This window comes from Mesorhizobium sp. WSM4989 (assembly GCF_029625795.1).
Lineage (GTDB): Bacteria > Pseudomonadota > Alphaproteobacteria > Rhizobiales > Rhizobiaceae > Mesorhizobium.
The window spans coordinates 524,948-575,896 of record NZ_JARTVN010000002.1 but is presented as its reverse complement, the minus strand read 5'-3'; the positions used below and the strand labels follow the sequence as shown (position 1 = coordinate 575,896).

Below are 50,949 nucleotides of genomic sequence, written 5' to 3'. Positions count from 1 at the left end.
ACCGCAAGGCCGATGCCTTGCGCGCCGCCCGACGCCTGCTGTCGTCGGGCGCAAGCGTCGCCATCTGGGACATCGACCAAGCCGCGATGGCGAGCGCTGTGGCCGAGCTTGCTCCCTTGGGCCGGGTCGATGCCTTGCTTTGCGACCAGTCGCAGATCGAGGCCGTCGACCGCGCCGCCATCGAGACCGAGCAGGCGCTCGGGCCTGTCGATCTCCTTGTCAACAATGCCGGCATTGCCGGGCCGGCCGCGACCGTTGTGGACTATGACCCCGCCGCCTGGCGGCAGATCATCGAAATCGACCTCAACGGCGTCTTTTACTGCTGCCGACGTCTGGTGCCCGGCATGATCGCGCGCAACTACGGCCGCATCGTCAATGTCGCTTCCGTGGCCGGCAAGGAAGGCAATCCCAACGCCGCCGCCTATTCGGCCGCCAAAGCCGGCGTGCTTGCGCTGACCAAGTCGCTCGGCAAGGAACTCGCCGGCCTCGACATCGCCGTCAACGCGTTGACCCCCTCGCCCGCCCGCACCCGTATCCTCGAACAGCTCACCGAGGCCCAGGTGACCTATATGCTCAGCAAGGTGCCTCGCGGTCGATTCGTCGAGGTGGAGGAGGCTGCGGCCATGGTCGCCTTCATGCTGTCGGACGAGAATTCCTTCACCACTGGCGCCACCTTCGATCTGTCCGGCGGGCGCGCGACCTACTGAGCGAGGATCGCGACAGCGCGCCCACGCCGCCATTCCACATGACCCGAGGTGGCGGCCAACCCCGCGACGCGCATCAAAAGGGATTGTACGCCGATACTGTCGGATTGGTTCCAGCGCGCGATCTCTTGCGTCCGCGGAAGGAACGGCCCCAATCGGTGAGCAAGGCATCGGCGGTGAGGGTTCGAGAAAGGCCCCGGGTGGCCGGCATTGGTGGCTTCGACAAGCGGTGGATCGGGTCGGGCGCGGTCATCAGTCGATCCTGTGCATCAGGTCGTCATCGAGCCAGCGGCCAAAGAAATAGACGAGTTGCTTGTGCCACCACGGCCAGTCGTGGCTGACGTCGCCGCCCCAATAGTCGACCCAGGCCGCAATGGATTTCTCGCGCAGCACCTGCTCCAGTTCGCGCGTTTCGACGAGCATTCGTTCTTCCCAGGCGCCCTGCCCGCAGCAGAAGATCAGCCTCAGCGCCCTCAGCCGCCCGAGCAGCTTCTGGTCGACGATGCCCGGCAGATAGTCGAGCGGCGAATTGTAGAAGATGCTGCCCTCCAGCGCCCGACCGAAAAAGTCGCGGGTCGAATAGACGCCGGATAGCGAGATCACGCCGCTCGCCAGCTCCGGAAAGCGGAACACGAAATTCGACGAGTGGTAGCCGCCCATCGAGCAGCCGCAGAACAGCGGCTTGAGGGCGCGTCCGCCATTGGCCTTGGCGGCAACCGCCTGCAGCTCCGGCAGCGCCTCCTCGCGCACATAGCGGAAATAGGCTTCGTGGCGGGCGATGCGACTGACGGGATCGCCATGCTTGTCGAAGAAGGATTCCGAATCGATGCCGTCGAGCGTGAACAGCTGGATGCGGCCGGTGTCGACGAATTCGGCGAGTGCTGCGACGCCTCCCGAATCCTCGAACTGGTAAAAACGCCCCTGCGAGGTGGGAAACACCACCACCGGCCGCCCGGCATGGCCGTAGCGCTTGTATTCCATGTCGCGGCCGAGATTGCGGGCATGGGCCTTGTGATAGGAGACGTCCATCGGCTCACGCCTTTTCCGCGTGGATATAGTCGACCGCCTGACGCAGCGCCTTCTGGTCCTTCGAGCGCATCTGGTAGGCGTAGTTCCCCATGGCGCGGCTGAAAACCTCTTCGATGGCCTGATGGTGGACGATCTTGTCGCCGTGGGCGGCTAGCACGTCCTCATGGCTGTGCAAATAGTCGAGGTGTCGCTTGCGGCTGGCATAGGCCGTGAAATACTTGCCCTTGTAGGGCCCGCCGGCCGCGTCCTTCACCACCATGTTGGCCCATTCGGCATAGACGTCGATGTCGAAAGTGTAGTTGATCGCATCCGTCATCCAGGCGCCTGGCGGCCGCATGTTGACCTCCAGCGCAATGATGCGCTTGTTCCTGGTCTCGAACAGTTCGATGTGGAAGAAGCGCTCGCGTACGTCGAACGCCTTCAGGATCTTGCGGCCTGCCTCCTCGACCGCGGGCGTAATCTCGGGGAAGCAGGTGTAGCTCATATGGCGGTCGCGGTTGACCACCTCCATGACGCTCTGGTCGTAGCGGTGGCTCGCCGCCAGCACCACCTCGCCGTCGCGGTTGACCAGCCCGTCGAAGGTCACCACCAGCCCCTCGATGAACTGCTCCATGACGAAGGTCACGCCTTCGGGCTTGTCCTTGAAGAACTGATCGAGCTCCTTCGCGTTGGAGATCTTGAACGTGTTCGAGGCGCCGGAGCCCGAATCCGGTTTCACCACCACCGGATAACCGACCCGGCGGATGAAGGTCATGGCGCCGGCCCGATCGGAGCATTTGCGTTGCGGGATTGTCTCGACGCCGCTCTTGCGGAAGAAGGCCCGCATGCGGCTCTTGCGCTTCAAATTCTTCACGAAGTCGAGCTTGGTGCCGAAGATGTTGAAGTCGGTGCGGATATTGGCCTCGAGCTCCAGCCAGTGCTCGTTCAACGACTCGAAGCGGTCGATGCGGCCCCATTTGTGGATGAAATGGCCCATCGCCCGGAATACGGCATCGTAGTTCTCCATGTCCGCGACCCGATAATATTCCGAAAGCGCCGCCTTGAGCTTGCTGCTCAGCGTCTCATAGGGCGCGTCGCCGATGCCGAGCACGGTAGCGCCGGCCTTCTTCAGCCGGTCGCAGAAATCGGCGCCGTTGCCCGGAAAATGCGGCGAGAAGAACACGAAATTCATGCACGACCTCCCCCTCGGATCAGGTCCTCCGGAGGCGAGTGTGGCGCATTTGGCTGATGCGGGGAAGAGCCGCGCCAAAGCATGTCGACCAAAACTGTGCAGCGGTTTTGGGAAGACGATATGCATGAAACCAAAGACTTAAAGCCGGGCCGGCACTTGCCTCCGGATGGCCGCTCCTGTAAGAGAGCCGGCATGACCACGCGCACCCGCTCCGTCGCTTCTTCTCGCCCCGGCTTTGCCCGCGAGACCGTGCGCGCGCTTGCTTCGACCCTGCTCCTTCTCGGCCTTATCGGCGATCGCCGGGTTCGCTGAAGGAGCGCCCGGCGGTCGAAAACCGCCGCTTTGGGCGCCTGCTCCTTGGCTAGATTGGCAAGTCACATCAAGCGAACGAAATTCTTTGGTAAAGGCGCCGCTCGGCACCGATCCGCCTGAAGGCGGTCCCACGAGCCGCCGGGAGAAAGACGATGAATAGAAGAGAAGCAATCCGCGCCGGCGAGGCCGAAACGGGCGCGCAAGCGCCCGGCCACATGGCCGATGCCGCCCGCAAATATCAGCCCTACCCGACCGTCAACCTCGCCGATCGCACCTGGCCGTCCAAGGTGATCGACAAGGCGCCGATCTGGTGCTCGGTCGACCTGCGCGACGGCAACCAGGCGCTGATCGACCCGATGGGCCATGAGCGCAAGGCGCGCATGTTCGCGCTGCTGCTCGACATGGGCTTCAAGGAGATCGAGATCGGCTTCCCGTCGGCCTCGCAGACCGACTTCGACTTCGCCCGCTGGTGCGTCGAGGAGGGCGGCGTGCCCAAGGACGTGTCGCTGCAGGTTCTGGTGCAGTGCCGGCCCGAGCTGATCACGCGGACCTTCGAGGCGCTCGAGGGCGCCCACCGCCCGATCGTGCATTTCTACAACTCGACCAGCGAGCTGCAGCGCCGCGTCGTCTTCGAAAAGGACGTCGCCGGCATCAAGCGCATCGCCACGGATGCCGCCAAGATGATCACCGACATGGCCGCCAAGGCCGGCGGCGGCTTCCGTTTCGAATATTCGCCGGAGAGCTTCACCGGTACCGAGCTCGAGGTCGCGCTGGAGATCTGCAACGCCGTCACCGAGATCGTGAAGCCGACGGCCGACAACAAGCTGATCGTCAACCTGCCATCGACGGTCGAGATGTCGACGCCCAACATCTATGCCGACCGCATCGAGTGGATGTGCCGCAATCTCGACAACCGCGACAAGCTGATCATCTCGCTGCATCCGCACAACGACCGCGGCACCGGCATCGCCACCACCGAGCTCGGCCTGATGGCCGGCGCCGACCGCGTCGAGGGCACGCTGTTCGGCAATGGCGAGCGGACCGGCAATGTCGACATCGTGACGCTGGCGCTCAACATGTACACGCAAGGCGTCGATCCCGAGCTGGACTGCTCCGACATCAACCGGATGAAGGACGTCTATGAATATTCGAACCAGCTGAAGATCCCGGAACGCCACCCCTATGTCGGCGAGCTCGTCTACACCGCTTTCTCCGGCTCGCACCAGGATGCCATCAACAAGGGCATGAAGGCGCTGCGCAAAGCCAACACGCCGGTTTGGGAAGTGCCCTACCTGCCGATCGACCCCGCTGATGTCGGCCGCACCTATGAGGCGATCATCCGCATCAACTCGCAGTCGGGCAAGGGCGGCATCGCCTACGTGCTGCAGGCCGACTACGGCCTCAATCTGCCGCGCAACCTGCAGATCGAGTTCAGCCAGGACATCCAGGCGATCACCGACGCCGAAGGCAAGGAAGTGCCGGCCAAGCGCATCCACGAGCGCTTCCTCGAAGCCTATGTCGACCAGCCCGGCGCCAGGCTGAAATTCCTCGACCATCGCACCTATCCGGACACTGCGGTAAAGGGCCGTCGCGTGGTCGAGGCGGAGATCCTCGACAACGGCAAGGAAGTCACCATCACCGGCACCGGTACCGGCCCGATCGACGGCTTCGTCGATGCGCTTTCGCGCCATATCCGCGTCGACATGTCGGTGCTCGACTATTCCGAACATTCCTTGCAGCGCGGCTCGAACGCCTCGGCCATTTCCTATGTCGAGATGGAATATCCCGGCGGCAAGCTGTTCGGCGCAGGCATAAACACCAACATCGTCGCCGCCTCGCTGGAGGCCGTGGTCTCGGCCGCCAACCGCATCCTGGGCCGCAAGCCCGCCTGATTGTTCGATTGATAAAGCGTGGCCCGTTCATCGGACGTGCCACGCTTCATGGCAGGCGCGAGCCGCGTTCAAATTCGTTAACCGGCCGGTAAATTTACCGTGGCTTACGCGATCACATAACAGAAGGTTCCTTGTGCGCTGGAGCGCGCGCTATATTATCGCGCCCTAACCTGTGCCGACTCTGAAAGGTCCGACACTTGGAGCCTGCCACGCCTGCCGCCCCCGCAGTGCGCGAGACATTGGAGCGACTGCTTGCCAGCGAAACGTTCGGACGATCCGAGCGGGCCCGCAGGCTGTTACGCTATCTGGTCGAACGCGAGCAGGCAGGCGAAGCCGACCGGCTGAAGGGTGTGTCCATTGCCATGGATGTCTTCGGCAAGGACGGCGATTTCGACGGATCGACCGACGCGGTCGTCAGGGTCCAGGCGGGGCGGCTGCGCGAGCTTTTGGATCAATATTTCGCCAGCGAAGGCATTGGCGAGCCGGTACGCATCGCCATTCCGCGCGGCGGCTATGTGCCTTCTTACGAGTTGAACGCCATACGGCTCCCAGCCGACGCCAAACCCGCGGATGACCCGATCGCCCGGCCTTCCAAGCATTTCGAGAAGCCCGAGGCCGCCGCCGCACCGGTCGACGCCGTGCCGCTGACGACGACCCCGGCACCGACCGAATCCGCGTCATCGCTGACGCGCCAGTTGCGGTTCTTCTGGGCCGCCATGGTGCTGGTCATCGCCATGCTGGGTATCCTTGTCGTCCGCCAGGGTAACGCCTTTCTTCATGGTGACGACGCGGCCGCGCCGGTCGAAGTCGAAACGGCAGGCGCGACCAGCAGCGTCGCCTCCCAAACGTTCGACGGGCTGCCTTTGATCTACTTGGCCATCAAAGCCGACGGACCCGAGGCGGCCCGTGTTGCTTCCTCGCTGCGCGCCGGTCTGGCCGGCTTCGATACGATAGACTTCATCGGACGCGACGCCGACGCTACGCGCAATCGTTCCGCCGATTCGATCAGCTTCGTTTTCGATCTTATTCCCGGGACTAACGCCGGCGACGTCATGATCGAGCTGCAGAGCGTCGCGACGGGACGGGTTCTCCTGTCACGCAACCTGACATCGGCCGAAAGCGCGCCTGGTGCTGTCGAGAGCAACATCGCCAATCTCCTGAGCTCTACCGTCCCCGCTTCGGGCGCGATCTACAGCTATATCGACCAGAGCGATATCCGGACCAGCCAGATAGGATGTCTGGTGCTCGACGACCTCTACTATCTCGACCAGAGCGCCAAGGCGCACGAAGCTGCGTATCGCTGTCTGGAGAAGCTGGTCAGAGAAAGCACCAAATCATCGCTCATCTACTCGGAACTGGCTTCCCTGCATCTGGAAGCCGTCAACAACCGCTACGCCTATCCGCCCGGCGCAACGGTCGAGCAGGCCATGTCGTTTGCCCACCGCGCCATTCAGATGGCACCGATGAGCCCGCACGCGCATCGCGCCTACGGCTACCTCAACTCGCGCCTCGGCAACACCGACGAAGCGATCCGCTGGATGCGCAAGGCTTATGAGCTCAACCCCTACGATCTCGGCATGGCCGCCGCTTATGGCTACGGCCTGATCTTCGCTGGCAGATACCAGGAAGGGACGCCGATCCTGGGCCATGCCGTCGAGGCCTTCAGCGGTCATCCGACCTGGTGGGACTATGGCCTGTTTGTCGGAGCCTTCATGCAAGGCGACACCCAGAGGGCAGCGATTGCCAGCGAGTCGCTGCGGACCACCGCGTCCAAATCGCATTACCTGGCGGCGCGCCTGATCGGCGCCAAGATCTCAGGCCGCGACAAGCTCGCAAACGAATTGGCGAACGAGCTCACGGCCGAATTCCCGAAATTCGCCGCCAATCCGCGCGCCACTTTTGTTGACAGGAAGTACCCCGCCGATCTCATCGACCGGCTGGTGCAATCCTTGCGCTCTGCGGGGATTGGCAATCCGAGCTGAGCGAACGTGGAGCATTCGCTGACGTGCGGACTGATTGGAATATTAAATTCGCACGCCGGATCTGCTCGGCACAGCGGGCGTCGACACTCAACGAGTCTTAGGCCTGCTTACGCGTTCGATTGGGGCGCGCACGGCGAATTCGCGAAGATTTTACTGGCTATCGACCTGCTCAGGGAGCAATTCAGCCACAATCTTGAATTGCCCCTCATACTGCTTCACAGCCAACAATCTCGATGTTTAACTCTCTTCACGTCGCCGAAAGCGGTGCTGGCTCGAAGACGATCGTCTTCCTGCACGGCTTCGGCGCTTGCCATTCGATCTGGCGCGACGTGATTGCGGGATTGACGCCCGATGTGAGGACACTTGCCTACGACCTGCCGGGCCACGGAAACTCCCTGGAGTGCCAGGCGGCAGGAGTCAAGCAGGCCGCTGGGGTTATCCTGGCCGATCTGGGCAAGCGCCGCCTGGGCAAAGTTCACGTCGTCGGCCATTCCATGGGCGGCGCGATCGCGACATTGATGGCATCTGCCGATCCCGAAAGGGTGGCCTCGCTGACCTTGCTGGCGCCCGGCGGCTTCGGCCCCGAGATCAACGGTCCGTTGCTGCGGCGCTATGCGGCCGCGGCCGATCGAGATGAGATCCGCGCCTGTCTTGCCGCCATGTCGGGGCCGCAAAGTTCTCCTCCTCAACACGTGGTGGAGGCGCTGTGCGGCATGCGCAAACGGCCGGGCCAGTTGCGGACCCTCGTCGGTGCTGCAGCCGTGATCACCAGGGAAGACCGGCAAGGTGTCATCCCGAGCGAACGGCTGGAAACCCTGAGCATGCCGGTGATGGTGCTTTGGGGAACGGACGATCCCGTCCTGCCCGTCGCCCAGGCCGAGGACTTGCCGCCGCATTTCCACCTGCACCACGTGCTGGAGGCGGGCCACATGCTGGTCGAGGAGGCGCCTGACCTGATTGCAGAGGCCGTGCGCCGCAACACGCGTCGCCGCGGCAGAATCCAGAGACCGGTGTTCAGCGCAGCCGCAAGCTGAGCCCATCTCGCAGTGCATTTTGCCGGCGACTGTGTTAACTCGCTGTTTACCAACAGCGAGGCAGCGCCATGAAGGATGCAGGCGACAAAATCACCCCGATCGAGCCATCGCGAAAGCTCGCGGACGCGATCCGCGACGTCAAGAACGCCTTCGCCGACCGCGATGATGTGGTGGTCGACATGCGCGAGGCGCACCGCATGCGGCTCGAGTTGCTGGCCGCGGAGCTCGCCCCCGTTTTCGCCGACGTGCCGACGGATATCGACAATTTCGACTTCGCCGTCTCCTCCGGCCTGCAGCCGCGGCTGTGGGTCGATGCCGTCAGCCATGTCGCCATGGGGCGGGATCGCCGCACCTTCCGCTTCCTTAAGGACACGCGCATCGGCCGCGTGGTGCTGGCCGAATCGACCGACATGAAGCCCGTCGCCGATGCCGTTACGCGATACGTGGCCGAGCGTGTCGTCGAGCGGCAGCGGATGATGGAAGGCGCGGTCGAGAGCGCGGTGACTGGCCTGCATCGAGCCGAGGTCCGGGAAGCCGAGCCGCCCTTGCAGGCTGCAACGCGCCGCAACGGCTGGACGACCTTCTTCGCCGGCCTCGGCTTGATCGCCGCCGGCGCCCTGGTCGGCCTGGCGGTATCGCTGGTGCTGTTCTGGGACCGCATCGCCCAGATGAAGATCAGCTTCTGACGACGGGCTCGCGCACCACCGGCATATCGGCACCGAGCTCGATCACCTGAATGTCCGACGGCGGCAGTGCCGGACCGGTCAGGCCGCGCCGTGTCAGGCGGATGGTCCAACCACCTTTTTTTCCGCCGATCTCGAACAGATTGTACTGAGCGGCGGGATGATCGCCGCCCGGCGCCTGGCCGGCGGCGGCCACGCCGACCACCGGCACCTTGACGCCGCGCGGACCGATGGTGAACAGCGAAGGCAAGTGCGAGTGGCCGTGCAGCACAAGCTCGGCGCCATACCGGCGAATGACTTTGTGGAAGCGCGCGATACCGAACAGCCGCTTATGCTGCGAGACCGCGCCACGCACCGGCGGATGATGGATCATGATGGCGCGAAACAGCCCCTGTCTGGCCGTCGCGTCGAGGATGTTGCCGAGCCGCTCCGCCTGGCCCTCCATGAAGAAGCCGTTGGCCATGAAGGGCGCCGTGGCCCGCGCCGTCGTGACGCCGATCAGAGCGACATCACCGCGAACCCGCAAATAGGGAAAGGAATTGCGGTCGATCGGGCTGTTGATGCCGTCGCCCGTCATCCACGGCGCCCATGACCGGCAAACCTTGTCGAAGGCGCCCGGCACATAGGCATCGTGATTGCCCGGCACCACGGATACGTCATTCGCAGAGCCCAGCGTCTCCAGCCAATGTTTCGCCATCTCGATCTCGCCATCGAGCGCCAGGTTGACGAGATCGCCGGTGACCGCGAGGTGGTCGGGGGCGTTGGCTTTGATATCGCCGACAATCGTGTCGATCACCGCATCGTGCATATGACGGCGGCGGTTGCGCTGCCAGTTGACGTAACCCAGCACGCGCTTGGACGCGAGATCGCGATAGGTTACATCGGGCAGCGGCCCCAGATGGACATCGGAAATATGTGCAAGCCTGAGCATAGCCCCTTCTTAAGCGACCCGGTCCGGGCTTTCTACTCAACGTTTCCTGTCCGCTCGCGGTTTCGTGGATGACTGGCGCCGATCCGGAACAGGCGTTCCGCCAGACCGGCTGGGCGGGACTGCGGGCAAGGCTGTTCCATCTCTATTTCCTGCTGCGGCGCCCGATGACGCTTGGCGTGCGCGGCTTGATCTACGACCGCGCATCCAACTCCATCTTCCTCATCCGCCACACCTATGTTCCGGGCTGGCAGTTGCCTGGCGGCGGCGTCGAGGTCGGCGAGACGCTTGTCGAGGCGCTGGCGCGCGAGCTCGCCGAGGAGGGCAACATCGCGTTGACGGCTCCGCCGGTGCTGAGATCGATGCACTTCAACCGTCGCGCCAGCACACGCGACCACGTCGGCCTCTATCTGGTCGAAGCCTTCAACCAGACGGCGCCGAAATCGGCGGACCATGAGATCGCCGAGGCGGCGTTCTTTCCGCTCGACCGTTTGCCGGCAGATGCGACGCCGGCGACGCGACGTCGGATTGCCGAAATTTTCGGCGGCGTGCAGGTCTCGGCCTACTGGTAACTCATGCCGCCTTCCTGAACCGGCCGCGATCATGTGGTGCGGCATAGTCGAGTTCAGGTCCCGCCGGGATTATCCCCGTCGGATTGATCGATTTGTGGCTGCCGTAGTAGTGCGACTTGATGTGATGCAGGCTGACCGTGCCTGACACGCCGGGCACCTGGTAGAGGTCGCGCAGATAGTTCGACAGGTTCGGATAGTCGGCGATCCGGCGCAGATTGCATCTGAAGTGGCCGACATAGACCGGATCGAAGCGCACCAGCGTGGTGAATAGACGCCAGTCAGCTTCGGTGATCCGGTCGCCGACAAGATAGCGCTGCTTTGACAGCCGCTCTTCCAACGTGTCGAGTGCTGCGAAGAGCTCGCCGAACGCTTCCTCATAGGCTTCTTGCGAGGTGGCGAAGCCGGCGCGATAGACGCCGTTGTTGATCGCCGGATAGACCAGCGCATTGATCCTGTCGATCTCGGAACGCAACGCCGGCGGATAGAAGTCCAGGCTCGCATCACCCCATTCGTCGAAGCCGGAATTGAGCATGCGGATGATTTCTGACGACTCGTTGCTGACGATGGTTTCCTGTCTTTTGTCCCACAGCACCGGTACGGACGCGCGGCCCGAATAGCCGCGATCGGCCTTGGCATAGATCTGGTGCAGGAAGTCGAGGCCGTAGAGCGTGTCACCGGTTGCGCCGTCCTCGGCTGTGAAGGTCCAGCCGTTCTCGCCCATGAAATGGTGCACCACGGAGACGGAGATGATGTCTTCCAACTTCTTCAAGACGCGGAAGATCAAGGTCCGGTGCGCCCAGGGGCAGGCGAGCGAGACGTAAAGGTGATAGCGCCCGGGCTCCCCCTTGAAACCGCGTTTGCGCCCTTGCGCCGGCGCACCGTCGCGCGTCACCCAGTCGCGCCATTGCGCTTCGGCACGCACGAACCTGCCGCTGCTGTCGGCAACGGTCGAGCGGTCCTGCCATTTGCCTTCAACTAGCAATCCCATGCGAAATCTCCCTCAGGTTCCAACGGACATCTAGGCGCTTACCCGGAATGTCGAAGCCCTCAGGCGCTGAACAGTTCGTCAAACGGCGAAAAGAAAGGTGAAAAGGGCCGATTGCAGCCGTGAACAATTGATGCTAGCGGAAGCGCCCATGTTTGACTTTGCCACGATCCGGTTCGACCGACGACGAAAGGACGCCCGCGCTTGATGAAGCGCTGACTGGCGAACGCTGCCGCTTGCAGCAAACCTTTCCTCGCATACCGGAACGCAAAGACCATGAGCCTTGCCGACGTGAAATATCTGCCGGAGACCCCGGCGCACGATCCTGAAATCGAAGCCATCAACGACGAGGCCTTCGGGCCGGGCCGTTTCGTGCTGGCCGCCTATAAGATCCGCGAGGCGGGCGGGCACGACCGCTCGATGTCCTTTGTCGCCGTCGAGGACGAGACGGTGATCGCCTCGGTGCGCATGACGCGCGTGGCGGCAGGCGCCGGACGCGCCATGATGCTTGGCCCGCTTGCCGTCCGGCCCGCCTTCAAGAATCTCGGCATAGGCCGCAGGCTGGTCGCGATCGCGCTCGAAGCCGCCGCGAAGGCCGGCGCGCCGGCCGTCATGCTGGTCGGTGACGAGCCCTACTACGGGCCGCTCGGCTTCAAGCGCTTCCCGCGTGGGCAGATCACCATGCCGCGTCCGGTCGATCTCGACCGGCTGCTCCATCACGAAATCAGGCCTGGCGCGGTGGCCCGGTTCGTCGGTGAGGTCTGTCATGCGGATACGGCGCGGGTTGCCGACCTGGCCCAGGTCGCGGTCCGCGCCTCGGCCATTCCGCAGTCCTCGATCGATCCGGTCATTCAGGTTGCGCCGCAGCAGCGCGCTTCGTAGCATGATCCGAAATTCTGGGAGGACGCCACCATGACCCCGAACGGCCAGATCGCGATCGTCACTGGCGGTGGCTCCGGCCTTGGCGAAGCGACGGCGCGCGCCCTTGCCACCAAGGGCGCTAAGATAGCGATACTCGATATCGGTATCGATCGCGCGGCCAAGGTTGCCGCCGATATCGGCGGCATCGCGGTTCAATGCGATGTCAGCAGCGCAGACAGTGGCAGCGCGGCGATCGCCGAAGTGGCGGCAAAGCTCGGCGAACCGCGCATCCTGGTCAATTGCGCCGGCATTGCCATTGGAGTGAAGACGGTCGGCAAGGATGGCCCGCACCCGCTGGATCAATACCGCAAGGTGATCGAGATCAACCTGATCGGCACCTTCAACATGATCCGCCTGGTCGCCGACCGGGCGGCGAAACTCGACCCGCTCGCCGGCGGCGAACGCGGCGTCATCGTCAACACGGCGTCGGTCGCCGCCTATGACGGCCAGATCGGCCAGGCTGCCTATTCGGCGTCCAAGGGCGGCGTCGTCGGCATGACATTGCCGGTGGCGCGCGACCTGGCGCGCTCAGGCATTCGCGTCTGCACCATCGCCCCAGGGATCTTCAAGACCCCGATGATGGCCGGCATGCCGCAAGAGGTGCAGGATTCGCTCGGCGCTTCGGTGCCCTTCCCGCCTCGCCTCGGCGAGCCCTCGGAATATGCAGCACTCGCGCTCCACATCATCGAGAACCAGATGCTGAACGGCGAGACCATCCGCCTCGACGGCGCGATCCGCATGGCGCCCAAATAAAAGCGAAATGAGCACGCCGCCGACAGCCGCCGACAAGACAGGGCCGTTGGCTGGCCTCAGGCTGATCGAGATGGCGGGCCTCGGCCCGGTGCCGCTCGCCGCCTTGATGCTATCGGAGATGGGCGCAGACGTCCTGCGCATCGAGCGGGCGGACGCCAAAGAGCCGCTTCTATCCTTGCCCGAGGCCCACGACCTCGACCGCCACGGCCGCTCCATCCTCAGGCTCGACCTGAAGCGGCCGGACGGCGCGGAGCTTCTGCTGCGCCTTGCGGAAAAGGCCGACGTTCTCATCGAAGGTTTTCGCCCAGGCGTCATGGAGCGGCTGGGCCTCGGGCCTGATGTCGTGCTGGAAGGCAATCCTGCGCTGATCTACGGCCGCCTCACGGGTTTCGGCCAGGACGGGCCGCTATCGCGCCGCGCCGGTCATGACATCACCTACCTCGCCTATGCCGGCCTGCTGCATGCCGTCGGCCGGCAGGGAGCGCCGCCCGTGCCGCCGCTGAACCTAGTCGCCGACCAGGGCGGCGGCGCCATGATGCTGATCGCCGGCGTGCTGGCGGCCCTGTTCCAGCGCTCGCGCACCGGCAAAGGTCAGGTGATCGATGCCGCCATGGTCGAGGGTGCATCGATGCTCGCGGCTCCGATCCATGCCTTCATGGCGGCCGGCCTCTGGAGCGAGCGACGCGGTGAGAACCTGCTCGATTCCGGGGCCCCCTTCTACGACGTTTACGAGGCGGCGGACGGACGGCATGTCGCCATCGGCTGCCTCGAACCGCAATTCTTTGCCGAGTTCGCCCGATTGTTGCCGCTCGACCGGCGTTTTGTCGGCGGTCAATATGACAGGACATCGTGGCCCGACATGCGCGCTGCCATTGCCGCGAGAATCAGAGCGAAGACACGCGACGAGTGGGCCGAGGTGTTTGGACCGACCGACGCCTGCGTCGCTCCCGTCCTGTCGCTGACCGAAGCCAGGGATCATCCGCAGAGCCGCGCCCGGCAAAATTTTGCAAGATCGGGCGAGCTCGAACGTCCGACGCCGGCGCCGCGCTTCTCCAGCGCCGCCTCGACCCTTGCCGCGGCGTCGACCGTCGCCGACCGCCGGCCTTCGGCTGTGCTGGCACGCTTCGGCATCGACGAGACTGAAATTGAAGCCCTTGTCAGGTCCGGCCTGTTTGGCCGATAGCCGGAGAGTAGAAATCAACTTATCGCGGTGAGCGCTGTGACCGAGACCAGGAAGGATGTCATCCGCGAGACCGACACCGAGGCCGTCAGGCTGGCGAAGACTCTGGTCCGCTCGGCCCGCTTCGGCGCGCTTGCGGCGATCGAGCCCGGCACCGGGGCGCCGCTGGCAAGCCGGGTCGGCGTGGCGACCGACATCGACGGCGCGCCGCTGATCCTGGTCTCGATGCTGTCGGCGCATACCGGCGCGCTTCTCGCCGACCCGCGCTGCTCGCTGCTCGTCGGCGAACCCGGCAAGGGCGATCCGCTCGCGCATCCCCGCATCTCGCTTGTATGCCAGGCGCTGCGGTTGGAGCGCGGATCGGCGGGTCACGCCCGCGCCGAACGGCGCTATCTCAACCGCAATCCGAAGGCGAAACTCTATGCCGGGCTCGGCGACTTCTCGATATTCCGGCTCGAGCCTGAACGCGCCAGTCTCAATGGCGGCTTCGGCAAAGCCTATCTTCTGGATCGCGCCGACCTGATCGCCGGCGGCCCGATCGTCGAGGAGCTGGCGGCCAGCGAACAGTCGGCCCTGGACCACATGAATGCCGACCATCGCGATGCGCTTTGCATTTATGCGCGCCATTTCGGCCGGGCCGAAGGCGATGGCTGGATCGCTACGGGTTTCGATGCGGACGGCATGGATCTGGCTTCTCCGGATGCCACCTGCAGGGTCTTCTTCCCTCGGCCTCTCGGCACTGCCGGCGAGTTGCGGTCCGTGCTGGTCGAGATGGCCAGGGCCGGGCGCGCCGCAGGCCGGGCACAGTAGCGAAAGTTAATCGTCCCGGATCGAAAGCAACTCTTGAGATTTAGGTAAAATGATCTACCTTTTGTTGCAGCGCCGATTCAGCGGCGCTCCCTGACCTGAATATCGTGGAAATCAGCCGCCATTGCCCCCATGGCAGCTGGATGAGCCAGAAAACATGGGGGATCCATGATCTCAAGCAAGCTAGTCGCCAACGCAGAATCGGCTGCCGCGTTTCTGACGCTCATGGGCAATGAAAAGCGGCTGCTGATCGTCAGCTATCTGATCGAGGGCGAAATGTCCGTCGGCGCCATCGCCGAGAAAGTCCAGTTGAGCCAGTCCGCTCTGTCGCAGCATTTGGCCAAGCTGAGAGCGCTTGATATCGTCGAGACGCGTCGCGATCGCCAGATGATCTATTATTCCTGCAACTCCGACGCGGTGCGCGAGCTGCTTCGCACGCTGGAAGGCATTTTCGGCGACGGCGACCTGTCTCAGATGGCCTACAGGATGCGCCGCGCCGGGACTTGACCCGGGCTCTGCAAAGCCCCTTACCTTGCTGACGATCGTTCGCCGGCGAGATTTCTATGAACCTCATCCCTGTCGACGACCCGCGGGATCCGCGTGTCGCCGCCTATCTCGATATCCGCGAGCGCGATCTCGTCGGCCGACATGGGCGCTTCGTCGCCGAAGGCAAGGTGGTGCTGGATCTTCTGCTGTCGGCCGGACGCTTCGCGGCGGAATCGGCCCTCATTCTGGAGAACAGGCGGGCGGGCCTCGAAGGTGTCTTGCGCAAGGCGCCAGCCGACCTCCCGATCTATGTCGTAAACGGCGACGTCATGGACCGGATCGCCGGCTTCCACATGCATCGCGGCGTATTGGCGATTGGCGTTCGGGGCTCTCCTCGACCGGCCGAGGTGCTGCTCGAAACCTTGCCGGCAAGCGCGTTGGTCGTGGTTCTGGTCGGCATATCCAATCATGACAATATGGGCTCGATCTTCCGCAACGCCGCAGCCTTTGGCGCGGACGCCGTGCTTCTCGATCCCACCTGCTGTGATCCGCTTTACCGCAAGGCGATCCGCGTTTCGGTCGGCGCGGCGCTGAAGGTGCCCTTCGGCTCCTTCGACGATGCGATGAGCTTGACCGCAACGCTTGACCGGATGGGTTTCGCCCAGTTCCCGCTCTCGCCGCGCGGCGAAACGGACATCCGCGCTGCGGAAAGAACGTCTCGGCTGGCCCTCTTTCTCGGCACGGAAGGCGAAGGCCTGCCCGAGACCCTGCTCAGTCGCCTGCGGACCGTACGGATCGGCATGGCGGAGGGATTCGACAGCCTGAACGTTGCAGCCGCATCGGCCATCGTCCTGCATCACTTCTCGAAACGATAGCGGCGCAGGACCAAGACGCTCCGCTCGCCACGGCATTCGGATCAGTTGCTTGCGTTGGCCTTCTGCAAGGCCCTGACACGGTCCGCGAGGCTGATGCCGCGCTCGCCAATATCTTGCCGCTCGTCGCGAGGTGTCGCCAAGGCCTTGGCGATCGGCGAATCCGGCCCTTCCAGCTTCATCGTCAGGTTGACGACCTCGGCTGCCAGTTCGTTCATTTGTTCGCGAAGCGCCGCACCGGCGCGCGGCGCGTCGCCTGCCTGTTCGGGCTGTGCCGTTTCGAGCACGGCAAGATCGGTCTTGAGCCGCTTGTTCTCCCGCGCAAGCGCCGTCAGCCGCGCCTCTAGCCGCTCGCGATCGCCTTCGAGCTTGGCGATGGCATTGTCGATCCCTTGGACTTCGTCGGCCTTATGCGTTCCGCCATTTACCGCATGATCTTTGCTTGGGCGTTCGCGCATCCGCGCCAGCTCCTTTTCGCGCCTGTCCAGCTTTTCCTCGCGGTCGGCAAGGGTTGCAAGCAGCCGTTCGACCTTCTTGTCCAGCTCGGCCGTCCGCTTCTTCTCCGCCTTGAGCGCGTCCCTGGCGGCTTTGCTTTCCGCTGCCAGTTCCTGATTGCGCCGGTCCGCTTCCTTGCGCTGGCTGCGCAGCACCGCAATGTCATTGGCAAGCTTGTCCAGTTCCGATTCGCGGGCGACGAGCTCGATCTGGCGGTTTGAGGAAGAAAAGCTGGCTTCGTCATACATCTGCTCGAGCTTTTGCAGCTCCAGCGCGCGCTTCTCCAGCGAGCGCTCCGCCTGCGCCAGCTTTTCCGTAAGCTTGTGCAACTCTTCCTCGCGCAGCCTGAGCTCCGCGTTCTTGGCCTGCAGATCGGAAAGCGCCTGAGTCTTGTCCTTCTTCTCGACCGCCAGTCCCTTCAGGGCCTCCTGGGCGCGGCCGATCTCGACCAGTTGCTCGGCCACCTTTTCCTTCAGATTTTTGATGTTCATCTCGAGTCGGCGCGTGTTCATGGCGAACTCGGCGCGGATACGGTCCTTCTCGGCCAGCATCTCGGCAGGCGTCAGCGGCATCGAGGCCTCAAGGCGCCGGCGTGTCAACACGACGGCCCGCCGCCAGACGGCCGGCGCGATCAGCGACACCAGAAAGGCCGCGCAGAGGAAGCCGAGTGCGAAGAACAGGATCGACTGGACCAAGGTGGACTATCCGTATGCGAGGCGGCAACCCGCCATGCCGACTGTGCCACCTTGGCATGGCGGAAATCCAGCGCCGCGGCAAGAGCACGCCGCGGCACGATCAGTCTTATCCGAGCGGCTGTGGCAATCCTGTCCGGTCAGAACGGATTCCACGTCGCCCGCTCGGTCAGCTTCAGATAGCCGAGATTGACGCCGAGCCGGGCACCGACCCCGGTGCGGATCGGAACGAGCAGCACTCTGTTGCTTTGCAGCACGTTGAAGCCGACGCCCGCCACGACATAAGCCGATCCGGCGACGCCGCCGAAGCGGTTGTAGAGGCTGCTGATATCGTCGAGATTGTAGACCAGCATCATCACGCGCGAGCCTTCGCCGCCGAAATCCCAGCCGAGCGATGGGCCTTGCCAGAACACCTTATGGTCGCCGGCGTTCTTGGTGTACAGCGTGCCCTCGCCATAGGTCAGGCCGCCGATCAGCGCGCCGGATCCCTCCTCGCCGAGCAGATAACCGTTTGGCAGGCCGTAGGACGCGAACACCTTTTCGACCACGGTGGCGAGGCCTCCCGACGTCGCGCCGAAGAACTTGTGGCCGGAATCGACAATCTCTTGCGCGGTGTATTCCTGGGCCCGCGACGCCGAGGTTGAGAGGATGAGAGCACCCGAGAGGGCGATCGTCATGGTGAGGACGCGGACGAACATCCGGTCAAAGAATCGGGAAAACATGCTTCCAATCTCCGTCAGGGAGCACTTTCGCCGACGCCTCGTATCCCTACGGCTCTTGGCGGCCGTTTCGAGATGACTGTTACGGGCAAACTATGCCGTAATCCTTTTTCAACCATTAAGCTGGCGCAGGAAGATGGCGGTTCGAGGGCTGAAGAGCCTGACACGATCTCTATCAGCCTCAATTTCGCGGCATCACGCACCATTTTCGCTGTCCGCAGCTGTGGATTTGTTGATGCATGGACGGACGCTGTGTATTCAGAAGGCCTTGGAAAAGAGCGTGATTCGCGTAGCGGGCGCGACAACGTTCGGCCATGACATGTGAACCAGCAGGGATTTCTCCGATGGCCGAGCTCTTCACCCTCTCCGCCCCCGATCTGGCTGCGCTTTTGTGCAGCCGCGTATGCCACGACATCATTTCCCCGGTCGGCGCCATAAACAACGGCCTCGAACTGCTCGATGAAGGCGGCGCCGACGAAGACGCCATGAAGCTGATTCGCCAGAGCGCCAGGAACGCCTCGGCGCGGCTGCAGTTTGCCCGCATCGCCTTCGGCGCCGCGGGCTCCGCCGGCATGATGATCGATACCGGCGACGCCGAGGCCGTGGCCATTGCCTTCCTGAAGAACGAGAAGCCGGAACTTGTCTGGAACGGCGCCCGCGCGCTGCTGCCCAAGAACAAGGTCAAGCTTCTGCTCAATCTCATTCTTGTCGCCAATGCCGCCATACCGCGTGGCGGCAGGCTGGTTGTCACGTTGGAGAACCTCGAGACCGAACCGCGTTTCTCGCTGTCGGCGAGCGGCCCCATGCTGCGGGTGCCGCCGAAATTCCTCGAGCTGCATTCGGGCCACAAGCCCGAGGAGCCGATCGACGCCCACTCGGTCCAGCCTTATTACACGCTGCTTCTGGCGCGCGAGGCGAACATGACGATCTCGATCCATGCGACGGCCGATGAGATCGTGTTGTCGGCGGCCTGAGCGACAGCCAAGAACAGGTCAAGTATCCATTGTCACTGATCTTGCAGCTGGCAGTGCGATCGAAGCATTGCCTGCCGCCTGGCACTGCAATGCATCGCAGGCCAAAACCGCGCAAAGCGGTTCTTTGGAAAAACTTTACCTAACCGCTTTTCGGCTTCTTTACCAGATTGTTCTAGGGTGCCTCACGGTTACCGGATTGCCGGTTCGGCAGATGGCAAAGAGGACCCGGAAATGAAACGCTGCCTGTTCGTGGACGACTCGAGCGTCATCAGGAAGGTCGCGAAGCGTATCCTTGGCGGCTCGGACATCGTGGTCTTCGAGGCGGCCAGCGGGCTTGATGCGATCGAGATCTGCTCCGGCGACATGCCCGATGTCATTGTTGTCGACGGCGGCCTGCCGGATATGCAGGCGGTCGACCTCATTCGCCGCATCCGTGCCATCGAAAACCCCGTCAAGCCGCAGATCCTGGTCTCGCTCGTCGAAGTCGATGTCGGCTCGATCATGCGAGCGAAACGTGCCGGCGCCCAGGGTTACCTGCTGAAGCCCTTCAACCGCGCGCAGTTGCTCGAGAGCTTCCGCTTCCTGAAAATCGCGGCCTGAGCTTTTCGACACCCCAAACAAAAACCCGGCCTGAGCCGGGTTTTTTGTTTGAATTGGCAGAGGATCAGGCGCTGACGCGGATGTCTTCCGGCTCACGCAGCACATAGCCGCGGCCCCACACCGTCTCGATGTAATTCTGGCCGCCGGACGCTGCGTCGAGCTTCTTGCGCAGCTTGCAGATGAAGACGTCGATGATCTTCAGTTCCGGCTCGTCCATGCCGCCATAGAGGTGGTTGAGGAACATTTCCTTGGTAAGGGTCGTGCCCTTGCGCAGCGAGAGCAGCTCAAGCATCTGATATTCCTTGCCGGTCAGGTGCACGCGCTGGCCGCCCACCTCGACCGTCTTGGCGTCGAGATTGACCACCAGGTCGCCGGTGGTGATGACCGACTGGGCGTGGCCCTTGGAGCGGCGCACGATGGCGTGGATGCGCGCCACCAGCTCGTCCTTGTGGAAAGGCTTGGTCATATAGTCGTCGGCGCCGAAGCCGAGGCCGCGCACCTTATCCTCGATTCCGGCCATGCCGGAGAGGATCAGGATCGGAGTCTTGACCTTGGAGAGGCGAAGCGTGCGCAGCACCTCGTAGCCCGACATGTCGGGAAGGTTAAGATCGAGGAGGATGATGTCGTAATCGTAAAGCTTGCCGAGATCGACCCCTTCTTCGCCGAGGTCGGTCGTATAGACGTTGAAGCTTTCCGATTTCAGCATCAACTCGATGCTCTGTGCGGTTGCACTGTCGTCTTCAATCAGCAAAACACGCATTTCATTCCCCTTTTCTGCCGCCGGGCCGCGTCACGACCCGTCCCGAACCCGGAGCAGTGATTGCCTGAACAGAAGGTGCCACCGACTGGTTAACAAATCCTAATTTCGTGTCGGTCACGATATCAGATTTTTTAACCCCTTTCTACACCCACTTGAATCTAATAACGAATCGTAGACCCAAATCGCTCATGTACCACATTAATAAGCAAGCCTAAGTGACTCCAGAGACTCGCAGGCCGCGCTTCCTGCCGCTGTCCGGAATTTTTACCCGGCCTTAAGTCCTCGCCCGTATGATTAACAATGCCCGTAAACGAATGGTTACCGCCGGCAAAAATCTTTAGGGCTTTGTTTCCCATAGAGCGGGGAAAGCCGGTGGAAACGGGCGACGCGTAGGCCTTTCGAGGTCGATGGGACGATATGCAGGTGTGCGTTTTGCGGAGTACCGAGTCATGAAGTCACGTGAAAACCTCGTTCGGCTGAAGCAGTTTCAGGTGAATGAGAAGCGGCGCCAGCTGTTGCAGCTGGACATGATGATCGCCGAATTCGAACGCATGGCCGTCGAGTTGGAGGCGCAAATCGTCGCTGAAGAGAAAAAAGCCGGCATCACCGACATCAATCATTTTGCCTATCCGACCTTCGCCAAGGCGGCACGACTGCGCCGCGACAACCTCAGGAACTCGCAGAACGATCTCGCCCAGCAGCGAACCATGGCCGAATCATTACTCGGCGAAGCTGAAGCGGAGCTTTCCAAGGCGGAGATGCTGGAATCGCGCGACAGCAAGATCCGCGACGCGGAAGTGGGCGGCCGCAGCGCCATGATCGGCTGACCGCCGAGCGCAATTGATCCCTCGGAGCCCTGCCTGATCGCCGTTTCGAACCACGAGCCGAAAAAGCCCGGCCTCCGGCTTAGGGCAGCATCGCCGTTTCATCATCCTGATGGTCCACCGATGCCCGCGCTCGGGCTTCCTTGATGTCGGGGGCATGCTCTTCCGCCCAGGACCTGATCTGGCTGAGCAGTCCCGCAAGGTTCTGGCCGAGCTCCGTCAATTCATACTCGACCCTCGGCGGTATGACCGGATAGACCTCGCGCCGGACGAGCCCGTCGCGCTCCAGCACGCGCAGCGTCTGCGTCAGCATTTTCGGCGTGATGCCTTCCAGCTTGCGGGCGAGCTCGCCATTGCGCAGGCGGCCGCGCCGCAACGCGCAAACCGTCAGATAGACCCATTTGCTGGCCAGCATTTCGAGCACCGTATGCGACGGGCATGTGCGCCGGAATGCATCGTAGCCAAAGGAACCGCTGTCTTCACTATCCATGAGGTATCTATATATCCGAAAGGTGCATACTAGACAAGCGATTGTTACTATCCAAATGATAGCGGCAGCAATCAAGCAGGAGAGCATCCAATGCGTGCCGTTACCCAGAATTCCGTTGGCGAACCCGACGTCCTCTTCGTCGCCGAACAGCCGGCCCCCTCGCCCAAGGCCAGCGAAGTTCTGGTCCGCGTCAAGGCCGCGGGCATCAACCCGGTCGATGGCGCGGTGCGCGCCGGCTACTTCCCTCTCATCGGCGAACCACCTTTCATTCTCGGCTGGGATATCTCGGGCACCGTCGAGGCGCTGGGCACCGGCGTGACCGCCTTCAAGCTCGGCGATGCGGTCTTCGGCATGCCGCGCTTCCCCAAGCAGGCCGCCGCCTATGCCGAGTTCGTCGCCACGCCGGTGGACGAGATCGCAGCCAAGCCTGCCGCCATCGACCATGCCCAAGCCGCGGCGCTGCCGCTGGCCGGGCTGACCGCCTGGCAGGGTCTCGTCCGCCACGGCGGCCTGCAATCCGGCCAGCGCGTCCTGATCCACGCCGGCGCCGGCGGCGTCGGCCATCTCGCTGTGCAGATAGCCAAGGCGCGCGGCGCCTGGGTCATCGCTACTGCGAGCCCGGACAAGCTTGAATACGTCCGCTCGATCGGCGCCGATGAGGTCGTCGACTACACCAACGGAGATTTCACCGAACGGGTCCGCGATATCGATCTGGTGCTGGACGCCATGGGCGGCGACCATGCCGACCGGTCACTGAAAGTGCTGCGCGAAGGCGGCGTGCTGGTGTCGCTGCTCAACGTCCACGATGCGACAAGGGCCAAGGCCGGGGAGCGCAACGTCCGCGTCGAGCGCATGTCGGTGGTGCCGGATCGCGAGGGGCTGGTGGAACTCGCCAGGCTAGTCGATGCCAGGAAGCTCGCCGTGCACGTGGCGAAGGCTTTTCCGCTGAACCAGGCGGGTGCCGCCCATGCCTTCCTCGCCACCCGACCGATCGGCAAGGTTGTGCTGACGGTTTGATCAGCGCAGATCCCGGAAGCAAAAGGGCGCGGAGTTCCGCGCCCTTCTTTGGTTTCCGGCAGTCGGAGCCTAGTGCCGGTACTGCTGGATCCGCGTCGTGCGCAGCCCGGCAAGGCCATATTCGTCGATCGATGCCTGCCAGGAGAGAAACTCCTCGGTGGTCAGCTTGTAGCGCTGGCAGGCCTCTTCCAGGCTGAGTAGTCCGCCGCGGACCGCCGCGACGACTTCCGCCTTGCGCCGGATAACCCAGCGCCGTGTATTCGTCGGCGGTAGATCGGCTATCGTGAGAGGGCTGCCGTCGGGCCCGATAACATATTTGACTCTAGGTCTAACCAGATCGGTCATCGTACTCTCTACTAAAAACTCAAAGACCCAATCCCCGCCACCGTACCGCCACAGCTTTAAAAATTGCCTAAGCGAAGCCTAATGACTAGGTAAGGATCGTGAACGTCGCGTTAGGTTTTCGTTCGGCATTTGAGATAATCGGGGTCCGGCCCTGATTTTGCCCGATAAAATCGCTTGAGGAGCCAAGCTGGCGCCGCCGGGATGCTTGACCTATATTCCGGCCATTGGCAGCCAGCGCCACGCAGATTGAAAGAACCATGAACAGCCTCGATCTTCCCCGACGCCCAGAAGACACCCGCGTCGTCGTCGCGATGTCGGGCGGCGTCGATTCATCGGTCGTTGCCGGCATCCTGAAGCGCGACGGCTATGATGTTGTCGGCGTCACCCTGCAGCTTTACGACCACGGCGCGGCAACGCACCGCGCCGGTTCCTGCTGCGCCGGCCAGGACATCGACGATGCCCGCCGCGTTTCCGAGACGCTCGGCATCCCGCATTACGTGCTCGACTATGAAGAGCGCTTCCGCAAGGCGGTCATCGATCCCTTCGCCGAGAGCTACGTCGCCGGCGAGACGCCTATCCCCTGCGTGTCCTGCAACCAGACGGTCAAGTTCGCGGACCTTTTGGCCACCGCCCAGGATCTCGGCGCCGATGCTTTGGCCACGGGCCATTACATCCGCTCGCGCGCCAATGGCGCGCATCGCGCGCTCTACAGGCCGGTCGATGCAGACCGCGACCAGAGCTATTTCCTGTTCGCCACGACCCAGGCGCAGATCGACTATCTGCGCTTCCCGCTCGGCGGACTTCCCAAGCCGCAGGTGCGGGCGATCGCCGAGGAGATGGGGCTGACGGTCGCCGCCAAGCAGGACAGCCAGGACATCTGCTTCGTGCCGCAGGGCAAGTACTCCGACATTATCGCCAAGCTGAAGCCGGCGGCCGCCAATCCGGGCGATATTGTCCATATCGACGGTCGCGTGCTCGGGCGTCACGAAGGCATCTTGCGCTTCACGATCGGCCAGCGCCGCGGCATCGGCATCGCTTCGGGCGAGCCGCTCTATGTCGTCCATCTCGACGCCGACCGCGCCCGCGTCATTGTCGGCCCGCGCGAGGCGCTGGAGACGCACAGGATCTACCTGCGCGCCATGAACTGGCTCGGCGACGGCCCGCTCTCCGACGTTCCGGCCGGCGGGATCGAGCTTTTCGCAAAAGTCCGTTCGACCCGGCCGCCGCGCCCGGCCGTGCTGCATCACCGCGACGGCGTGACCTCGGTCGAGCTGGTCGACGGCGAATCCGGCATCGCGCCCGGACAGGCCTGCGTGCTCTATTCCGATGACGGCGATGAGGCGCGAGTCTATGGCGGCGGCTTTATCGAGCGCTCCGAGCGCGGCGCCGAGGCCGAGGCGATGCTGTCCAGGCTTGCGCAGCAGCCCGCGCACGTCCCCGCCGAGTAACCCACGCCTTCAATCGGGCGCTTTGCCTCAGGATTCCTTTTGTGGTCGCGCCTTAAGCGGGCGACCCGCTATGCGCCACCGTCCCAGCCGTCAGGATGCGCAGCACCCGGATCGCTTCCTCGCCGTCGGTGCGGGGTTCGGCGCGCGTCTCGATGCACTGCATGAAGTGGGCGAGCTCGCGCGTCAGCGGCATGCCTTCGCCGACCGCAACGTAGGAAGGCTCGTTGGCGGTGAAGGCCCACTGTCCGCTGTCCTGCCAGACCGCGTGCCTGTAGACCGCAAGCTTGCGCTCCCACGGCTCGACATCGTCGAACACCGCCATCGCCTTGGTTCCGACCACGGTCAGCCGGCGCTCGCGATAGGGATTGAGACGAGAAGCGAACAGATGGCTGCGCACGCCGTTCGGAAAGCGCATGTGCAGATGCGCGAAGTCGCTGAGGTTGTCGAGCAGTGCCGCGCCCTCGCCCCTGACCTCGATCGGCTCGGTGCCGGTGATGGCGAGGATCATCGAGAGGTCATGCGGCGCAAGGTCCCAGAGCGCGTCGTTCTCGGTGTGAAACTTGCCGAGGCCGAGCCGGTGCGAGTGAATGTAGCGCACCTCGCCGAGCTCGCCATTGTCGATCAACGCCTTCAGCGTCTCGAAGGCGGGGTGGAAGCGCAGCACGTGGCCCACCATGAAGACGCGGCCATTGTTCCTGGCCGCCTGCACCGAACGCTCGGCGTCCGCGACCGTCAGCGCGATCGGCTTTTCCACCAGCACGTCCTTGCCGCCCTCGATGGCGCGCAGCGCCATGTCGGCATGGAATTGCGGCGGCAGCGCCATGACAATGGCGTCGACATCGGCGCGCTCGAACAGCTGGTCCGGCCCGATCGCCAGGCAGTCCTGCTCGCTGGCAAAGCCTTCGGCGCGGGCACGGTTGACGTCGGAAACGGCATGGAGCGCGCCAAGCGCCTTGAGGGTGCGGATGTGGTTGCTGCCCCAGTATCCGCAACCGAGGACGGCGATGCGCGGCTTCATTCGCTCAAACTCTAGAATTTCGTGGCCGAGACATAGCGACGTGCCCCGTCGAACTCAACCCCGATGCATGCGCTTCAGCGTCTGCCCGGCGCGGCTTTTCCGGGATGAGATTATGCTGATGCGTGCGGCTTGACAGCTTTGCCCTGCCAACCTTATATCCGCGCGACCTTGGCGAACGCCTCGAATTGCCCACGACCGGTGTGGTTCTTCGAGCCTCTTCGCCGCTCCTGGCGGAGTAGCTCAGTTGGTTAGAGCACGGGAATCATAATCCTGGGGTCGGGGGTTCAAGTCCCTCCTCCGCTACCACCTCAACCCATGTCCGGCCCGGATACGTAGTCGTGACTTGCTCGGACGCGGCTTCGGTGATTTGCCGGCAGGCGCGGCGCCCAACTCCTACTGCCCGGGCTTGTGGGAAAGCCGGTCCAGCGCGTCTCGAAGCGCAGTGGCGGCACCGCCACGCTCATCGGCGGACATCAGCCCCGGTTCAAGTTCCAGCCTGAAGTGCGGCAGCTCGGTTCGAACAACGCGACAGGCGCCCGCTAGATTGGCCTTGATGACGCGGTAGGTAGCGACCGGATAGGCGATGCCCTTGACCTGGACGTGCCCCATCTCCTCACAATCGATCGTGTCCTTCACTTGCGCAAACGTCTCGTAGGAAATGAGGATGGTCCCCGGAGCCGCCTCTTGTTCCAGGCGCGAGGCGAGATTCACGGCGCCGCCGATTATCGTGTAATCCATCCGGTCCTCGCTGCCGAAGTTACCGACGGTGCAGTAGTCGGTATGGATGCCGATGCGGCAGCGCAGCGGTGTTTCGATCCCCATGTCCCGCCAGACCTCCGTAAGCTCGCTGATCCGCTTTTGCATGGCAAGCGCCATCTGCACGCAAGCCAGCGCGTCCTGCTTGACGCCGCGCGTCTCAGGGTCGCCGAAAAACATCAGGATCGCGTCGCCGACGTACTTGTCGATCGTGGCACCATGATCCAACGCGATTTTCGACATTTCCGTCAGGTAGTGATTGAGGAGCTGGGTGAGATCCTCGGATTCCATCTTGTCGGTGGTCTCGGTAAAGCCGGCGATATCGGAGAAGCATATGGTCAGCTTCTTACGCTGGCTGGCGATTCTAACGTCTTGGCGGCCGGTGAATATCGAGCTGTACACTTGGGGCGCCAGATATTTCGCCAGCTTGCTGGAAAGCGCTTCCAGGGCAGCGGACTTCTCGGCGAGGTTCTCCTCCCTTTGCTTCAGCTCGGTGATGTCCGAATAGACGGCGACCGTGCCGCCGGCGCTGATCCGCCGCTCGTTTATCATGATCCATCGTCCGTCGCCCCGCCGCTGCACCCACGGTTCGCCGGGGTTACGGTGCCGCCATAGGCGCTCCGCGACCCACTCATCGACCCGACCCTCGGCATCCCTGATGTAGCCACGCTCCGCGGATCGGCGAATGATCTCCTCGAATGCCATGCCGGGGGTTAGCTCTGCCTCCAGACCGGCGTATAGCAGTTCGCGGTAGCGGCTGTTGCTAAGGACAAGCCAGTCCTCTTTGTCATAGAGAGCGAAACCTTCGGAAATGCTTTCGATGGCATCGACCAGCCGCTGACGCGCTTCTGCAACGTCGCGCAGGTTCTTTTCCTCGACCTCGACAGCGGTATCCCGGAAGAGGCTCAGCGCCTCGGCCATGCGCCCGATTTCGTCGCTGCCCGCCGCCGGCAGCGGCGCACGAAGGTCGCCGCCCGCGATCGCGAGCATGCCCTGACTCACCGCTCCCAGACGGGCGAGTAGGCTGCGGTCGACATAGAGCCAGACGACCAGAACCGAGCTCAACAGGCTGAGAAACGCAGAGCCGAGGACAACTCCGGTGCCGTAGCGCTGGACGAGCGCGGCTTCGCGACCGGAGGCAGCGATCTCGCGGTCCGCTGCGGCGACAAGACGGTCGACGGCTGCGGTCAGACTGCGCGACAGCCGATTGTTTTCAGCCAGAAGCTTTTCGCCCTGCGAGAGGACCGCAAGCTCCTCCTCCCGTGCCTTCGGGATGCTGCTCTCACCATCGGTGAGTACCTCGAACTCGTCCACCCGCAGCCGAAAACGGGTTTGCAGCTTTTCGTCGATCTCCGAGGAAGCCGTTTCCAGAGCGGCGAGCGAGCGGTGCAGCGGAAACAGGATCAACGCCAGGTCGCCTCGCGTCGGCGCGGTCGCGGCCTTCACCAGCGCGTCGTTGACTGCCGAGATCTCCAGCAGCGCCTTCTGCTGGGGGATGTAAGCCGCAATCGCATGGACCATGTCGGCCATTGCCGCTGCGCGTCGATCGGGCGACAGCGACGTATCGGCCGCGACCGCCCGCCATTGCGGGAGCCTGGAATCCATCACCACGATGCCGGTGGCCAGAAGGCGTTGGCTGCCGGTCGTCGTCGCGGCGAGGCGGTTCAGAAGCTCCTCCTTGCGGGCGACGACCTCGAGGCGGGCGACAACAAGAGAGTCGAGCTCCTTCAGGTTGCGCCTCAGGACAACCGCAGCTTCCTCGATCTCAGCTAAAGGCACTGTGCCCAGCGTAGCATCTCTGAGATCCGTACGCAGGGCCTCGAGGCGGGACATCTCGAGCGCGACGGCCGCCGAGACCTTGCTGTGCTGAGCCCTGCTTGTCGCCGCCAGCACCGATGGCGCGGCGGCAGCGACCCGTTCGGCCTGGCGCGACAGCTGGAGGGAAGCCAACGCCGGCGGCACCCGATCCGTGGTGATTCGGTCGACGACGTCGCCGACTTCGAGGAAGGCATAAAGCGCCGCAGCGGTAGCCAGCACCGCAAGGCCGCTGATCCCGAAAAAGGCGAGCAACAGCCGACCGCGTATGCCGAGGCGTTCAAGCATCGTGGGGAGTCGGAACAATCCAGCCACACTGGTCTGCATCAGACTAGACGTCTCAGCGTCACGCCGGCGTTCGGCGCACCCTATTCAACCGGCACGTACTCCCCGCCCCGCCAGACGTACCAAACCCAGCTCTGCCTCGTGAGGTCGCCCTTGGCGTCGAAATCGACCCTGCCAATGACGGTGTCGAATTGCTGTTCGCGCAGTGCCGCTATGACCGCCTTTGGCGCCAGCGAACCTGCCTTCGCCACCGCCTGGGCCCAGACCTGCACCGCGCAGTAGCTCAACAGCGTATAGCCCGCGGGCTCGAAGTTGTCCGCACGGAACTGCTCCACGATCGCGGCCGCGCCGGCATTTCGCCGCGGGTCCGCCGGGAAGGTGAACAGGGTCCCCTCCGCCGCTGAGCCTGCGATCAGGGCGAATTCCTCGGTAGCCAAAGCATCTCCGGATATGAGCTGAAGCGTGTAGTCCCGGTCGCCTGCAGCGCGAGCGATCAGCGCAACGTCGGCATGATACCCGCCCACATACAAGGCCGAAATGCCGGCGGATTGCAACGCAGCGACCTCGGCTGAATAGTCGTCCTTCCCAGGCCTGTATGCGTCGTAAAAAGCTTCAGTCACGCCCCGTTTGTTCAGCTGCTTCCTGGTCTCGTCGGCGAGACCCTTCCCATAGGTCGAATTGTCGTGAAGGATTGCGATCTTCTTGTCGCCCCAGTGATCGGCAAGGTAGTTGCCGGCGATGAAACCCTGCGCGTCGTCGCGGCCAATGGTGCGGAAGACATTGCCACGGCCCTGTTCGGTCAGCTGCGGATTGGTCGAGCCTGGGGATATTTGCACGACGCCCGCCGCCTCATACACTTTTGATGCGGGGATCGAGGCTCCAGAGCAATAATGCCCGACGACGAGCACCACCCCGTCGGCCACCAGCTTCTGGGCGGCCGCGACCGCCTGCTCGGGATCGCAGAAATCGTCGACCGAGATCAGCCTCACCTTCTGGCCGAGCACGCCACCCGCCGCGTTGAGGTCGGCCACCGCCCTCTCCGCGCCGCGTTGCCCCTGCTCGCCGATCCAGGCAAGCCGCCCTGTCATCGCAGACGAGACCCCGATCAGCACTTCAGCCCTCGCGGAACTGAACACGGCCGCCAGAACTAGGATCGCTAGGGCGATGACACGGTACATGTTTTGCACCCCCTGTGAACAGTAGCTTACGCTAATCCAGTCACACCCGACAGCCCCTTCGGTAAGCGCGAGTGCCTCGGATGTGACGCGAAAACACCGCCCCGGCGCACGGGCCTAATTCTAAACCGTCGGGCATGAGCGCTCTCCATTCAAGCCTGTTTTCAAGTCTTGTTTGCCCGCAGGAAATCGCGGGCTATGGTTTGGGACTTTTGTTCTCCGTTCGAAGCAGGCGCGGGTAAGACGGCGTGGCGCATAATCCTCTGGTTTCAATCGTGGTTCCTGCGCACAACGCCGAGGCAACGCTGGCGCGCGCACTCGATTGCCTTCTCGATCAGGATATAGCGGATTGGGAGGCGATCATCGTCGATGACTCCTCCACGGATCGCACCCCCGCGATCATCGCCGGTTATGTTGAGCGCGATGCCCGATTTCGCACATTGAGCTCTTGCGCGCACAACGCCGCCGGCGCGCGCAACAGCGGGATTTCGACAGCGCGCGGCCAATGGCTCATGTTTCTGGATGCGGACGATTGGGTGGATGCCAGCTTCCTTGCGAAAATGCTGGCCGCTCTGAAAACCGCTCCCGATGCGGTGGCCGCCTATTGCGGTTCTCGGCGCGTGATGCCCGACGGCGAACTGACCCCGTCGAGCATCTCAACAGAGGTTGCGATCGAGCCCTTCGAAACTTTCGCGCGCCGGCGCGCCATTCGCACTCACGCGCTGCTGGTCGATCGGAAGACAATTGTCGAGTTGGGCGGTTTCGATGTGTCGCTGCGCACCTGCGAGGACTGGGACCTGTGGCAGCGTCTCGCACGTCTGGGCAAACGTTGGGTGATGGTCGACGAGCCTCTCGCTTTCCATCGGGTCAGCCCCAACTCGCTCTCCTGCAATTCGACGCAGATGCTGGCAGATGCGGCAATCGTGATCGTCCGCGGCTTTTCTCCTGATCCCAGGGTCGAACACCCGGCATCGGTTCACGCCAATGGAGCGATCGACGCGAACGGCTGCTCCGCTGCCGAAGCACTCGCGTGGTTCGCGCTGTGGAACGCCGCGTCGGATTGCGGCCGCGGCGCCTGCTCAATCGACGCGCAGTCCCTGCGCGCGGTCCCGGCAGCACGCAAATGGGCGCGTGAGATCGCCAGGGTGGTCTTCGATGGCCTTATGGTAGGAAGCCTGTCGGTGCCAGCGCAATTGGCTGCCAGGTGGGACAGGTTCGGTGGCCCCCTCACCGAGTTGATCGTCGAACTCGGCAGGGTCTGGGACGATCCCGCAGCGGGTCGCCGCGTCCAGTATCACCTTGAGCAAATGCTTCTCGACTCCGACGATCTCGCCGCGCCGCGCAGACTGACGCGGACACTCGGAATTCGCGTCGACGTTGGAAATCCGGCCTCCACCGACCTGCCGGAAGGAATCGATCGAATTTATGCGTATCTGATGATGGACGGCCGGATCGAGGCTCGCGTGCAGTTCGGCGCGCTCGGGAAAGTGACAAGGAACCATTGGATTGAGTTGGCCTCGCAGAGCGGCGTCGCCGACAAGTCAAACATGTCTGAAGCCGAGGCATCGTTGTCCATGGCGGAGCCTCCGTCCGATCCGGATAGCCACTTCGGCAAGCTGGCGCGATTGGCCGCGAAAGCGCAGGAACTGGTTCGGTCGAGCGCCGAACCTGCAGAGCCATTTGCGGCACCGCGCCGTAAACCGGCCGCGGATGACAACGGTACTGATCGCACGTCGTTCTGGAATCGCCGTTTCGCGACCGAGGATCCCTGGAACTATCGTTCGCCCTATGAGCAGGAAAAGTATGAGCGGCAGCTCGAAATTCTGCCTGCCGGTCTCATCGGACGGGCGCTTGAGCTGGCCTGCGCGGAGGGCCACTTCACGCGGCAGCTGGCGCCGCGAGTCGGCCATTTGACCGCAACTGACATCTCCAGCGTAGCCGTCGAGCGGGCGCGCGCGCGATGCAGCGGTCAGCCGAATGTCGACTTCGGCGTACTGGATTTCTCCGCGGAAACGCTTCCGGGCAAGATGGATCTGATCGTCTGTTCGGAAGTGCTCTACTACCTGGACGATCTCGCTGAGTTGCGGCGCATCGCCAAGAAATTTGTTGAGGCGTTGACGCCTGGCGGCAGTGTCGTCAGCGCACACGCATTCGTGCTCCGAGACAATGTTGAGAGGACGGGCTTCGACTGGAACACATTCGGCGCACAAGCGATCTCGGAGACGCTGGCGGCGACCGAAGGCCTCGTCCTCGAGCGGTCGATCCAGACCGAGCTCTATCGCATAGACCGCTTCCGCCGCCTGTCACCGGACGGCGTGGCGACGGACCCGGTGATTGATCATGTGCCAATCCACGCGCCCATCGGTGTTGGAGTCGCGCGAAATATCGTCTGGGGCGGGGCACGGGCCTTGCGCCGCGACGTCGCGCGCAGCGAGCGGCGGCAGCATGTCCCTGTCCTCATGTACCACGGCATCGCCGATGATGGTCCAGCCGCGCTCGCCCGTTTTCGGCTCACGCCCGCCGCATTCGACCGCCAGATGGCATGGCTGCGCGCCAATGGCTTTCACGCCATCACGTCCGAGCAACTGGGATGGTCCATCGCCAACCGTGAACCTTTCGTTGGCCGCCCGGTGCTCATCACCTTCGATGACGGCTTCCAGAATTTTGCCGACCATGCTTGGCCGATCTTGCGCGCGAACGACCTGACCGCGGAAGTGTTCCTGGTAACGGACTTGGTAGGGGAAAGTGCACGGTGGGACATCGACAGCGGTCCGCCGACGCAGCTTATGGACGCTGGGACGGTGCGACGTCTCGCCGGCGAAGGTGCGTTCTTCGGAAGCCATCTGGCGACGCATCGCGCGATCGATGGTCTGTCGAGTTCTGATTTGGCCGCCGAGCTCCTGCGCTCTCGCATGTTCGTCGAACGGTGGACCGGTCGGCCAACCACGGCGTTCGCGGCACCCTTCTCTGTCACCGACCGACGGCTTGGCCGGCTGGCCAGGGAGTGCGGCTATCGGATCGGCTTCGGCGGCAAACACGGGCCGGCGGATCTCGATTGCGATCCCATCGACCTTCCGCGCATCGAGGTTCGCGGGGATCGCTCGCTCGAAGACTTTGTTGCGCGTGTCGAGGCCGTGCTCGGATGACCGGTGAACAAACCGGGTTCTGCTTTTTTATCGGTGTCCCGCCCGACTACCTTGTTCGCAAGTCTATTGAACGACCTGGGATACGGCTGACATCAGCTCCTGCGGGTTTGGCGCCCCAAACATGTATCGCCCACCCTCTGGAACCTCCGTGAAGCTCCAGCGGACCACCCCCTGCCGGTCCAGCAGGAATTGACCGATCAGTTGTCCGTGTCCCGTTGCCATCATCTGCTGGTCGGCCTCGGTCACTTCGTATTGGTCCTTCTTGTCGAGGAATTCGCTGGCCGCAAAAGGATCCATGGGAGCGGGCAACTCGCCTGGTATGTCGACCCGCATATCCTTTGCCGCTGCCATCGAAACCTTGTACGGCCAGTTCGTGTCATCCTGGGTGAATTCGAGATTGGGCAGTCCAAAAGCACGATGCGAAGCGCGTTCAGGGTCGGAAGCCGCAAGCAGATTCGGCATCGGGTGGTAGCGGAAATAGAGACGCGCCCGTTCGATCGGCGTGTTGACCACCGTCAGGCTTTCCACCCCCTTTTCGCGCAGTTCCGGATCAAGCCGCGCCTGGGCGGCGATATGGCGTCGGCAAAACGCACAATGCAGACCTCGAAACAGGCCAACCAGCACCGGTTTTTGTCCGCGGAAGTCGTCAAGCGCGATCTTGCCTTCCTGGGTTATGGCGTCGAGCACCACGTTCGGCGCACGATCGCCTGGCTGAAGCGGTACCAAGTCAATACGCGCGGACATTGTTCAACCTCCCACCCGGCTAGTCGAGAAAAGGCAGCACCACAAGCGCTTCCGGGTCTAGCCCGTGCTGGGCGCATATACCCTGCGCCAGGGAAAAGTAGCGTTCGGCCTCGGCCAAATTGTCGAGGTCGAGATTAAGCGTTGCCAGACCATCATAGCACGGAAACAGCAGTTGGGGTTCACTCGTTTCGCGCGCTACGTCCAGTGCTTCGTGGAACAAGCCAACCGCCAGTTCCGGACGACCGTTGCACTGGTGGATCTGCGCAAGCACGATCAACGGCACCGGCAGGTGCTCGCGCTGGTCGAGTGCCCGGTCGATCTCGATGGCCTTCTCGGCAGCAGGCACGCCCTCCGTTGGGCAACGGTCCGTGAAAGTACAACAAGCAACCGCCAGGTTCGCGAGGAGGCGCGCCTGAAAGCCCAAATCACCAATATGGCGCGCCACTTCAAGACCGCGCCGACAGACCTTTATCGCCTGTGCCGGATCGATGGTCGTGTAAAGCACGCCGAGATTGGTGTAGCCGCGGCAGGCCGTGCCCAGCAGACCGGCGGCTTCGGCCAATTCAATGCTACGCTCGATCTGGCGCACCGCTTCAAGGTTTCGCCCAAGGCGAGCCAGCGCGACAGCCTTGGTGTTGAGTGCCTCGGCGGTCACAAGAGTGGCGTCACGCCCTTCCTCGGAGACATGCTCCGTTGTCAGAGTGCGTACGCCATCCAGCGCCGCGTCTGCCCATTTTGCTGCGCGAGCGTGATCTCCGCTACGGAACGCCTGTCGGCCACGTTCTTGCCACAGCTGCGCCTGCTCGATCGGGGCATCCGCTCCTTCGAGCAGCGCTGCGGCTTCCGCATAGCGGGATTCTGCGTTGTCCCGCTTGCCGACGTCCCAGAGCAGCCGACCGATCTTGCGCAAAACTCGTGCCGACGCGACACGATTGCCTGATTCCCGATATGCCTGCAGCACCGTTTCGTAGTGCTGGTGCGCGACCTCGCGGCGGCCTACCGGGCCGCTCAAATCGCCAATGCGCTCCGCGATTGCCAATTTGAGCGGCGTTTGCCCGATCGCGCCCAACGCAGTCAGCGCTCGCTCGTAGAAACGAAGGGCGTCGTCGTTGGCGTATATCATGCGAGCGCGATCGCCCGCCGCCTGCAAGTAATGCGCGCCTTTCTCCCGCTCCGCGCTCTGCGCGAAATGATGACCGAGCACGGTCAAATCCTCGAGCCGTTCCGGCTTGTCGCCACACAGCTGCTCCAAGGCGGCACCGACCCGCCCGTGGATATCGGTCCGGCGTTGCAACAGCAGATTCTGGTAGATCACGTCCTGCAGCAACGTTTGCGTAAAGCGGTAGCTTGGCGACGAGATCGAGCCTGATCCGGCGACCTCCTCGATGATTTCGGCATCGCAAAGCAGTTCGCAGCCGGCTTCCAAGCGGCCGGGTTCGGCTGTCACGGCTTTCAAAAGTGTGGCATCGAAGCGCGGGCCGATCACCGCGGCTTCCTGGGCCAACCGGCGCACCTCCTGGGGCAGCCGGTCGACCCGGGCAAGCAGCATTGCCTGGATAGTGGCGGGAATGCCGGTTGCGACTTCGCCTGCCGCAGTCCGCCATCGCTGGCCCTCGCGCATCAGCACACCGCGATCGATCAGGCCGCGAACGATCTCCTCTATAAAAAGCGGGTTGCCGCCGGCGCGCTCGAGGATCTGGTCGACAAGCCTGCCTGCGGACTTTACCCAGCTCTCACCGAACAGCGCCGCCAGCAGCCCGCGTCCGTCATCAGTGTTGAGCGGCGAAAGCCTGAGCGCTGTGTGACTGACCCGACTTGAGTCGAGCTGGTCGTTGTCCGGCGCCGGACGATGCGTGACCAGCAACATCAACCGCGTGCGTTCCAACCTGTCCATCACGAAACGCAGCGCCTCGAGCGACACGGCGTCGGCCCAGTGCAGATCTTCGACGACAATCAACAGCGGCGACAAGGCAAGCCGCCTTTCGATGATCGTGCGGACTGCGTAGAGGATTTGCCGCCGCAGCTGCTCGGGCTCGACATGCTGCAAGGTGGCATCGGGGTCGCCAAGGCCAAGCACATGGTAGAGCAAAGGCATCAGCCGCTTCGCCTCCTCGCCCTGCAGGCCGAGGTCGGTCAGCAAGCCTCCGAGCTTCGCCCGCATTTCATCCCCAGTATCGCTTTGCATCATCCCGGCAGCGCTGCGCACCACTGCGCCCAAGGCGCCAAAAGATTGTTCGCCCAGCGGTGAGCATGTGGCCTGCCGCACGGCGACGTTGCGAAAACGATCCTCGTCGCCGACGCGGGCGACGAATTCCTTCACCAGCCGCGATTTCCCAATACCGGCTTCTCCGACGAGGCGAACAAGTTGGGCCGAGCCGCCGCACGCCTGGTCAAGGCTGGCCAGCATTCTATGGAGCTCCGCACCACGACCTATGATCGGCGCGCTGAGGCCGAGCGCCTCGAGCCCACGCGCTGCACGCGGCAACGCAAGCGGTGCGTCCAGTCGATGGACGAGCACACTGCCTGCCTTGCCGCGAAGCACAACATCGCCCAGCGGCTCGAAAGAGAAGGCATGCCGGGTCAGCCTGTGAGTGAGTTCGCCTACCAGAACCTCACCCGGTGCGGCCAGCGATTGCAAGCGTTGCGCCGTATTCACGGTATCGCCGGTCACCGAATAGGATTTGGCGGTGCCGATGCCCAATCCGCCAGTAACGACCGGACCAGTGTTTATGCCGATGTGGAGCAACAGAGGCGAGCCGGAGTGGGGAGCGCTTTCGCCGAGCCGCGTCGTCCGGGCCATCATGTCGAGAGCGGCGCGAAGCGCACGTTCCGGATCGTCCTCATGCGCGACCGGCGCACCGAACAAGGCAAGCAATGCATCGCCGATGAATTTGTCGACGAAACCGCCAAAGTTTCGCACGGCTGCCGTCAATTCCCTGAACAGTTGGTTCTGCAGCGCTTGCATCACCTCGGGGTCGAGCTGCTCGCTGAGTGTCGTGAAGCCGCAAAGGTCGGCGAACAGGACCGTCACCGTCCTGCGATCGGCTTCAGAGACGGGATGGAACCCATCATCTTCGCTTTCGATGTTCGCGGGCAGCGACGGAGTTCGAGAAGGCGGCACAATGGTCCGGCTCGGTGTCGGAGCAGGCCGTTCGACGGCTTTTGCCGTCGCACCGACGCTTGCCCCACATTTCGGACAGAACTCGAAATCAGGTGCGCACAGATAGCCGCAACTGGCGCATGGCACGGGCTGGCGCCTGCCACACTTCGGACAGAAGGCGAAACCGCCCTCAACCTCGAAACCGCAGCCCGAGCAGTCCATCGAGCAAGACCTCACTGGAGCCATGACGGCGTGATCTCGCCACGCACTTCACGGCCGGGGTATTCAAACAAGAATGAACCGTTAGTCGTCGGCCAGCAAGCGGCAGCGCAAATGGGGCATCGAGCGATCGGTCCAGGCCCGGTGGCAGAGCGCTGCCGACTCGCGCGTCTGCGTAGCCGTCGTCCACGAAAATTCCCTCTTAGCCTCCGCCTTCCTGCTATTATGGAGCCGAGGACACGTGCCCATGAGCGAAAACCGGAAGCTGGCCGCAATCCTGGCTGCAGATGTGGTTGGATACAGCCGGCTCGCGAGCGCGGACGAAGATCGTACTTTGGCGAGGTTGCGGGCACTGCGCAGCGACCTGATCGATCCGATCATCGCAGTCCACAACGGGCGGGTGATCAAGCGCACCGGGGATGGAGCGCTGGTCGAGTTCCGCAGCGTGGTGGATGCCGTGCGCTGCGCCGTTGAGGTTCAGAACGGCATGGTCGAGCGCAATGCCGGCGTGCCGCAGGACCGCCGCATCGAGTTCAGGATCGGCATCCATCTGGGCGATGTGGTCGAAGAGAGCGACGGCGACCTGATGGGCGACGGCGTCAACATCGCCTCGCGTTTGGAGGGCGTCGCGGCGCCCGGCGCCATCTGCCTGTCCGAGGATGCCTATCGCCAGGTCAAGGCGCGGCTCGACCTCTCGGTCAGCGATCTCGGCAGCACACAGCTCAAGAACATCGCCGAGCCGATCCGGGTCTATTCGCTGCAAGTCGGCAGCGCCGGGACCAAGCCGGCCGCGACCCCGGAAAGCGCGGCAAGCCGGCCCGCGACGGCAGCGCCGCCGAAACTGTCGATCGCCGTCCTGCCGTTCGCCAACATGAGCGGTGACGCCGAACAGGATTACTTCGCCGACGGCATTTCTGAGGACATCATCACGGCGCTGTCCAAACTGTCGCAGCTCTTCGTCATCGCACGCAATTCGTCGTTCACCTTCAAGGGGCAGAACGTCCATGTGCAGGAGGTGGGCTCGAAGCTCGGCGTGCGGCATGTACTTGAGGGCAGCGTACGCAAGTCGGGGAACAGGGTGCGCATCACCGCGCAGCTCATCGATGCAACCTCGGGCGGTCATCTTTGGGCAGAGCGGTTCGACCGCGATCTGACCGACATATTCGCCGTGCAGGACGACGTGACGCAGCAGATCGTCGGGGCGTTGGCGCTCAATCTGACTGAGGGCGACCGTCAGCGGCTGGCGCCCGAGTATGCGCGCAACACGCAGGCGTATGACTATTTCATGCGGGGCCGGGAGCTGTGGCACCGGCTGACGAATGAGACGAACGTCGCAGCCCGCGACCTCTTGCAACGTGCCATCGAACTGGACCCGAAGTTTGCCTCTGCCCACGCCTTCCTCGCCCTCACGCATGGACTCGATTACCTGAACAGGTGGAGTGCGTCGCCGCCGGAATCGATGGCGCAAGCGGAAGAGGCCGCAACGCGAGCGGTGACGCTGGATGACAGCGATCCCTGGGCGCACTGGGCGCTGGCTATCGTCAAGCTGTATACACGACGGCACGATGAGGCCATCAACGAGGCCGAGCACGCGATAGCCCTCAATCCGAACTTCGCCGAAGGGCACGTGATCCTCGGCGAGGCGCTGCACTATTCGGGCAGATCCGTAGAGGCGCTCGAGAGTTACGCCCGGGGCAAGACCTTGAATCCATACTTTCCGGATGTGCTTCTGCATTTCCAGGCTTTGGCATCGTTTCAACTCGGAAGGTACGAAGAGGCCGTTGACCTCTTGCTGCAGCGGCTGGCTCGCAACGCTGTCACCGATGTCTCGCGCGCGCTTCTGGCCGCCAGCTACGGCCATCTGGGCCGTTTCGCCGAGGCCCGCGAGGCATGGCAGGAGGTGCTTCGCGTCAATCCCGACTATTCGCTGGACTACCGACGCAAGGTCTTGCCCTACAAGAACCCTGCCGATTTCGAACTCATCGTGGACGGGCTCCGCAAGGCCGGTATCGTGCAATGACAGGTGAGGCCATGTCAGGTCAGGCCTTGAACTGCGTTCATTCGCGAATGGACTCTCCGCGAATAAAACCGGAAGCGAAGCTCAGGTCGCCTTGATCTGTGCCTGGCCGATCTTGCACCATCGGGCGTCTTCCCGAACCAGTTTCAGGTCGTCGGTCGTCTCGGCAAATGTTTGCAAGCGATACTGCCGCAGTAGATTCGGGAAGAGCGCCCCTTGCGGCAGGCCGGCAAGCTGCTCGCGGACCGAGATCTTTTCATCGATGACCCGCACGCCCCAGGCATTTTCCCGAACCTGCAGCTCCTGAGCCAGATCGCGCTCTTCCGGCGCGTTCTCGTCAAGCGCGGCCAGCAGGATCGAGTGGAAAAGCGCCACATAGCCAATCTGTCTCAGGCCGCCCACAACCCGCACGCGCGGCAATATGGCGAGCACGAGGAACGTGAGGAACAAGTTCGGCAGCAGCACGCCTTCCAGTAGCGCCTGCTTGAGATGCGTTCGCTCGAACGGGATGGAAAGACCATGCCGCCTGTCGGGCTCGATCAGGTGGCCGTTCTCAAGGACGAGCTTGCGCACGCGCTCGTCGCGGATGCCCCAGAAATAGGCTGTGGCATTGGGCAGGAATCTGCCAAATGGTCTCGCTGCGGTCTCTTGCAGGGCACGTTCGAGACGCTTGCGCCTCGCGGGCTCAAAGAGCAGCTTGGAAAGAAGGCTGCCGTCATATTCCAGATGCCGAGCCATGGCGGCCGCGGCCAGCCGATCATCGATGAAAACCGGCTTGGCCATGCTGGAACAGTCCCAATTGGCGACCAGATCCTCGTTGAGGGCTGTCACCGCGTCGGCCGCGGTTGCAAACATCTTGTCCCGGCTGGCAAGCAGTGTGCCCAGCCAGCGGCTGGCATCCGTTTTATCACCCACCGCTTCGAGCGCGCGTTTGTTGAGGAAGACGGGACCGGCCGCGCAGGCGCTTTTGCGGCAAAGCTTGTGGCGTCCCATGCCAAACAGGTTGACCTTGTCGTCGCCGACATCGAGCCATCCGGGCCCCTCCCGGCCGATTGTCTCCATGGTCATCGTCGTTCCCATGAAGCAGAAGAAGGCCGAGAGCCCGCTTTCGACCGCGCCGAGCCAGGCAAGCAGCAGGGCGTCGAAGGTGATCCGGTCCATCAGAAGCAGACAGTGCAGGCCGGACTGAATGACCGGTCTGTGCTCGAACGCTTCGAGGGCCTTGCCGACCTCTTCAGGCTGCATGATCGCACCAAGACGCCGATGCAGCACGTCGCGCAGGATCGAGCGGGCAGCGATCGCCGGGTCCGATGCAGGCCTTGCCACCGGCCGCCACAGATGGCGGGCATAATCGGAAACCGGTGCGTTCCAGTTCTGCTCGATGTCACGCACGACCTCCGGGCAGAGCAGCGACAGCACAGCCAGAATTTCCACTGGAGGCGTGGGGATTGGGTCAGCCACGGCGGTCATCTGTCCCGTCTGGCGGCTCGCGGTGCAAACGCCAAGGGAGACCAGACTTCCTGAATGCCGGCCCACACATGGATCGTCAACTCGATCAGAACCGTGTGAGATGAAATTATCCTACAGAGTTCTCCATCGGCAACCACCAGTTCGCCAACTCGGCTTGATTTGTAGATCGGCTAAACAGTTATGACCGAACAGCGGATTTCAGAATCGCAGCCGGGCCATGCTGAGGAGGTCGTGGTACTGGCCCTCGGTAAAACCGGCCTTCACATGCCGACCTTCGACCTCGAAGCCGTGGCTTTTGTAGAGGCGCATGGCCGATTCGTTGTCGGCATAGACGGTCAATTCGACCCGCTTCAGAGCGCGCCAGTTGTCGGCCACGTCGAGCAGCGCGCCAAGTATGGCAGAGCCGATGCCTTTGCCGACAAAGGCATCGTCAAGACCCATATTGATCTCGCCGATATGCGAACGGCGCGGCGAGCCCTGCACGACCAGGCTGCCATGGCCGACGACCCTGCCCTCCACCTCCGCAACGATCCAGGTGGTTTCCTGGCCGGACTTGGCGATGCGCCGCTCTACCTGCTCCACCATCTCGAAAGGCATCCTGAGCGTGCCCCAGCGGAAGCCCGGCATGTTGAAGATGGCGCAAAGCGCCTCCGCATCGCTTAGCCGAACGGATCGGAGCTGCGGCTGGATTTTCTCGGAGGATGGCGAGGTTGTGCTGGTCATAACGTTCCCGGCGATGGCAATCGGCACGGTACGATGCACCCTACGTCACCTGAAAATCCAGCCGTCTCTAGAACCTATGATGCCGATTGCAAGCTAAAATACTGAGTGGCGGCGAAAAGTTTGAAGACGCCGCTGATGCCGATCCAGGCGAAAAGGGCGAGCCAGCACAATGTCCCGGTCGCCGTCCAGTCGATCCGGTTCACCGCAGCGTCGGTGATGACGAGTCCAACAATGGCAAGCAGGCCAACCAGCAACTGCGCCAAGCCCAGCACCAGCAGTTCCTCGCGCGGCGCGCTTCTCCAGACGACATATATGCCACCCGCCCCCGCGAGGAAGATGGCGCTGTAGACCTGAGCGTGGAAGCCATCGACCGGCCATGGCCAGAAGCTGCCGAATGTCAGGGGGAACAGCAAAAGGCCGACGCCATAGAGCCCAAGGACTGCCAATTCCACCGGCATGTAGCCGCGCCATGCGGGCTGTAAGGTCACGCCTTTTGCAGAAGGAAGGGCCCTGGCCCGCCACAAGAACAGCCCGGATGCCGCGACCGAACCAAGATAGACCAGAAACCAGAGCCAGGGCGCTTTGCGCCCGAAGTTGAAATAGCCGAGATTGATGAACGACGCCACCGACACGATGACGGTGAAGATGAGCGCCATGACGAGCACGAGCCTGCCGGGCGACCAGCGATTCCAGAACAGCAGCGCCGCCATCACGACCATTTCGGCGGTGTAGAAGCCACCAAGGAAGCGGGCATTGAACGGGGTGACGGCCCACGGCCAGCGCGGCTTGACCAGCACGGGCGCGAAGAACAGGCCGGCGCCTACGGTCAGGACGATAATGACCACCAAGGAAAAGAGGCGCAGGGTGCCGGGAAACGGCGGATTGTCGGATGTCGGCATCGGGTAGCCCGCATAGATAAATGCCCATGGATCATCATAGTGCCGGTTGCGGCCGGCCAAAATCCACCAAACGGACTTGAGGTATCGCCCGGCTTGTCTATTCGAATGGCCGTAGGGTCGGTTTCGAAGTAAAATGGCGCAGTCGGACCAGGACCGGTCCGGTCAACACGTTTCGGCGGCGCATTTCTTCCGGAGCCTGCACGATGAACGAAGCTCAGGATCTGTTCTCGCTTCTGCGGCAATCGACCGATGTCGATCCGCGGGCAATCGATGCGATCAAGCGAACCATCGCGGAGGGCAAGGACCGCGAGCTTTGCCGCATCAATGCTCTAGCCTTCGCCAGCAAGCATGGCCTCGATGTGGAACGCGCCATAGGCGCCTTTCTGCATGCGGCGCGCGTGGGCCTCTTCGACATTTCCTGGAATGTTCTATGCCCCGGCTGTGGCGGCGTGCTCGACAGCAACGCCACGCTCAAAACCCTGCAGAAGGACGAATATACCTGCGCGCTGTGTTCCGAAGGCTATTCACCGACCCTCGACGAGATGGTCGAGGTGACATTCACGGTCAGTCCTCGCGTGCGCAAGATTGCCGCCCACAATCCACACGAACTGCCGTTGGTGGAATATTTCCGCCAGATCTACTGGGCGTCCGGCGTCGACCTGCCGGAAGAGGATTTCGCCAAGACGATGGAAGCGTTCTCGCTGGAGGATATCGAGCTTGCGCCAGGTGAAAAGGCTGTTCTGCCCGTACAGCTTCCGTCCGAATTCATCATCGTCTTCGAGCCGGTCACCCATTCAGTGCAGTTCATCGACGTCAAGGGCGAACCGACAAGAGAGCGACGAAGCCTCTCATTGGTCTTCGACCGCGAGCATGTCCAGAACCAGACGCTGGAGATGCAACCCGGCCCGTTGCGCATTTCGCTGGAAAACAGGACCGACACCCGCGTGCTGCCGACGGTCTTCATCGCCGGCCAGGAATTGCATGATCTCCTGGGCAAACGCCGGCCGTTCCTGACAGCCAAGCGCCTGCTCACCAACCAGACGTTCCGCGATCTTTATCGCACGGATACGCTCGACATCAACCAGCGCCTGAAGATCACTAGCCTCACCTTCCTGTTCACCGACCTGCGTGGATCGACCGAGCTTTACGAGCGGGTGGGCGATCTTTCAGCCTTCGATCTCGTGCGCGTGCATTTTCAGGTTCTGCACGAGATCGTCGCGTCCGAGGCAGGCGCGGTGGTGAAGACGATCGGCGATGCGGTGATGGCGACCTTCGCGACGCCGGATCGTGCGATTGCGGCGGCCCTGAGGATGCGCGATGCCATGCGTGCGCTCAATGAGAAGAGCGGGCGCGAGGATCTGCTGCTCAAGATCGGAGTCCATGCCGGCCCGTGCATTGCTGTGTCTATGAACGAGCGACAGGACTATTTCGGCCAGACGGTCAACATTGCTTCGCGGGTCCAGAACCTTGCCAACGCACAGGCGATCTTCGCCACGCGCGCGGTGGTCGACGACAATCTCACCGCCGATCTGTTGCACAGGAACGCGCTGACGCCCGTGCCACACGAGGTCTCGCTGCGCGGCATCGAGAGGGAGATAGCGGTATACACGATCCCCTGAAGACTTGGGCCGTTTCGGCCCTCAGACGCGCCTGCAGACAAAATAGCGATCGGCGGGTACCGAAGGCGGCAGTGGAAGGCTTTGCAACTGCGGGTGATCGAGCGGCGTGCCGCTGACCGCAATGCCTCCGACGCGAAGCAGGCGCGCGGTCAGTTCGGGGAGCCAGGTGGAGGTCACTGCATCGCGATCTTCATAGCCGGTGCCGATGTCGGCATGAACAAGAGCGGCCTCGATGCCGATGAACCTGCTCGCCGTCTCGCGGATTTCGCCGAGCACGAGGTTTTCAGCTTCGGGAATTGAGCTGGCGTGTGCGGCAAGTGCGCGGTCGAACGCCACGATCCGTCGGCCGGGCAGACGCTCGCGCAGATGGTGGAAGGTCCGGCCATTGCCGAGGCCGAGCTCAAGGATGGGACCCTCGATCTTCGCCACCTCCGCGCAGACTTGATCGAGAATGTCGCGCTGTGCCGTCAGCCTGCGGATGAAACTTTCGAGGCGACTCATATGCGTCTGTGTGTCCTGAACCAGCTCAAGAGACCGGCAATGCCCGCGATACCAGGATGAAACCCGAACAACGTGTTAGCCCGATCCGGCGTCGCCGCATATAGAGGCGAACGTTCAACACAGCAACAACCGAACAGGCCCCCGACGAACCGGGCGGAGTCTGCGCCTTGAAGCGCGGCGGACTGGCGATGTCACTTGTAGGGGTCCGCAGCGTCCCGCAAGCCGTCGCCGAGGAAGTTGAACGCCAGAATGACGAGAATGACGGGGAGGATCGGCAAAAGTAGCCATGGATAAAACGCGATCACGCTGACGCTGCGCGCCTCGGTGAGCAGGATGCCCCAACTGGTTATCGGTGCCCGCAGCCCGAGCCCGAGGAAGCTCAGCGCCGTCTCGCCCAGGATCATGCCGGGTATGGAGATCGTCGCCGTCGCGATCAGATGCGACATGAAGCCCGGAATGAGGTGCCGCCGGATAATGCGGCCGCTGCTGGCGCCCATCAATTGCGCGGCCAGAACGTAATCCTCCTCTCGCAACGCTAAAAGCTTTGAACGCACGGCCCGCGCCAATCCGGTCCAGTCGAGCAGCCCGAGGATGACGGTGATGCCGAAATAGATCAGGATCGGACTCCAAGTTATCGGCATGATCGCCGCCAGAGCCAGCCATAGCGGAATGCTGGGGATCGATTGCAGAACTTCGATTATCCGTTGAACGATCAGGTCGAAGATGCCGCCGTGATAGCCGGCCAGTCCGCCGATGACTATGCCGAGCAGGAAGCTGAAACTGATGCCGACGAGGCCGATCGTCAGTGAAATGCGTGCACCATAGATGATGCGCGAGAGCACATCGCGCCCCAGCCTGTCAGTGCCGGCCAGGAAGAGCTGGCCGTTTTCGGCAGGGCAGACAAAATGCCTGTCACCTTCGATCAGGCCCCAGAACCGGTAGCTGTCGCCCTTGCAGTAGAAACGGATCCGCTGAACATCATCCTGTTGGTCGATGTAGTTCCGCTTCAGCGTGTCCATATCCAGCGTCATTTGGCGGCCGTAGACGAACGGCCCGACGAACTGGCCGTTGTGGAACAGGTGCACCCGCTGCGGCGGCGCATAGATGTAGTCCATGTTGCGCGTGTGCAGATTGTAGGGCGCCAGGAACTCGCAGATCAGTATCGCGAAATAGAGCACCGCCAGGAATATGCCGGATACAAGAGCAAGCCGGTGCCGTCGAAATTTCCACCACATCAGCCGCAACTGCGACGCCTGAAAGACCTTCGACTGCTCCGGCGTCATTGCCTCGACCGACTGCAGGTCAAAGGGCGCGATGGAAACATAGTGTTGCAGCGGAGCACCCGGAGCGGGAAGTGGCGATTGCGTGTTCATTTGGTACTGCCGCCCTGCAAACGAATTCGTGGATCAAGCAGTGCCAGCGCCAGATCGGAAATCAGCACGCCGATGACCGTCAGGAAGGCGAGGAACATCAGGAACGACCCTGCCAGATACATGTCCTGGCTTTGCAGCGCCTTGATCAGCATCGGCCCGGTCGTTTCCAAAGACAGCACGATCGCCGTGATTTCGGCACCGGAAATGATGGCCGGCAGGATAGAGCCGATGTCCGAAATGAAGAAATTGAGCGCCATGCGCAGCGGGTATTTGACCAGGGTCCTGAAGGGATGAAGGCCCTTGGCGCGCGCCGTCACGACATATTGCTTGTGAAGCTCATCGAGCAGATTGGCGCGCAGCCGCCGGATCATGCTCGCCGTGCCCCCGGTGCCGATGATCAAGACCGGGATCCAGAGATGGGCGAGGATCGACTTCGCCTTGGCCCAGCTCATCGGCTCGCCGAGATATTGCTGGTCCATGAGATGGCCGACGGACGTGCCGAACCAGATATTGGCGAAATACATCAGGATCAGCGCCAGCATGAAGTTCGGGATGGCAAGGCCGAGAAGGCCGAAGAAAGTCAGGCCGTAGTCGCCCCAGCTGTATTGATGCGTGGCCGAGTACATGCCGATCGGAAAGGCGATGAGCCAGGTGAAGAGGATCGTCACGAAGGAAACCAGCACGGTCAGCCACATTCGGTCCCCGATCACGTCGCGAACCGGCAGCTCATATTCGAAGGAATAGCCGAAATCGCCGTGCAGCATCCCGCCGACCCAGTAGAAGTAGCGAATGACCGGCGGCTTGTCGAAACCATAGTCCTTCCGCATCATCTCGATGCGGTCGGAATCCACCGCTTCGCCCTGGGCCCGAAGCTCGGCAACATAGCTGTCGAAATAGTCGCCTGGGGGAAGTTCGATGATCGTGAACACAAGCGCCGATATGATCAGCAGCGTTGGAACCATTACGGCGAGGCGCCAGACAATATATCGAAGCACGCTCAGGACTCTCCAAGCCAAAATGTATCGGGCATGTAGACACCGAAATAGGCGGTCGGGTCGTAGCCGTAGAGCGCCTTGTCAGGCAGATTGCGCAGCCGCGAGGAGGCCAGAACCGGCTGATATGTTCCGTTCACCGTGCCGATCGAAAACACCTGATCGGTGTAGATCGACAGCATTGAATTCCAGATTTCAGCGCGCTCCGTGGCTTCGGTCGATGCGTTCCAGCGCTTGAGTAAGGTCATCAACTCGACCACAGGCGGAAGATCGGGCGCCTCGCCGAGCCTGCCACGAGACAAGTAGTGAGCACCCCAGAGCGGCCATTGCAGTTGGTCGTCAATGGTGGGGGCCAGCTGGTACGGGTTCATGTCGGCGGTCGGCACGCCATTGTCGATGCCCGACCACATCGACATCATGATCTGGCCGCCAAGCGCGCGACTGCGAAAGATGTCGCGCTGCGAAGTCCGGATGAACAGGGCGATACCGATCTGGCGCCAGTGATCGCTGATGAGCTCGAGCGCATCGGTTTCCAGCGTGCTTTCGCCGGCCGTTTCCACGACGATCTGCGCCGGGCGTCCATCGGGAAGTACCCGCAGGCCGTCATCGTCACGCGCCTGAAGCCCGACCTCGTCGAGCAGGGCATTGGCCTGATCAGGATCGTAGGTGACCCAGGCTTTCGCGAATTCGGGCCGGTAGAGCGGGCTCTCCGGCAGGACCGTATCGGCACTTTCCTGCGCCAATCCATAGAACACAGCCATATTGATCTCGCGTCTGTGCACAGCGAGCGAAAGTGCACGACGCACGCGCACGTCGCGAAAAAGGCCACGCCAGACCTGGTCGGCACAATTCAGATTGGGCAGCAGCGCCAGTCGCGAACCCTGTGTGCGTTTCCAGAGATGCATCTTGACCGGGTAGCGCTTCTCCGCGTCCTTCAGGAAGGAGTAATCGCTGAAATCAATTCCCATGCATTGCAGGTCGCTCTCGCCCGCGCCGGTCTTGGCGGAAATAATCGCCGACGAGCTCACATTCATGACAATCCGGTCAACATAGGGTAGTTGCCGGCCATTCTCGTCTATGCGGTGAAAGAACGGATTGCGCTCGAAGACGAACTGCTCAGCCGGCGGCTTGGTCCGGTTCCGCCAGGGATCGAGCGTCGGCAGTTCCGGGTTCTCCGGGCGATACTGCCGCGACATCCGGATATGCAGGAGCGTCCATTTCTTGGCCCTGTTCTCCTCCATCAGGCCGGCGAGCCGGAATGGATCCTGGTATTTCTTGTGGAACTGCTTGAGATAGGCGGCCGGCAGAACAAGCGATAACGGCGAAGCAGCCGCGAGCTTGGGCAGGAAGTCGGGATTTGGCGCATCCCAACTATAACGGACCGTCAACGCATCGACGATCTCGAAGCGTGGCGCCTTGCCGTCGGCCAGCAGGGCCGGGGCGAGCCCGCCTTGCGAAAGTTCGTCGTTCAGCCAGACATCTTCCCAGCAATAGCGAAAGTCCTCCGGCGTCAGCAGGCTACCGTCAGACCATTTATGTCCTTCCCGTATCTTGAAAGTGAAGACGCGATCGTCCGCTACCTCGAAACTTTCAAGAATGTCGGCTTGCAAGTTGAGCTTTTGGTCATAGCCGACCAGGCGAGCATATCCGTAGATCGTCATCATCCGGATATCTTTCTGACTGCCGATGATCGTGCGCAGCGTGCCGCCATACTGGCCGGGCTGCCGCCCCATCGCAGCGAGATTCAACACGCGCGGGTTCTTGGGCAAGCGCTCGGAGAGTGCCGGCAGCGCCAGGGCCTTCAGCAGCGGCTGAAGAAATTGCGGCTCCAGATCGCCTGCGTGCAATGTGCCCGGCAAAACCGCCGAAGCCATGAGTCCGAGGACGGTGCGCCGGCTGATCAATGGCGTAGCTCGCTGACATCGGCCGAACGTCGGGCCAACACGAGGTGGCCGCCACCAAGATCGAGCGGCGACAATACATCCTCGTCACCCTCGTCGCGAAATTGCGGTCCCCATGCGCTGGTGTCGGAAGCGCCGCTGAGCTTCAGCGTCTTGAAATCCATCGGCGTGTCGAGGTCGGGGAAAGGTACTGCGGCGACGAGTGAGCGCGTGTAGGGGTGGATCGGTTTCCTCAGCAGAGTTTCGCGTGGCGCAAGCTCGACGATACGCCCGCCGCACATCACTGCGATTCGGTCTGCCATGTAGTCCACCACCGCCAGATTGTGCGATATGAACAGGTAGGTCAGGCCCAGTTCCTTCTGCAGGTCCTTCAGCAGGTTCAAGATCTGCGCCTGGACAGAGACGTCGAGCGCCGAAACCGGCTCGTCGCAGATCAGCAGTTCAGGGCCCAGCGCCAACGCGCGCGCGATGCCGATACGCTGACGCTGCCCGCCGGAGAAACTGTGGGGATAGCGCTTGATGAAGCGCGGATCGAGCCCGATCGCCTGCATCAGGCTTTTGACAGTGGCGAGTCGGGACGCGGCATCGCCACGTTGATGGATCTCCAGCGGCTCGCTCAGGATGTTCTCCACCGTCATGCGAGGTGACAGCGATGAAACCGGATCCTGGAAGACCATCTGGATTTTGGCGCGCAGCATGCGCAGGGCGTCTCCCTCGCCTTGCAAGACGTCGATCGCTCCATCGCGGCCGTTGAACGTCACAGAGCCGCCGCTAGGGGTGATAGCCCGCATAAGGATCTTGCTGACCGTGGTTTTGCCGGAGCCGCTTTCGCCGACCAGCCCCAGGCACTCGCCGCGCCTGATATCGAAGCTCACGCCGCCCACGGCGCGAACCGTGGTTTGATGATCCCCGCCAAACAATCCGGACTTGCGGATTGTGAAGGTCTTTTTCAGATCCCTGACCGACAACAGGATATCGTCTGGCCCCTTCGACGGCGGCGCCGTCTGCTTGCCGAGCAGGTTCTCGACATTCACCGGCACCTCGCGCAGCGCCTTTAGCCTTTCGCCAGGCTTCAGGTCGAAATGCGGAACGGCTGCCATCAGGCCCTTCAGGTAGGGGTGACCTGGTCGGCGGAATATCGCCTCGACAGGTCCCGCTTCCATGATCTCGCCATGGTACATGACCACGACCTCGTCGGCGACGTTGGCGACCACGCCGAGGTCGTGGGTGATCAGCAACATCGCCATGTTCAGCTTGGTCTGAAGGCCGCGCAGCAAATGTAGGATTTGCGCCTGGATGGTGACGTCCAACGCCGTCGTCGGCTCGTCGGCGATCAACAGGGCGGGCCGGCAGATAAGCGCCATGGCGATCATGGCGCGCTGACGCAATCCTCCTGAAAGCTCAAAGGGATACATATCATAGGCGCGTTTGGGACTCGGAAAGCCGACAAGACCGAGCATTTCCTCGGTCCGCGCCTTGCGCTCCGCCCGAGCCATGGGGGTATGAATCTGCAAGGATTCGCTGACCTGGTTGCCGATCGTGTGCAGCGGCGATAGCGATGTCATCGGCTCCTGAAAGATCTTGCCGATGCGGCTGCCTCTCAATGCCCGGATTTCGGGTCCGTCACGTGGCATCTTCAGGATATCTTGCGTGGTGCCGGGCCTTTCAGGATCGGAGAACAGGATACGGCCGCGAACATGGGCTGATCCCGGCAGAATGCCCATCACTGCCTGGCTGAGAACCGATTTTCCGGAGCCGGACTCGCCCACAAGCGCGGTAACCTTGCCGGGCAGGACGCGAAGATTTGCGCGCCTGACGGCATGCAACGGTCCGCCGATGATGGCAAAAGAGATGCCAACATCCTCGATCCGCAGCAGATCAACACCCGAATTCATTCCACACCAGCCCCAATCTGGCAGGTTCGGAAGCGAGACTAACCTATTGCCAGCTTAGAGCAACTTGGATTCGGAACGGTCGCCAGCGGCGGAACCGGCGAGCGGACTGTCTATCTGGGGCCCTTCGGATCAGGTCGTGGCGGTTACTGGAGCTTGCTCGGGTCGCCCGCCGACAGCCGCGCGGCATCGCGGTGAAGCAACATGACCTGCTCGGCGTCCGATCTTCGGTCATAAACCGGCTCCAGCGCACCGTCTTCATCGACTGCGAGAGCACCCGACAGATCGGGTGAGAGCACCGTCAGCTTCTGCTTGATGCCAGCCAGTTCCTCGCTGCCGAGCGTCAGCCAGTTGCTGGCGCCGCAATAGCTGGCGAATTCCTTGCTGGCGAGAATGCTGTGCGGATATTTCTTGGTCAGTACCTGGAGGCGCTGGACCTCGTTTACAGCCGAGCCGAAGACGGAGAATGTGAGCCGGTCGGTAAGCCCGACATTGCCGAACATCACATTGCCGACATGTAGGCCGATACCAAATTTTATGTCGGTTAGCCCCTTTTCCTTTCTGCGCAGATTGAGATCCGTCACGCGCGCTGTGGCGCTGCGCGCTGCCGCAAGAGCAGCCTGGCAGGC

The 50,949-nt window shown here is 62.7% G+C and carries 43 protein-coding genes and 1 tRNA gene (1 of these 44 running past the window's edge); 21 read left to right on the top strand and 23 right to left on the bottom strand.

Features of this window, described 5'->3' with window-relative positions:
* Positions 1-707 (top strand): SDR family NAD(P)-dependent oxidoreductase (locus tag P9217_RS15450; RefSeq protein WP_278088295.1); only part of this gene is annotated, 707 nt, incomplete at its 5' end.
* 249 nt (positions 708-956) lie between these two features.
* On the opposite strand, the gene P9217_RS15445 is transcribed toward P9217_RS15450, so the two are convergent.
* Entirely contained in the window at positions 957-1,733 is a 777-nt protein-coding gene (locus tag P9217_RS15445) for an alpha/beta hydrolase-fold protein (RefSeq protein ID WP_278087206.1), read from the bottom strand.
* Positions 1,734-1,737: 4 nt separating this feature from the next.
* On the bottom strand, positions 1,738-2,904 hold the full coding sequence (locus P9217_RS15440) for an ATP-grasp domain-containing protein (protein ID WP_278087205.1): 1,167 nt from the start codon (positions 2,902-2,904) through the stop codon (positions 1,738-1,740).
* Positions 2,905-3,431: 527 nt separating this feature from the next.
* Between P9217_RS15440 and leuA the strand changes: the two genes are divergently transcribed.
* The 4 genes from leuA (at position 3,432) to P9217_RS15420 (ending at position 8,810) form a co-directional block, all read left to right on the top strand.
* Positions 3,432-5,108: a 2-isopropylmalate synthase gene (leuA, locus tag P9217_RS15435; RefSeq protein WP_278087401.1), complete on the top strand. Its 1,677-nt coding sequence runs from the start codon at positions 3,432-3,434 to the stop codon at positions 5,106-5,108.
* 197 nt (positions 5,109-5,305) lie between these two features.
* On the top strand, positions 5,306-7,090 hold the full coding sequence (locus P9217_RS15430) for a tetratricopeptide repeat protein (protein WP_278087204.1): 1,785 nt from the start codon (positions 5,306-5,308) through the stop codon (positions 7,088-7,090).
* A 233-nt stretch (positions 7,091-7,323) separates the two neighbouring features.
* Positions 7,324-8,124: an alpha/beta fold hydrolase gene (locus P9217_RS15425; RefSeq protein ID WP_278087203.1), complete on the top strand. Its 801-nt coding sequence runs from the start codon at positions 7,324-7,326 to the stop codon at positions 8,122-8,124.
* A 68-nt stretch (positions 8,125-8,192) separates the two neighbouring features.
* The gene (locus tag P9217_RS15420; protein ID WP_278087202.1) at positions 8,193-8,810 is read left to right on the top strand and encodes a hypothetical protein; all 618 of its coding nucleotides are present in this window, start codon (positions 8,193-8,195) and stop codon (positions 8,808-8,810) included.
* Here P9217_RS15420 and P9217_RS15415 read toward each other — a convergent pair.
* Positions 8,800-9,738: a metallophosphoesterase gene (locus P9217_RS15415; protein ID WP_066994187.1), complete on the bottom strand. Its 939-nt coding sequence runs from the start codon at positions 9,736-9,738 to the stop codon at positions 8,800-8,802. The two genes, P9217_RS15420 and P9217_RS15415, sit on opposite strands and share 11 nt — an antisense overlap.
* Positions 9,739-9,806: 68 nt before the next feature.
* On the opposite strand from P9217_RS15415, the gene P9217_RS15410 reads away from it, so the two are divergent.
* Positions 9,807-10,307 carry an NUDIX domain-containing protein gene (locus tag P9217_RS15410; RefSeq protein WP_278053655.1) on the top strand — a complete coding sequence of 167 codons (501 nt, stop codon included), beginning with the start codon at positions 9,807-9,809 and terminating at the stop codon, positions 10,305-10,307.
* Between the two features lies 1 nt (position 10,308).
* On the opposite strand, the gene P9217_RS15405 is transcribed toward P9217_RS15410, so the two are convergent.
* Positions 10,309-11,295 (bottom strand): glutathione S-transferase family protein, encoded by a 987-nt coding sequence (locus P9217_RS15405; protein ID WP_278087201.1) that lies wholly within the window; start codon positions 11,293-11,295, stop codon positions 10,309-10,311.
* A 273-nt stretch (positions 11,296-11,568) separates the two neighbouring features.
* On the opposite strand from P9217_RS15405, the gene P9217_RS15400 reads away from it, so the two are divergent.
* The 6 genes from P9217_RS15400 (at position 11,569) to P9217_RS15375 (ending at position 16,314) form a co-directional block, all read left to right on the top strand.
* Complete coding sequence (locus P9217_RS15400) at positions 11,569-12,174, top strand: N-acetyltransferase (RefSeq protein WP_278053658.1); 606 nt, start codon at positions 11,569-11,571, stop codon at positions 12,172-12,174.
* Positions 12,175-12,204: 30 nt separating this feature from the next.
* Positions 12,205-12,966 (top strand): 3-hydroxyacyl-CoA dehydrogenase, encoded by a 762-nt coding sequence (locus P9217_RS15395; protein ID WP_067326396.1) that lies wholly within the window; start codon positions 12,205-12,207, stop codon positions 12,964-12,966.
* A gap of 7 nt (positions 12,967-12,973) precedes the next feature.
* Positions 12,974-14,149 (top strand): CaiB/BaiF CoA-transferase family protein, encoded by a 1,176-nt coding sequence (locus P9217_RS15390; RefSeq protein ID WP_278088294.1) that lies wholly within the window; start codon positions 12,974-12,976, stop codon positions 14,147-14,149.
* 36 nt (positions 14,150-14,185) lie between these two features.
* Positions 14,186-14,956, top strand: a complete 771-nt coding sequence (locus P9217_RS15385; protein ID WP_095823571.1) for a HugZ family protein — start codon at positions 14,186-14,188, stop codon at positions 14,954-14,956.
* Between the two features lie 165 nt (positions 14,957-15,121).
* Positions 15,122-15,460, top strand: a complete 339-nt coding sequence (locus tag P9217_RS15380; protein ID WP_066994170.1) for a metalloregulator ArsR/SmtB family transcription factor — start codon at positions 15,122-15,124, stop codon at positions 15,458-15,460.
* A gap of 56 nt (positions 15,461-15,516) precedes the next feature.
* The gene (locus tag P9217_RS15375) at positions 15,517-16,314 is read left to right on the top strand and encodes an RNA methyltransferase (RefSeq protein ID WP_278087199.1); all 798 of its coding nucleotides are present in this window, start codon (positions 15,517-15,519) and stop codon (positions 16,312-16,314) included.
* Between the two features lie 41 nt (positions 16,315-16,355).
* Here the strand turns inward: P9217_RS15375 and P9217_RS15370 are convergent, their stop codons facing one another.
* The gene (locus tag P9217_RS15370; protein ID WP_095823317.1) at positions 16,356-17,501 is read right to left on the bottom strand and encodes a hypothetical protein; all 1,146 of its coding nucleotides are present in this window, start codon (positions 17,499-17,501) and stop codon (positions 16,356-16,358) included.
* A gap of 137 nt (positions 17,502-17,638) precedes the next feature.
* Positions 17,639-18,175, bottom strand: a complete 537-nt coding sequence (locus tag P9217_RS15365; protein ID WP_245299591.1) for an EipA family protein — start codon at positions 18,173-18,175, stop codon at positions 17,639-17,641.
* A gap of 386 nt (positions 18,176-18,561) precedes the next feature.
* On the opposite strand from P9217_RS15365, the gene P9217_RS15360 reads away from it, so the two are divergent.
* Positions 18,562-19,191, top strand: coding sequence for a histidine phosphotransferase family protein (locus P9217_RS15360; RefSeq protein WP_067326376.1), 630 nt, complete (start codon positions 18,562-18,564; stop codon positions 19,189-19,191).
* A 231-nt stretch (positions 19,192-19,422) separates the two neighbouring features.
* Complete coding sequence (locus tag P9217_RS15355) at positions 19,423-19,791, top strand: response regulator (RefSeq protein ID WP_066994154.1); 369 nt, start codon at positions 19,423-19,425, stop codon at positions 19,789-19,791.
* 64 nt (positions 19,792-19,855) lie between these two features.
* Here P9217_RS15355 and ctrA read toward each other — a convergent pair whose 3' ends face one another.
* The gene (gene ctrA / locus P9217_RS15350; protein WP_006203583.1) at positions 19,856-20,551 is read right to left on the bottom strand and encodes a cell cycle two-component system response regulator CtrA; all 696 of its coding nucleotides are present in this window, start codon (positions 20,549-20,551) and stop codon (positions 19,856-19,858) included.
* Between the two features lie 449 nt (positions 20,552-21,000).
* Between ctrA and P9217_RS15345 the strand changes: the two genes are divergently transcribed.
* Entirely contained in the window at positions 21,001-21,378 is a 378-nt protein-coding gene (locus P9217_RS15345) for a flagellar export protein FliJ (protein WP_095777257.1), read from the top strand.
* 79 nt (positions 21,379-21,457) lie between these two features.
* Here the strand turns inward: P9217_RS15345 and P9217_RS15340 are convergent, their stop codons facing one another.
* Entirely contained in the window at positions 21,458-21,865 is a 408-nt protein-coding gene (locus P9217_RS15340; protein WP_095777256.1) for a helix-turn-helix domain-containing protein, read from the bottom strand.
* 90 nt (positions 21,866-21,955) lie between these two features.
* On the opposite strand from P9217_RS15340, the gene P9217_RS15335 reads away from it, so the two are divergent.
* Positions 21,956-22,882: an NADP-dependent oxidoreductase gene (locus P9217_RS15335; RefSeq protein WP_278087198.1), complete on the top strand. Its 927-nt coding sequence runs from the start codon at positions 21,956-21,958 to the stop codon at positions 22,880-22,882.
* A gap of 69 nt (positions 22,883-22,951) precedes the next feature.
* Here P9217_RS15335 and P9217_RS15330 read toward each other — a convergent pair whose 3' ends face one another.
* Positions 22,952-23,227: a DUF1153 domain-containing protein gene (locus tag P9217_RS15330; RefSeq protein ID WP_006203587.1), complete on the bottom strand. Its 276-nt coding sequence runs from the start codon at positions 23,225-23,227 to the stop codon at positions 22,952-22,954.
* A gap of 257 nt (positions 23,228-23,484) precedes the next feature.
* Here P9217_RS15330 and mnmA point away from each other — a divergent pair, with 257 nt between their 5' ends.
* Positions 23,485-24,675, top strand: coding sequence for a tRNA 2-thiouridine(34) synthase MnmA (gene mnmA / locus P9217_RS15325; protein WP_278087197.1), 1,191 nt, complete (start codon positions 23,485-23,487; stop codon positions 24,673-24,675).
* A gap of 52 nt (positions 24,676-24,727) precedes the next feature.
* Here the strand turns inward: mnmA and P9217_RS15320 are convergent, their stop codons facing one another.
* On the bottom strand, positions 24,728-25,693 hold the full coding sequence (locus tag P9217_RS15320; RefSeq protein WP_095777253.1) for a Gfo/Idh/MocA family oxidoreductase: 966 nt from the start codon (positions 25,691-25,693) through the stop codon (positions 24,728-24,730).
* A 229-nt stretch (positions 25,694-25,922) separates the two neighbouring features.
* Here P9217_RS15320 and P9217_RS15315 point away from each other — a divergent pair.
* Positions 25,923-25,999 (top strand) — tRNA-Met (locus P9217_RS15315).
* 87 nt (positions 26,000-26,086) lie between these two features.
* Here P9217_RS15315 and P9217_RS15310 read toward each other — a convergent pair.
* The gene (locus tag P9217_RS15310; RefSeq protein WP_278087196.1) at positions 26,087-28,552 is read right to left on the bottom strand and encodes an adenylate/guanylate cyclase domain-containing protein; all 2,466 of its coding nucleotides are present in this window, start codon (positions 28,550-28,552) and stop codon (positions 26,087-26,089) included.
* 80 nt (positions 28,553-28,632) lie between these two features.
* Positions 28,633-29,727: a branched-chain amino acid ABC transporter substrate-binding protein gene (locus tag P9217_RS15305; protein WP_278087195.1), complete on the bottom strand. Its 1,095-nt coding sequence runs from the start codon at positions 29,725-29,727 to the stop codon at positions 28,633-28,635.
* 245 nt (positions 29,728-29,972) lie between these two features.
* On the opposite strand from P9217_RS15305, the gene P9217_RS15300 reads away from it, so the two are divergent.
* Positions 29,973-32,870, top strand: a complete 2,898-nt coding sequence (locus P9217_RS15300; RefSeq protein WP_278087194.1) for a trifunctional glycosyltransferase/class I SAM-dependent methyltransferase/polysaccharide deacetylase — start codon at positions 29,973-29,975, stop codon at positions 32,868-32,870.
* A gap of 63 nt (positions 32,871-32,933) precedes the next feature.
* Here P9217_RS15300 and P9217_RS15295 read toward each other — a convergent pair whose 3' ends face one another.
* A complete protein-coding gene (locus P9217_RS15295; protein ID WP_067326351.1) occupies positions 32,934-33,614 on the bottom strand; it encodes a redoxin domain-containing protein in 681 nt (226 codons plus the stop codon).
* A 19-nt stretch (positions 33,615-33,633) separates the two neighbouring features.
* Positions 33,634-36,936, bottom strand: a complete 3,303-nt coding sequence (locus P9217_RS15290) for an adenylate/guanylate cyclase domain-containing protein (protein ID WP_278087193.1) — start codon at positions 36,934-36,936, stop codon at positions 33,634-33,636.
* A 244-nt stretch (positions 36,937-37,180) separates the two neighbouring features.
* Between P9217_RS15290 and P9217_RS15285 the strand changes: the two genes are divergently transcribed.
* Positions 37,181-38,953, top strand: coding sequence for an adenylate/guanylate cyclase domain-containing protein (locus tag P9217_RS15285; RefSeq protein ID WP_278087192.1), 1,773 nt, complete (start codon positions 37,181-37,183; stop codon positions 38,951-38,953).
* A gap of 81 nt (positions 38,954-39,034) precedes the next feature.
* On the opposite strand, the gene P9217_RS15280 is transcribed toward P9217_RS15285, so the two are convergent.
* The 3 genes from P9217_RS15280 to P9217_RS15270 all read right to left on the bottom strand — a co-directional run bounded on the left by P9217_RS15280 (position 39,035) and on the right by P9217_RS15270 (position 42,042).
* On the bottom strand, positions 39,035-40,420 hold the full coding sequence (locus tag P9217_RS15280) for a hypothetical protein (protein ID WP_278087191.1): 1,386 nt from the start codon (positions 40,418-40,420) through the stop codon (positions 39,035-39,037).
* 198 nt (positions 40,421-40,618) lie between these two features.
* Complete coding sequence (locus P9217_RS15275) at positions 40,619-41,143, bottom strand: GNAT family N-acetyltransferase (RefSeq protein WP_278087190.1); 525 nt, start codon at positions 41,141-41,143, stop codon at positions 40,619-40,621.
* Between the two features lie 74 nt (positions 41,144-41,217).
* The gene (locus P9217_RS15270; RefSeq protein WP_278087189.1) at positions 41,218-42,042 is read right to left on the bottom strand and encodes a hypothetical protein; all 825 of its coding nucleotides are present in this window, start codon (positions 42,040-42,042) and stop codon (positions 41,218-41,220) included.
* Positions 42,043-42,245: 203 nt separating this feature from the next.
* Here P9217_RS15270 and P9217_RS15265 point away from each other — a divergent pair, with 203 nt between their 5' ends.
* On the top strand, positions 42,246-43,661 hold the full coding sequence (locus P9217_RS15265) for an adenylate/guanylate cyclase domain-containing protein (protein ID WP_067326333.1): 1,416 nt from the start codon (positions 42,246-42,248) through the stop codon (positions 43,659-43,661).
* A gap of 21 nt (positions 43,662-43,682) precedes the next feature.
* On the opposite strand, the gene P9217_RS15260 is transcribed toward P9217_RS15265, so the two are convergent.
* The 6 genes from P9217_RS15260 to P9217_RS15235 all read right to left on the bottom strand — a co-directional run.
* Positions 43,683-44,162 carry a class I SAM-dependent methyltransferase gene (locus tag P9217_RS15260; protein WP_066994102.1) on the bottom strand — a complete coding sequence of 160 codons (480 nt, stop codon included), beginning with the start codon at positions 44,160-44,162 and terminating at the stop codon, positions 43,683-43,685.
* A 191-nt stretch (positions 44,163-44,353) separates the two neighbouring features.
* Entirely contained in the window at positions 44,354-45,535 is a 1,182-nt protein-coding gene (locus tag P9217_RS15255; protein ID WP_278087188.1) for an ABC transporter permease, read from the bottom strand.
* Entirely contained in the window at positions 45,532-46,530 is a 999-nt protein-coding gene (locus P9217_RS15250) for an ABC transporter permease (protein WP_066994096.1), read from the bottom strand. Before P9217_RS15250 ends, P9217_RS15255 begins: the two co-directional genes overlap by 4 nt.
* A 2-nt stretch (positions 46,531-46,532) precedes the next feature.
* Positions 46,533-48,431, bottom strand: a complete 1,899-nt coding sequence (locus P9217_RS15245; protein ID WP_278087187.1) for an ABC transporter substrate-binding protein — start codon at positions 48,429-48,431, stop codon at positions 46,533-46,535.
* The gene (locus P9217_RS15240; RefSeq protein WP_278087186.1) at positions 48,428-50,323 is read right to left on the bottom strand and encodes an ABC transporter ATP-binding protein; all 1,896 of its coding nucleotides are present in this window, start codon (positions 50,321-50,323) and stop codon (positions 48,428-48,430) included. The genes P9217_RS15245 and P9217_RS15240 overlap by 4 nt, the downstream gene beginning before the upstream one ends.
* 143 nt (positions 50,324-50,466) lie before the next feature.
* A protein-coding gene (locus tag P9217_RS15235; RefSeq protein ID WP_067326319.1) for an adenylate/guanylate cyclase domain-containing protein crosses the window boundary here: on the bottom strand, positions 50,467-50,949 show its 3' end. Its footprint extends 858 nt past the window's final position; 483 of the gene's 1,341 nt are visible here — the last part of the coding sequence; its start codon lies off the right edge, out of view; the stop codon is at positions 50,467-50,469.

Bases quoted from the DNA above. Each gene is read 5' to 3' on its own strand.
- P9217_RS15380 (WP_066994170.1), top strand. From the start codon at position 15,122: ATGATCTCAAGCAAGCTAGTCGCCAACGCAGAATCGGCTGCCGCGTTT.
- P9217_RS15440 (WP_278087205.1), bottom strand. From the start codon at position 2,904: ATGAATTTCGTGTTCTTCTCGCCGCATTTTCCGGGCAACGGCGCCGAT.
- P9217_RS15295 (WP_067326351.1), bottom strand. From the start codon at position 33,614: ATGTCCGCGCGTATTGACTTGGTACCGCTTCAGCCAGGCGATCGTGCG.
- P9217_RS15390 (WP_278088294.1), top strand. From the start codon at position 12,974: ATGAGCACGCCGCCGACAGCCGCCGACAAGACAGGGCCGTTGGCTGGC.
- P9217_RS15335 (WP_278087198.1), top strand. From the start codon at position 21,956: ATGCGTGCCGTTACCCAGAATTCCGTTGGCGAACCCGACGTCCTCTTC.
- P9217_RS15420 (WP_278087202.1), top strand. From the start codon at position 8,193: ATGAAGGATGCAGGCGACAAAATCACCCCGATCGAGCCATCGCGAAAG.
- P9217_RS15395 (WP_067326396.1), top strand. From the start codon at position 12,205: ATGACCCCGAACGGCCAGATCGCGATCGTCACTGGCGGTGGCTCCGGC.
- P9217_RS15240 (WP_278087186.1), bottom strand. From the start codon at position 50,323: ATGAATTCGGGTGTTGATCTGCTGCGGATCGAGGATGTTGGCATCTCT.
- leuA (WP_278087401.1), top strand. From the start codon at position 3,432: ATGGCCGATGCCGCCCGCAAATATCAGCCCTACCCGACCGTCAACCTC.
- P9217_RS15265 (WP_067326333.1), top strand. From the start codon at position 42,246: ATGAACGAAGCTCAGGATCTGTTCTCGCTTCTGCGGCAATCGACCGAT.
- P9217_RS15400 (WP_278053658.1), top strand. From the start codon at position 11,569: ATGAGCCTTGCCGACGTGAAATATCTGCCGGAGACCCCGGCGCACGAT.
- P9217_RS15280 (WP_278087191.1), bottom strand. From the start codon at position 40,420: ATGACCGCCGTGGCTGACCCAATCCCCACGCCTCCAGTGGAAATTCTG.
- P9217_RS15255 (WP_278087188.1), bottom strand. From the start codon at position 45,535: ATGAACACGCAATCGCCACTTCCCGCTCCGGGTGCTCCGCTGCAACAC.
- P9217_RS15410 (WP_278053655.1), top strand. From the start codon at position 9,807: ATGACTGGCGCCGATCCGGAACAGGCGTTCCGCCAGACCGGCTGGGCG.
- P9217_RS15340 (WP_095777256.1), bottom strand. From the start codon at position 21,865: ATGGATAGTGAAGACAGCGGTTCCTTTGGCTACGATGCATTCCGGCGC.
- P9217_RS15415 (WP_066994187.1), bottom strand. From the start codon at position 9,738: ATGCTCAGGCTTGCACATATTTCCGATGTCCATCTGGGGCCGCTGCCC.
- ctrA (WP_006203583.1), bottom strand. From the start codon at position 20,551: ATGCGTGTTTTGCTGATTGAAGACGACAGTGCAACCGCACAGAGCATC.
- P9217_RS15305 (WP_278087195.1), bottom strand. From the start codon at position 29,727: ATGTACCGTGTCATCGCCCTAGCGATCCTAGTTCTGGCGGCCGTGTTC.
- P9217_RS15445 (WP_278087206.1), bottom strand. From the start codon at position 1,733: ATGGACGTCTCCTATCACAAGGCCCATGCCCGCAATCTCGGCCGCGAC.
- P9217_RS15365 (WP_245299591.1), bottom strand. From the start codon at position 18,175: ATGACGATCGCCCTCTCGGGTGCTCTCATCCTCTCAACCTCGGCGTCG.
- P9217_RS15260 (WP_066994102.1), bottom strand. From the start codon at position 44,162: ATGAGTCGCCTCGAAAGTTTCATCCGCAGGCTGACGGCACAGCGCGAC.
- P9217_RS15270 (WP_278087189.1), bottom strand. From the start codon at position 42,042: ATGCCGACATCCGACAATCCGCCGTTTCCCGGCACCCTGCGCCTCTTT.
- P9217_RS15285 (WP_278087192.1), top strand. From the start codon at position 37,181: ATGAGCGAAAACCGGAAGCTGGCCGCAATCCTGGCTGCAGATGTGGTT.
- mnmA (WP_278087197.1), top strand. From the start codon at position 23,485: ATGAACAGCCTCGATCTTCCCCGACGCCCAGAAGACACCCGCGTCGTC.
- P9217_RS15275 (WP_278087190.1), bottom strand. From the start codon at position 41,143: ATGACCAGCACAACCTCGCCATCCTCCGAGAAAATCCAGCCGCAGCTC.
- P9217_RS15310 (WP_278087196.1), bottom strand. From the start codon at position 28,552: ATGCTTGAACGCCTCGGCATACGCGGTCGGCTGTTGCTCGCCTTTTTC.
- P9217_RS15320 (WP_095777253.1), bottom strand. From the start codon at position 25,693: ATGAAGCCGCGCATCGCCGTCCTCGGTTGCGGATACTGGGGCAGCAAC.
- P9217_RS15425 (WP_278087203.1), top strand. From the start codon at position 7,324: ATGTTTAACTCTCTTCACGTCGCCGAAAGCGGTGCTGGCTCGAAGACG.
- P9217_RS15355 (WP_066994154.1), top strand. From the start codon at position 19,423: ATGAAACGCTGCCTGTTCGTGGACGACTCGAGCGTCATCAGGAAGGTC.
- P9217_RS15375 (WP_278087199.1), top strand. From the start codon at position 15,517: ATGAACCTCATCCCTGTCGACGACCCGCGGGATCCGCGTGTCGCCGCC.
- P9217_RS15290 (WP_278087193.1), bottom strand. From the start codon at position 36,936: ATGGACTGCTCGGGCTGCGGTTTCGAGGTTGAGGGCGGTTTCGCCTTC.
- P9217_RS15345 (WP_095777257.1), top strand. From the start codon at position 21,001: ATGAAGTCACGTGAAAACCTCGTTCGGCTGAAGCAGTTTCAGGTGAAT.
- P9217_RS15405 (WP_278087201.1), bottom strand. From the start codon at position 11,295: ATGGGATTGCTAGTTGAAGGCAAATGGCAGGACCGCTCGACCGTTGCC.
- P9217_RS15330 (WP_006203587.1), bottom strand. From the start codon at position 23,227: ATGACCGATCTGGTTAGACCTAGAGTCAAATATGTTATCGGGCCCGAC.
- P9217_RS15360 (WP_067326376.1), top strand. From the start codon at position 18,562: ATGGCCGAGCTCTTCACCCTCTCCGCCCCCGATCTGGCTGCGCTTTTG.